52 protein-coding genes are annotated in these 57671 nt (G+C 46.2%); 14 read left to right on the top strand and 38 right to left on the bottom strand.

Features of this window, described 5'->3' with window-relative positions; all coding sequences use genetic code 11:
- Positions 1-20 precede the first annotated feature (20 nt).
- The 8 genes from EII32_RS02065 to EII32_RS02030 all read right to left on the bottom strand — a co-directional run bounded on the left by EII32_RS02065 (position 21) and on the right by EII32_RS02030 (position 7359).
- A complete protein-coding gene (locus EII32_RS02065) occupies positions 21-497 on the bottom strand; it encodes a DUF4625 domain-containing protein (RefSeq protein WP_125233796.1) in 477 nt (158 codons plus the stop codon).
- A 193-nt stretch (positions 498-690) separates the two neighbouring features.
- On the bottom strand, positions 691-1443 hold the full coding sequence (locus EII32_RS02060) for a DUF4625 domain-containing protein (RefSeq protein WP_125233795.1): 753 nt from the start codon (positions 1441-1443) through the stop codon (positions 691-693).
- Between the two features lie 77 nt (positions 1444-1520).
- Positions 1521-3659: a TonB-dependent receptor gene (locus EII32_RS02055; RefSeq protein ID WP_125233794.1), complete on the bottom strand. Its 2139-nt coding sequence runs from the start codon at positions 3657-3659 to the stop codon at positions 1521-1523.
- 65 nt (positions 3660-3724) lie between these two features.
- Positions 3725-4081, bottom strand: a complete 357-nt coding sequence (locus tag EII32_RS02050) for a hypothetical protein (protein WP_125233793.1) — start codon at positions 4079-4081, stop codon at positions 3725-3727.
- A gap of 194 nt (positions 4082-4275) precedes the next feature.
- The gene (gene pdxT / locus EII32_RS02045; RefSeq protein WP_125233792.1) at positions 4276-4821 is read right to left on the bottom strand and encodes a pyridoxal 5'-phosphate synthase glutaminase subunit PdxT; all 546 of its coding nucleotides are present in this window, start codon (positions 4819-4821) and stop codon (positions 4276-4278) included.
- 7 nt (positions 4822-4828) lie between these two features.
- Positions 4829-5704 (bottom strand): pyridoxal 5'-phosphate synthase lyase subunit PdxS, encoded by an 876-nt coding sequence (pdxS, locus tag EII32_RS02040; RefSeq protein WP_125233791.1) that lies wholly within the window; start codon positions 5702-5704, stop codon positions 4829-4831.
- A gap of 147 nt (positions 5705-5851) precedes the next feature.
- Positions 5852-6769: a hydroxymethylpyrimidine/phosphomethylpyrimidine kinase gene (locus EII32_RS02035; protein WP_158611105.1), complete on the bottom strand. Its 918-nt coding sequence runs from the start codon at positions 6767-6769 to the stop codon at positions 5852-5854.
- Positions 6770-6885: 116 nt separating this feature from the next.
- Entirely contained in the window at positions 6886-7359 is a 474-nt protein-coding gene (locus EII32_RS02030; RefSeq protein ID WP_125233789.1) for a hypothetical protein, read from the bottom strand.
- Positions 7360-7947: 588 nt separating this feature from the next.
- Here EII32_RS02030 and EII32_RS02025 point away from each other — a divergent pair.
- The 4 genes from EII32_RS02025 to EII32_RS02010 all read left to right on the top strand — a co-directional run bounded on the left by EII32_RS02025 (position 7948) and on the right by EII32_RS02010 (position 13425).
- Complete coding sequence (locus tag EII32_RS02025; protein ID WP_125233788.1) at positions 7948-8802, top strand: tetratricopeptide repeat protein; 855 nt, start codon at positions 7948-7950, stop codon at positions 8800-8802.
- 61 nt (positions 8803-8863) lie between these two features.
- The gene (locus EII32_RS02020) at positions 8864-11188 is read left to right on the top strand and encodes a C10 family peptidase (protein ID WP_125233787.1); all 2325 of its coding nucleotides are present in this window, start codon (positions 8864-8866) and stop codon (positions 11186-11188) included.
- Between the two features lie 153 nt (positions 11189-11341).
- Complete coding sequence (locus EII32_RS02015) at positions 11342-12406, top strand: bifunctional 3-deoxy-7-phosphoheptulonate synthase/chorismate mutase type II (protein WP_125233811.1); 1065 nt, start codon at positions 11342-11344, stop codon at positions 12404-12406.
- A gap of 11 nt (positions 12407-12417) precedes the next feature.
- The gene (locus EII32_RS02010; protein ID WP_125233786.1) at positions 12418-13425 is read left to right on the top strand and encodes an endonuclease/exonuclease/phosphatase family protein; all 1008 of its coding nucleotides are present in this window, start codon (positions 12418-12420) and stop codon (positions 13423-13425) included.
- A gap of 119 nt (positions 13426-13544) precedes the next feature.
- On the opposite strand, the gene EII32_RS02005 is transcribed toward EII32_RS02010, so the two are convergent.
- The 5 genes from EII32_RS02005 to EII32_RS01985 form a co-directional block, all read right to left on the bottom strand.
- Positions 13545-14630, bottom strand: coding sequence for a UDP-N-acetyl glucosamine 2-epimerase (locus EII32_RS02005; RefSeq protein ID WP_125233785.1), 1086 nt, complete (start codon positions 14628-14630; stop codon positions 13545-13547).
- 83 nt (positions 14631-14713) lie between these two features.
- Complete coding sequence (locus EII32_RS02000; RefSeq protein ID WP_125233784.1) at positions 14714-15667, bottom strand: SPFH domain-containing protein; 954 nt, start codon at positions 15665-15667, stop codon at positions 14714-14716.
- Between the two features lie 80 nt (positions 15668-15747).
- The gene (locus tag EII32_RS01995; protein WP_317125321.1) at positions 15748-16203 is read right to left on the bottom strand and encodes an NfeD family protein; all 456 of its coding nucleotides are present in this window, start codon (positions 16201-16203) and stop codon (positions 15748-15750) included.
- 42 nt (positions 16204-16245) lie between these two features.
- Complete coding sequence (locus EII32_RS01990) at positions 16246-16761, bottom strand: hypothetical protein (RefSeq protein WP_125233783.1); 516 nt, start codon at positions 16759-16761, stop codon at positions 16246-16248.
- A 334-nt stretch (positions 16762-17095) separates the two neighbouring features.
- On the bottom strand, positions 17096-18163 hold the full coding sequence (locus EII32_RS01985) for a Fic family protein (protein ID WP_125233782.1): 1068 nt from the start codon (positions 18161-18163) through the stop codon (positions 17096-17098).
- 260 nt (positions 18164-18423) lie between these two features.
- On the opposite strand from EII32_RS01985, the gene EII32_RS01980 reads away from it, so the two are divergent.
- Entirely contained in the window at positions 18424-18837 is a 414-nt protein-coding gene (locus EII32_RS01980) for a 5-fold beta-flower protein (protein WP_125233781.1), read from the top strand.
- Between the two features lie 58 nt (positions 18838-18895).
- Here the strand turns inward: EII32_RS01980 and EII32_RS01975 are convergent, their stop codons facing one another.
- The 4 genes from EII32_RS01975 to EII32_RS01960 all read right to left on the bottom strand — a co-directional run bounded on the left by EII32_RS01975 (position 18896) and on the right by EII32_RS01960 (position 23040).
- Complete coding sequence (locus tag EII32_RS01975; RefSeq protein WP_125233780.1) at positions 18896-19180, bottom strand: hypothetical protein; 285 nt, start codon at positions 19178-19180, stop codon at positions 18896-18898.
- Positions 19181-19812: 632 nt separating this feature from the next.
- Entirely contained in the window at positions 19813-20175 is a 363-nt protein-coding gene (locus EII32_RS01970; protein ID WP_199741377.1) for a DUF2023 family protein, read from the bottom strand.
- A 12-nt stretch (positions 20176-20187) separates the two neighbouring features.
- Positions 20188-20685 (bottom strand): flavodoxin FldA, encoded by a 498-nt coding sequence (gene fldA, locus EII32_RS01965; RefSeq protein WP_125233778.1) that lies wholly within the window; start codon positions 20683-20685, stop codon positions 20188-20190.
- A gap of 141 nt (positions 20686-20826) precedes the next feature.
- Positions 20827-23040: a S8 family serine peptidase gene (locus tag EII32_RS01960; RefSeq protein ID WP_125233777.1), complete on the bottom strand. Its 2214-nt coding sequence runs from the start codon at positions 23038-23040 to the stop codon at positions 20827-20829.
- A gap of 169 nt (positions 23041-23209) precedes the next feature.
- On the opposite strand from EII32_RS01960, the gene EII32_RS01955 reads away from it, so the two are divergent.
- The 3 genes from EII32_RS01955 (at position 23210) to aroC (ending at position 25242) form a co-directional block, all read left to right on the top strand.
- On the top strand, positions 23210-23392 hold the full coding sequence (locus tag EII32_RS01955; RefSeq protein WP_125233776.1) for a hypothetical protein: 183 nt from the start codon (positions 23210-23212) through the stop codon (positions 23390-23392).
- A 128-nt stretch (positions 23393-23520) separates the two neighbouring features.
- The gene (locus EII32_RS01950) at positions 23521-24126 is read left to right on the top strand and encodes a peptidylprolyl isomerase (protein ID WP_125233775.1); all 606 of its coding nucleotides are present in this window, start codon (positions 23521-23523) and stop codon (positions 24124-24126) included.
- Positions 24127-24150: 24 nt separating this feature from the next.
- Positions 24151-25242, top strand: a complete 1092-nt coding sequence (gene aroC, locus EII32_RS01945) for a chorismate synthase (protein ID WP_125233774.1) — start codon at positions 24151-24153, stop codon at positions 25240-25242.
- 272 nt (positions 25243-25514) lie between these two features.
- Here aroC and EII32_RS01940 read toward each other — a convergent pair whose 3' ends face one another.
- The 4 genes from EII32_RS01940 to holA all read right to left on the bottom strand — a co-directional run bounded on the left by EII32_RS01940 (position 25515) and on the right by holA (position 29658).
- Positions 25515-26426, bottom strand: a complete 912-nt coding sequence (locus tag EII32_RS01940; protein WP_125233773.1) for a dihydroorotate dehydrogenase — start codon at positions 26424-26426, stop codon at positions 25515-25517.
- A gap of 57 nt (positions 26427-26483) precedes the next feature.
- Positions 26484-27254, bottom strand: coding sequence for a dihydroorotate dehydrogenase electron transfer subunit (locus EII32_RS01935; protein WP_125233772.1), 771 nt, complete (start codon positions 27252-27254; stop codon positions 26484-26486).
- 122 nt (positions 27255-27376) lie between these two features.
- On the bottom strand, positions 27377-27853 hold the full coding sequence (locus tag EII32_RS01930; protein WP_125233771.1) for a helix-turn-helix domain-containing protein: 477 nt from the start codon (positions 27851-27853) through the stop codon (positions 27377-27379).
- A 776-nt stretch (positions 27854-28629) separates the two neighbouring features.
- Positions 28630-29658, bottom strand: a complete 1029-nt coding sequence (holA, locus tag EII32_RS01925; protein WP_125233770.1) for a DNA polymerase III subunit delta — start codon at positions 29656-29658, stop codon at positions 28630-28632.
- An 85-nt stretch (positions 29659-29743) separates the two neighbouring features.
- On the opposite strand from holA, the gene EII32_RS01920 reads away from it, so the two are divergent.
- The 3 genes from EII32_RS01920 to EII32_RS01915 all read left to right on the top strand — a co-directional run bounded on the left by EII32_RS01920 (position 29744) and on the right by EII32_RS01915 (position 31501).
- Entirely contained in the window at positions 29744-30193 is a 450-nt protein-coding gene (locus EII32_RS01920; RefSeq protein ID WP_125233769.1) for a type I restriction enzyme HsdR N-terminal domain-containing protein, read from the top strand.
- A gap of 83 nt (positions 30194-30276) precedes the next feature.
- Positions 30277-30441 carry a hypothetical protein gene (locus tag EII32_RS12025; RefSeq protein WP_158611104.1) on the top strand — a complete coding sequence of 55 codons (165 nt, stop codon included), beginning with the start codon at positions 30277-30279 and terminating at the stop codon, positions 30439-30441.
- Positions 30442-30550: 109 nt separating this feature from the next.
- The gene (locus tag EII32_RS01915) at positions 30551-31501 is read left to right on the top strand and encodes a bile acid:sodium symporter family protein (RefSeq protein WP_125233768.1); all 951 of its coding nucleotides are present in this window, start codon (positions 30551-30553) and stop codon (positions 31499-31501) included.
- Positions 31502-31747: 246 nt separating this feature from the next.
- Here the strand turns inward: EII32_RS01915 and EII32_RS01910 are convergent, their stop codons facing one another.
- On the bottom strand, positions 31748-32587 hold the full coding sequence (locus EII32_RS01910; protein WP_125233767.1) for a zinc ribbon domain-containing protein: 840 nt from the start codon (positions 32585-32587) through the stop codon (positions 31748-31750).
- Positions 32588-32754: 167 nt separating this feature from the next.
- Positions 32755-33558 carry a Nif3-like dinuclear metal center hexameric protein gene (locus tag EII32_RS01905; RefSeq protein ID WP_125233766.1) on the bottom strand — a complete coding sequence of 268 codons (804 nt, stop codon included), beginning with the start codon at positions 33556-33558 and terminating at the stop codon, positions 32755-32757.
- Between the two features lie 282 nt (positions 33559-33840).
- Here EII32_RS01905 and EII32_RS01900 point away from each other — a divergent pair, with 282 nt between their 5' ends.
- Both EII32_RS01900 and EII32_RS01895 read left to right on the top strand, forming a co-directional pair.
- A complete protein-coding gene (locus EII32_RS01900; protein WP_125233765.1) occupies positions 33841-34908 on the top strand; it encodes an agmatine deiminase family protein in 1068 nt (355 codons plus the stop codon).
- Positions 34909-34945: 37 nt separating this feature from the next.
- Positions 34946-35854 (top strand): carbon-nitrogen hydrolase, encoded by a 909-nt coding sequence (locus tag EII32_RS01895; protein ID WP_125233764.1) that lies wholly within the window; start codon positions 34946-34948, stop codon positions 35852-35854.
- A gap of 76 nt (positions 35855-35930) precedes the next feature.
- Here EII32_RS01895 and EII32_RS01890 read toward each other — a convergent pair whose 3' ends face one another.
- The 6 genes from EII32_RS01890 to EII32_RS01865 form a co-directional block, all read right to left on the bottom strand.
- The gene (locus EII32_RS01890; protein WP_125233763.1) at positions 35931-37247 is read right to left on the bottom strand and encodes an MFS transporter; all 1317 of its coding nucleotides are present in this window, start codon (positions 37245-37247) and stop codon (positions 35931-35933) included.
- 115 nt (positions 37248-37362) lie between these two features.
- The gene (locus tag EII32_RS01885; RefSeq protein WP_125233762.1) at positions 37363-41055 is read right to left on the bottom strand and encodes a DUF4922 domain-containing protein; all 3693 of its coding nucleotides are present in this window, start codon (positions 41053-41055) and stop codon (positions 37363-37365) included.
- A gap of 99 nt (positions 41056-41154) precedes the next feature.
- Positions 41155-41484 carry a hypothetical protein gene (locus EII32_RS01880; RefSeq protein WP_125233761.1) on the bottom strand — a complete coding sequence of 110 codons (330 nt, stop codon included), beginning with the start codon at positions 41482-41484 and terminating at the stop codon, positions 41155-41157.
- A 92-nt stretch (positions 41485-41576) separates the two neighbouring features.
- Positions 41577-43505, bottom strand: coding sequence for a polysaccharide biosynthesis protein (locus EII32_RS01875; protein WP_125233760.1), 1929 nt, complete (start codon positions 43503-43505; stop codon positions 41577-41579).
- Positions 43506-43555: 50 nt separating this feature from the next.
- On the bottom strand, positions 43556-44143 hold the full coding sequence (locus tag EII32_RS01870) for a sugar transferase (RefSeq protein WP_125233759.1): 588 nt from the start codon (positions 44141-44143) through the stop codon (positions 43556-43558).
- Positions 44140-45348 (bottom strand): DegT/DnrJ/EryC1/StrS family aminotransferase, encoded by a 1209-nt coding sequence (locus EII32_RS01865; protein WP_125233758.1) that lies wholly within the window; start codon positions 45346-45348, stop codon positions 44140-44142. Before EII32_RS01865 ends, EII32_RS01870 begins: the two co-directional genes overlap by 4 nt.
- 198 nt (positions 45349-45546) lie before the next feature.
- Here EII32_RS01865 and EII32_RS01860 point away from each other — a divergent pair, with 198 nt between their 5' ends.
- Positions 45547-46344 carry a glycosyltransferase family 2 protein gene (locus tag EII32_RS01860; protein ID WP_125233757.1) on the top strand — a complete coding sequence of 266 codons (798 nt, stop codon included), beginning with the start codon at positions 45547-45549 and terminating at the stop codon, positions 46342-46344.
- A gap of 2 nt (positions 46345-46346) precedes the next feature.
- On the opposite strand, the gene EII32_RS01855 is transcribed toward EII32_RS01860, so the two are convergent.
- The 9 genes from EII32_RS01855 to EII32_RS01815 all read right to left on the bottom strand — a co-directional run bounded on the left by EII32_RS01855 (position 46347) and on the right by EII32_RS01815 (position 57649).
- On the bottom strand, positions 46347-47180 hold the full coding sequence (locus EII32_RS01855) for a glycosyltransferase family 2 protein (protein WP_158611103.1): 834 nt from the start codon (positions 47178-47180) through the stop codon (positions 46347-46349).
- Positions 47181-47199: 19 nt separating this feature from the next.
- On the bottom strand, positions 47200-48354 hold the full coding sequence (locus EII32_RS01850; protein WP_125233755.1) for a glycoside hydrolase family 99-like domain-containing protein: 1155 nt from the start codon (positions 48352-48354) through the stop codon (positions 47200-47202).
- Between the two features lie 184 nt (positions 48355-48538).
- On the bottom strand, positions 48539-49747 hold the full coding sequence (locus tag EII32_RS01845; RefSeq protein ID WP_125233754.1) for a glycosyltransferase: 1209 nt from the start codon (positions 49745-49747) through the stop codon (positions 48539-48541).
- A gap of 7 nt (positions 49748-49754) precedes the next feature.
- The gene (locus tag EII32_RS01840; RefSeq protein ID WP_158611102.1) at positions 49755-50693 is read right to left on the bottom strand and encodes a glycosyltransferase family 2 protein; all 939 of its coding nucleotides are present in this window, start codon (positions 50691-50693) and stop codon (positions 49755-49757) included.
- A complete protein-coding gene (locus EII32_RS01835; protein ID WP_125233752.1) occupies positions 50665-51963 on the bottom strand; it encodes a hypothetical protein in 1299 nt (432 codons plus the stop codon). The genes EII32_RS01840 and EII32_RS01835 overlap by 29 nt, the downstream gene beginning before the upstream one ends.
- Before the next feature lie 9 nt (positions 51964-51972).
- Positions 51973-53289, bottom strand: coding sequence for a flippase (locus EII32_RS01830; protein WP_158611101.1), 1317 nt, complete (start codon positions 53287-53289; stop codon positions 51973-51975).
- Positions 53290-53337: 48 nt separating this feature from the next.
- Positions 53338-54393: a chain-length determining protein gene (locus EII32_RS01825; protein ID WP_125233750.1), complete on the bottom strand. Its 1056-nt coding sequence runs from the start codon at positions 54391-54393 to the stop codon at positions 53338-53340.
- A 32-nt stretch (positions 54394-54425) separates the two neighbouring features.
- Complete coding sequence (locus EII32_RS01820) at positions 54426-56951, bottom strand: SLBB domain-containing protein (protein WP_125233749.1); 2526 nt, start codon at positions 56949-56951, stop codon at positions 54426-54428.
- Positions 56952-57013: 62 nt separating this feature from the next.
- Entirely contained in the window at positions 57014-57649 is a 636-nt protein-coding gene (locus EII32_RS01815) for a sugar transferase (protein WP_125233748.1), read from the bottom strand.
- Positions 57650-57671 lie beyond the last annotated feature (22 nt).

The raw sequence follows: 57671 nt of genomic DNA, 5'->3' as shown, positions 1-57671 counted from the left end.
TAATTGTTATGCCGCAATCGTTATTTTATCTTTATCGACACGGCTTTTAGCTCCTGCCAGCCGGTTTTGTCCGTCAGGCGCACCATGAAATGGTAGTCTCCCGGATCAATGTCTGTCGGTATTGGTATGTCTATTATTACTTTGTACAACTGTCTGCCTGCCGGTATCTTCTCGCTGCTGTTATACACCCACGGTTTTAACGGGGTTTTCTTGGGGTCGGTTTCACAATCTCCGGCGGAAGTGCTGTGCGAGTGATGGTCGAAATTGTTGTGTATCTCAACATTGAAACTTCCAAGTTCAATATTGTCTTTAAACGTGCAGCGGAACGGAACTACCTCGCCACGATTAAAAACTTGGCAGTTCTGCGGATAAGAGTCATTGTCGTTGCTTATCGTAGGTTTCTCCATATCCTTTACCGGCAGTTCGTCATCGCTTCCGCATGCGGCAAGCACAATTATTGCCATTGCCGCCAAAATTCCCGATAGCAATCTTTTCATATCTTTTATTATTTTAATTTCGTATCGTTTCATCTTTTGAAGATGACTTGTCACAGGGTTTCGGTATACAACAGTCATGGCGGCAATGACAGCGATATGCTGTCGCAAAAGACATGGGTCAGATGCGGTCGGACACTGTCATCACGCCATGTCTGCCGATACTCAAAAACTTCCCCCGTACAAATACGAATGGTTATTTTATTTGCAGATCCTCACACTCCTCGGTGGTAGATGCACCATTGACATCGGTCACGGTGAAATGGAGATGATAATTACCCTTGGGAGCATCGGCGGGAACTGCCAATTCTTCGTGGAAATGAGCGTGTGTCTGACCTACATAGTTTTTGCTAAGGTCGAATTCTTTCTCATATTCACTACCCTCTTTGTGTATCTCCACCACGATTTTCTTTATCTTGTTGGGAGCGTTGATATGCGCAGCAAGATGCAGACTCTTACCTGCCATGACTGTTTTACTGTTTCCCTCGCCCACTTCTTTCAGTTCTACCGTCGGCTCGTTGGCAGCAGCCTTTTTAATGGTGAGATTCTCTTTAACCGTGGTAAACAGGCCGGCATTGTCTGTCACGGTAAAAGTAAGGATGTATTTTCCGGCGGCAGCCGTTTCAGGAATGTCGATGTGTTTGTGGAAATTTGTATTTTTCTTTCCCACGAACTCCTTGCCGTTAAAATCTTTTTTTAACAGAACGTCACCTTTTTCATTTGCAATTTTCACCTCGATGTTCTTAATGAGATTCTCTGCAAGTATTTCTCCTTCGAGATGTAAGTCGGTTCCTGCAATTGCTTCCTTGCTGTTCTTGTGACCCACTTCCTCGAGTTTTACTACCGGTGCCTTGCCGGTGTTGTTGTCATTGTCGTCCGAGCAAGATGTCAACGTAATTGCGAATACCGAAAGGAGCAGTGCCGCTCCTGAAATGATGAACTTTTTCATTGTTTTTTTATTTTACTAAATTAATGTTTGATGCCCCGCTTTCGCCGGACACTTTAAAATTTTCTCTGTTTTGTTTTTCAAAACTCCAGTCCCACCGACACACTGACATTGCGCCCCGCCTCGGGCACGCCTATCAGCCGGTAGTAACTGGTGTGGTCGTAGTACCTGCGGTTGAGCAGGTTGTTACACTGCATGTTGGCGGTCAGTGTCGCGCCTTTCAGGTGCCACGTCTTTCCTGCCGACATGTTTATCAAATAGTAACCGGGGGTAGGTTTCTCGGGAGGCACAATCTCGCTCTGCCGTCCCGTGAATTGGCATGTCACCTGTGCATACGCCCCTCCGCCGTCCTCCGTTTCGGGAGTTTTCCACTTGAGCGAAGCTCCCAGGCTCCACGGTCTGCTGAAAGGCAGCGTGTAACCCTTCTTCTCGCCCGATTGCTGGCGCGCATACAGGTATTCGCCGGTAAGTTCGCTTTCCATCCACGGCAACCATTCGTATTTCGCGGTCAGTTCGCAGCCCCATCTCATCACTTTGCCTTGACTGTAATTATACACTTGCAACCCCTCGTAATAACCCGATGTGGGGTTCATATATATATAATTGGTGAAATAGTTGAAATAGGGATCTATCTGAACGTTCAGACATCGGCCCTGCCAGTTGATGCCGGCATCTATTTGGTACGATTCTTCCGGGTCGAGGTCGGCGTTTCCTTTCTCATATCTGAAGATGTGGTAGTTAACTCCGTCGGTACCCAATTCCTTTGGTATCGGGGTACGGAATCCCTTGCCCGCATTTGCCTTCAGAGTCCAGTTGCCGGCGATGTAGTTCACGCCTGCCGACCATGTAAAACTTCCGAAATTCAGTATTCGGTTTACCGACCTTTCCTTAAACACATCGACACCGTTCTCCGGCGTGGCAAACCAGTCGCGGTAAGCGTATATATGGGTACGCGTAACGTCATACCGCAGTCCGGCATTCAGAATCAGTTTTTCCGAAACATAGTACCGGTCGTATAGATACGCCCCTACCGTGGCATTGCGGAAATCGGGAATTATGAATCCCCATCCCCCGCGTTTGTTGCGCTGCAGTTCGGCACTCGCCCCAATACTTATGTTGTGGCTGCCTGCCACCGGAATCTTTGCCCCCGCAAGTACGGTATATGTTTGTTTGCTGAATTTGCGTTCGAGCGAGTTCGGCGGTATCGGCATGTAGCCGTGGCTCACCGGTTCCGACTTTTCCTTGCGCATGTTTTGCTGAAAGGACAGGTCGAGAAAAAGATGCATTTTAGGCATGTGCAGTTCCGAGTGACTCACGGCTTTCAGGTGGTTTACCGAGTGATAAGGCAACGATATGTCACGTTCCGAACTGTCGTAGTCTATTTCCGACAAGCGCACCTCCAATCCGTGAGCATTGGCAAAAAAGCCGCTCTTGCCGTTGGTGTCTGATAAGCGCAGACTTGTTGAGAAACGTTCGCCACGATAGCCCATCATCACACTGCCGCCGATTTCGCGCCCCGCGGTGTTGCGAAGTCTGTGTTTGTGGAGTTTTATATAATAGGAATAATATTGTATGCTGTCCGCAGGCACACGGTAGTCGGCATAGTCGCTTCCCGAGAGGGTCGCTTTCCAGTACAGCCCGTTTTTCATCGCACCGCCAAGTTGCACCGCCGCACCGAGCGAGGCGTTGTTGCTGTGCGCGAACAATCGAGCCTTACCCTCCAAAATGCGGTCGGGCACGCGGTCGCTGTAAAGGTTTATAACTCCGCCGATGGCATCGGAACCGTATAGCAGAGCCGACGGTCCTTTAACTATTTCGACGCGGTCGATGTCGAACTGGTTTATCTCCAGTCCGTGATCCTCGCCCCATTGCTGCCCCTCGTGCTTGATACCGTTCTCGGTAACTGCCATGCGGTTGAAACCCAATCCGCGTATGGATGGCTTAGACTCGCCCGAGCCTATGCTCATTGCCTTAACCCCCGGAATGGTTCGGAGGCTCTGCATGAGACTTCCTCCGAGGTTTGCGTGTAGATAATCGTCGCTCACACTCACAACATTCTGCGACGATTTCATCTGCAGGCTGCGCCGGGCATGGTTTCCCAACACGACGACATCCTGCACGCTGCCACCTCTTATGGTGTCCGAACTGTCATTGTCTGTCCTACCGTATGACGGCAAGGCTGCGACAAACAGTACGGCTGCATACATTATTTGTTTCATAAACAGACGTCCTATATTGATACAATACCCCCATTGCGACATTTAACAATGCCGTTAATGGAAAACTAAAAAATGGATATTGCCTCGGGAGGACCTCGTCGGAAGTTTTGTAATGCCGCATGCCGTAATACAAACACATGGCGGCGTGACGGCAAAATCTGCCCTTTAAGTACAAAGGGAAGAACGATAATGGCAACTGCCGCAAGATATGGCAGAGTGCTGAACTGGCACAGCAGGCAATTGTCGAAATGTATATTACCGTTTGAGAGATGCCCTGCATGAGGCGCGTCGTTGACACAATCAACGCACAACGTCTCCGTCGCACTATTTTCATGGATGTGCAACGTCGTCACTATCAGCACCGGCAAAAACACCAGCAGCAACAAACGTGATATGTATATGCGCCGTCTCTCTGTTGCCATATTGGTTGCAAAGGTAATAAATTACTTGTTAAAAGGTGTGGGCATGGATACTATTTAACATTATATAGCACAATGAAAGCTACTTGAACGAAAAGCAAATCCGGCGGAATTACACTACAATTTAGGCGGAATTGCAATGCAAAACCGGCGAGATTGCTTTTCAATCCCGCCGGTTTTGCGTTATACATGATGATCTATGCGATGCTGTCGAGGAAATACCTGTGCAGCGAGAGGTCATCGTCGAGTTCCGGATGGAACGCCGTTACGAGTTGTTTTCCCTGCCGTGCCGCGACAATCTTGCCGTCGACCTCGGAGAGGATGCTTACCTCGCTGCCTGCCTCCTCAATGTAAGGAGCGCGTATAAAGGTCATGGGTATAGTGCCTTCAATACCTTTCAGCGTACCGAATGTGTGGAAACTTCCGAGTTGTCTGCCGTAGGCATTGCGCCGTGCGAGTATGTCCATGGTGCCGAGGTGATTACGATCGAGGAGTATAAGTCCGGCACACGTCCCCATGGTGGACAGTCCTCCCAATATGGCTTCGCGTATCGGGTCTAACATCTGTTGACGTTTTAGCAGAAGCATCATGGTTGTACTTTCTCCACCGGGGATTATAAGTGCGTCTTTCGGCTGATTCCAATCGCTTGGTTTCCTCACCTCGAAAGTCTCGACTCCGAGTCTGCCGAGCATCTGTTCATGTTCAATGAAAGCACCTTGTTGTGCGAGAACTGCAATTCTCATATATCAATTACTTTCCTCTTTCGGCCATCAGCAGTTGTATCTCCTGCTCGTTGATGCCCACCATTGCCTCGCCGAGGTCTTCGGAAAGTTTTGCAACCATCTTGGCATCGGTGTAGTTTGTAGTTGCCTGAACTATTGCCCGTGCGCGTTTCTCGGGATTTCCGCTCTTGAAGATACCGCTGCCCACGAACACGCCTTCTGCTCCCAGTTGCATCATCAACGCTGCGTCGGCGGGTGTGGCGATGCCTCCTGCCGCGAAGTTTACCACAGGCAGTTTTCCGTTGTCGTGTACATAACGCACCAATTCGTAGGGAGCGCGCAACTGCTTTGCCTCCTCGTAAAGTTCGTCTTCGCTCATGTTGGCTATTCTGCGCATCTCTGCCTGTATCATTCGCATGTGGGTAACGGCCTGAACTACGTCGCCCGTGCCCGGCTCTCCCTTGGTACGAATCATCGTTGCACCCTCACTGATGCGGCGCAGAGCCTCGCCGAGATTCTTGGCACCGCACACGAACGGCACCTCGAATTGGTTTTTGTCGATGTGGTAAACATTGTCTGCCGGCGAAAGTACCTCGCTCTCGTCGATATAGTCTATCTCGATGGCTTGCAACAACTGCGCCTCCACGAAGTGTCCTATGCGGCACTTTGCCATTACCGGTATGCTTACGGCCTCTTGTATGCCTTTTATCATCTTGGGGTCGCTCATACGCGAAACGCCTCCTGCAGCCCTGATGTCGGCAGGAATGCGCTCGAGTGCCATAACTGCACATGCTCCGGCAGCCTCTGCTATGCGTGCCTGCTCGGGGGTAGTAACGTCCATTATCACTCCGCCTTTGAGCATCTGTGCCAGTTGGCGGTTAAGTTGTTGTCTGTTCTCTTTCATTTTTATTTGTAGATTTAAAAGTTTTTGCAAAGGAACGAAAAAACGAGCAGTCTGCCAAACAGTGTTCCCTTATTGACAATAACAACTCGCTTTTGTTCAAAAAATCATGCCGTGTGAAACATCGGCGCAGGCATCAAGGTATGATGGTTATTCTTGTCTGCCGCGGTATTCGGTGGGGGTTTCGCCCGTCATCTTCTTGAAAAACTTGGTGAAATGCGACTGCGATGTAAAACTGAACTGCCATGCTATCTCCTGAATGGTGCGGTCGGTGCTTTGCAGGGCTATCTTGATGTGTTTCAGGAGGTATTCGTCAATGAGCGACTTGGGTGATATTCCCGCCATGCGTTTTGTCACCTGAGCAAGGTAGCGGCTGCTTACGTTCATCTTGTCGGCATAATACTGTACATCGCTGTGGCTCTCGTGGTATTCGGCTATGAGGTTGAGCAACTCGTTGTAAAGTTCTGCCCCGCGCCCTTCGATGTTGCCTGCCAATGCGGCTTGCCTGTTGACGTATGCCGCTGCCTCGCTGACTGCATTCTCCTTTGTCATTCCCTGAGCAAGATATGCTGCTATCGATGCCGAGAAAATGCTGCGCATGCCGTGCCTTTCCCAGTCAACGAGACTCTGCACGTTGAGGTCGCGCACCACGATGTGGCACATAGGGAGCAGCGTGTGGGTAATTTCCTCCGAGAGTTCTTCCGAATACAGGCGTTCGCCACGGGTGGTGGTGCCTACCGGATCGTAAACAATCCAGCGAGGGGCGTACCTTTTCAGCATTCGCACCACGGCTTTTACCTGCCCCTCGTTGCGCAGCATGCCTATCTTGACAACATCGGGACTGATGTCGTCCATTATTGCCTCCACCTGCTGTTCGAGAACGTTTGCGGGCAGGTCGAAAAACTCCTGAATGCCGAGAGTGTTCTGCATCGTTACCGTAGTGATTGCAGTAAGCGGCAGACCGCCAAGTTCCGCAATGGTCATTATGTCGCTCTGTATGCCCGCACCACCCGTTCCGTCGCTGCCCGTTATTGTAAGCACATGTCTGTCAGCGTGTCCTTTTTCCATATTATACATATTATATTTTGCAAAGGAAACAAAAAAAACGGGAACAACCAAATTGCTTCCCCGTTTTTACGCGTTGCCAGTCAATTTGCCAAACCGCTCATTGCTTCCGTGCCGCCCTACTCCCAATCGCGCGGATAAGTGGCGACAACGGACAGTGTTCGGTCTTCTTCATCGCGCATAATGCTAATGATATAGTCGGGTTCGCCATTCTTCGTTTCATCTACTATATATATTTTGGCACCTGCCAACTCGTTGTCATCGTCATTCTCTATGATGTTTCCACCGCTTATTATACGCTTCTGCATTGCTGCTGCCTCTGCAAGGTCTTTCACTTCCACACCGAGCGTAATGGTGGACAGTCTGCCCTCATCATCGAACTGCACTATCATCAGGTCATAGTCTGTACCGTTGCGTTCCACGTTTGTTATCAACAGAGAATTGGCTTCCTCGTCTATTATTATACTGTCGCATTCTATTTCCACCTCGGAGGCCTCTTCCACGGTCATTCCGAAGTTAAATCCCAACACGTTCTGCGCGTTCATGGCTGTGCTCGTAACGATGAATGCGAAAAAAAACAACAATCTTTTCATTATCATTATATAAAATACGGCTGCAAATTTAAACGAATAGTCGTTAACCGCCAAAATTAACATGAAATATTTTTAATATTGACTTCATTTATTGATTTTAGTCTGCAACGTGATGGAACGAATTAACGTTACGACAAAAAAATACCGCGGCGTGACCGTATAATCGTCCAACCGCGGTATTCTCAATCGTAATTATTGAACTGTTTCAAGAGTACCATATCGTGGAATTTGAGTATTCCTTGTACATTTCGTCCTCGTCATTATACACATTGTCAAGTTCGAAATCTTCCTGATTGTGACATTTCGGCTTAATTTTCATGGCAAAACCTCCTCATATTTTTTATTATTTCGGTGCCTATTCCCCGAATTTGGTTAAACAATCTCCGACTTAGGTCGTAGCCGGTAAACATATCTCTCATGATGCAAATATATAAAATTATCGGCATACTTACAAATTTACAAGCATTTTTTAACCTGAAACAAGCAATTCTTTTTCCTTGTTTTTAAATTGATTAACATTTTGTTTCGGCAAAATAAATCTTTTTTTGATTAACTTTGCGCCTTGAATAAAAAACGGAACAGTTGTAAATGAACTTTTTTAAAGCATTGTTCGGAGGAAAAACAAAGACTCCCGAAGAGGAAAAACAAGACTCGGAAGCACATGATTTCGACGTGCTGAAATATGACGGCAAGCAGGCATTGACACAAGGGGATGCAGATTATGCCGTGAAATGCTTGTCGCATGCGCTGAAAATAAAAGACGACCCGGAGACACGCGACTATCTCAGTCAGGCACTGATTGCCAAGGGCGAACTGCTCATGGCATACGAGCACCTGAGAAAATTGTCGGAAACAGAGCCGGACAATATTAGAATATACATGCGAATGGCGAATGTAGCATATATGTTGGACGACTATAATGCCATGGCAAATTCTTGCGAAAAGGCAATGCTTATAGACAAGGACATGCCGGAAATCGTGTACTTATACGCACAAGCCTGCATCGGACAGGGAGACACCACGAATGCAATCGCAATGCTGACAAAGGCAATAAGCCTGCGCAACGACTATAGCGATGCCTACCTTCTGCGCGGCGAGACGTTGCTCGGAAACGGCAAACTTGACGAGGCCTCGGAAGATGCCGAATGGTTGATGGAACACCATGCAGACATTGAAGAAGTGCTGTTGCTCAAAGCAAGGCTTGAGAAAGCGAAAGGAAATGACAACAACGCCATGAAAACATACGACAAAGTGCTCGATGTAAACCCGTTCTCGACAGAAGCATACAGGAATAGAGCTGCATTGAAACTTGCAAGGGGAGACAAAGACGGGCATGATGAAGACATGCGGAAAGCCGATGAGATTCTACCCACGGCGGGCGAAGAGGACATCGAAAAGAAGATGGAACAGGCATACAAGGATAATAATCCTTACGGATTTTAAATAAGAAATCACACTCACATCATATCACAACAAGGCATTTAAATCATTATTTTTTATTTTTATGAAGAAGAGATTCTACTCAATCGGGGTTGCAATGCTTTTATGTATTGCGGCAATAGCAGGACCGGTAACGCCGAAAGAGGCACGTCAAAAGGCTCTGCAGTTTATGAACAAGAACAGTAAAAAAAACGTGAAAGCCGTAAAAATGGCAGGCAACGTAACAAAAGGTGTTATAACAGATGCCACTACGATACAAGATTACTATGTATTCAATGCCGAAGAAAATAATAGTTTCGTTATAATAAGCGGGGAAGACCGACTGCCGGAGGTATTCGGATATGGCGAGAACGGCTGTCTTGACACAAAGAACATGCCGGAGAACATGAAGACGATACTTGACATGTATGCAAGATTGGTAAAATATGTGGCAAGCAAACCGGAAGGTTACACGCCGAGAAACATTTCGCTAACTGCACGACAAGCAAAGAACGACATTCCTAAAATTATGAAATCGGAATGGGATCAGGGTTCCCCTTACAACAGACTGTGTCCTCAGGACGGCTATAATCGCTCCTACACGGGATGTGCTGCCACGTCAATGGCACAAGTGATGTACCATCACAAATGGCCGGAAAAAGCATGTAAGCAGATTCCGTCATACTACTCGGAAACATTGAAGAGAACGCTCGACGGTCTTCCCGAAACCACTTTCAAGTGGGAGAAAATGAAAGATACATACAGCCGGTTCACACCCGACCCTGACAAAGCAGTGGCAACACTCATGCAATACTGCGGATACAGCATAGAGATGAGTTACTCTTATCAAGGTTCCGGTGCTTACTCGTTCTACCAACCGTATGCACTTAGAAAATATTTTGGCTACGACAAGAAGACACGTCTGCTAAACAGAGACGATTTCAACCTCGAAGTGTGGAACAACATCATATATAACGAACTCGCAGAAGGTCGCCCGGTGGTGTACAGTGGAGTGACAACAAAGAATGAGGGACACTCGTTCGTAATCGACGGTTATCGCAAGAGTGACGGTTTCTACCATGTTAACTGGGGTTGGAGCAGTACAAGCGATGGCTACTTTGACATCACGATACTCAATCCGGACAACACCTCGAGCGCAGGTTCGGCATCGACAAACGAGGGCTTTTCAATCGAACAGGACGCAATAATCGGCATGCAGAAGCCTACCGGAGAGCAAGGCGAGTTCGAGGAATACATGGATTCGCACATAAACTCGCTCAAAAACAATATAATCGACTGTTCTTATTTCAACTTTACACCCAACAAAAACTCATTTGATTTGGGTATCGGCTGCTATGACAATGACGGAAACATAGTGGTACTAAAAAAAGAATACAGTTACGAATTTAATAGTTTGACATATGCAAAAAGCGTAAAATACGATCTTAAACAACTAATCAATACACCGGGAAAATACAAAGTGTTCCCCATCTGTAAACTGAGTTCGGCACAGAAATGGCAGCCCGGCGACGCGACAGACTATATCTATGTAGAAGCTACACTCGACACAGACGGAAATTTGAAAAGTGTGATGTACCCGCTTGCAGAATTGCACGTTGACAAGATGGAACTGAGCGACCCTACGGCAATACACGAAGAGATGACTGCAACATACACCATAGTCAACGAAAAGGACGAGACTAGGGAGTGCGTACTCTCATTCATGGCAAAAAGCGAAGACGTAAAAGACATAATCAAGAAAGAAGTGAAATTCGAAACAGATGCCAAAGAAACTAAGACGGTCGTTGTCAAGTTCACTCCGAAGCGTAACGGAAACTACCGGTTCATTCTCGCATACGACAAAGAATACAATTCATGCATCTCCGACGAGACCCACAAACTCGGAGGTATAGAACCGAAATTGGAGTCCGACTTTGTAATTGAAGACTGCAATAGTGAGGGAATGGATAATTTCGTGTATTCAAACGTTGCAAAAGGAAATCTCGTAATCAAAAACAACGGTGAGAAAGCATACATCGGAAAAATACGCATACAACTTGCACGCCGCAAGAAAAATGGTATGAACACTATTGAAAAGAAAATAGAGAAGCCGGTGAAAATAGAAAAGAGCGCAACCATGGAAATACCGTTCGAATTCAAAAAACTTACCATTGACAAGAAATACGCACTCATATTCTCGTACGAGTTCAACGATTATGTAAAGGCAAAAGAGTATGTATTCACTGCAAAAGATGCCAATACGAATGCAATCGAGACACCGGAAACAGCAGTGCAGAACAACGACAACGTACCCGTTCATGACATTATGGGACGGAAAGTAAACACCGACGGAGACAACCTGCAACGTGGCATTTACATCAAGAACGGTAAAAAACACGTGAAAAAATAATCCGTAAACGATATTCGTAACAGCCGCAAGCGGCAAAAGACGAAACAAAGGATACGTTCAAGTCCCGCTTCAAACATGTTGAGGCGGGACTTTACAATTACACGGGGAATATACCCCGCCGAAAAGTATTTGACAGAAAAAAGAGAACAAACCATGAAACTTGACTTGGAGAGTCTGAAATTGCCGAAAGAAACGAAACGACCTTTCGTAATAGCAGGGCCGTGCAGCGCAGAGACAGAGGAGCAGGTAATGACAACCGCAAAGCAACTGGCACGAAACGGATTCCGTATATTCCGTGCAGGAGCATGGAAACCGCGCACAAAACCGGGAGGATTCGAGGGACACGGCGAGCCGGCACTGGCATGGCTGAAGCAAGTACGGGAAGAAACGGGAATGATGGTGACAACCGAGGTGGCAACACCGGAACACGCAGAACTGGCAATGAAATACGGTATTGACATGCTGTGGGTGGGAGCAAGAACAACTGCAAACCCCTTTGCAATGCAGGCATTGGCAGACTCGCTGCGCGGAACAGACATCACGGTGCTCGTGAAAAACCCCGTAAATCCGGACATAGAATTGTGGATAGGAGCATTCGAACGGCTCAACGGCAGCGGACTGAAACGGCTCGCGGCAATACACAGAGGTTTCTCGAGTTACGACAAGACGTTATACCGAAACAAACCGATGTGGCAAATACCAATCGAACTGCGAAGAAGGATACCCGAACTGCCTGTGATATTCGACCCGTCGCACATCGGGGGGAAACGCGAACTGATTGCTCCACTGTGCCAACAAGCAATGGATCTCGGAACAGACGGACTGATAATAGAAAGCCACTGCAAACCTGACGAGGCATGGAGCGATGCGGCACAGCAAATAACACCGGATGTCCTCGGAAATATAATAGCCAATCTGAAAATACGTGACGCAGCCGATGAAACGGGGAGAATTGCCCAACTGCGACAACATATTGACGAACTCGACGAACAGGTTATGGAAATACTCGCAAAACGAATGCGCGTATGCCGCGAAATCGGACAATACAAGAAGGAACATAACATAACCGTACTTCAGACACGGAGGTACAACGAAATTCTCGACAAACTCGGTGTGCAAGGCGAAATGTGCGGAATGAATGCAGACTTCGTGAAAAAAATATATGCGGAAATACACGAAGAGAGCGTCAGACAGCAGATTGAGGTTATTAACAAATAGATGAAAAGGTAATGAGGAGACTTATGACGGCGGCATGCCTCATAATTATATTAAACAGTGCAGCCGGACAACAACACGGCAGAAACAGTCACCCGTTCGCATTTGTGGAACTGAACTGCGAGAACCTCTTCGACACATCGCACGACTCTCTTAAACAGGACACCGAGTGGCTCGATGGCAGTCCGAGGCACTGGACACCCAAACGGTATTGGCAGAAACTGAACAACATAGGCAAGGAAATAATAGCATGCGGAGAGTACGGCGACGAATGGCGACTGCCGGACATCGTGGCTTTATGCGAGGTTGAAAACGACAGTGTGATGAGAGACCTCGCAAAGAGGTCGTTGTTGCGCAAGGCACGCTACGAATATGTGATGACCGAAAGTCCCGACGTGCGCGGGATTGATGTGGCAATGATGTACAGTCCGTCATCGTTTCATCTCATTACCCATCGCGGCATACGCACAGCCCCGCTCGAAGGCATGCGCCCCACACGCGACATTCTATATGCCTGCGGCACCATAATCGGCGGTGACACGCTCCACATTTTCGTCGTTCACGCACCGAGCAGGTACGGCGGCGAACGTGCCACGAGACCAAACCGTATGCAGGTGGCAAAAACACTCGCGGCGGCAACAGACTCGGTGTATGCTCTTTCGCCCGACGCCGCCATACTCGTTGCTGGCGATTTCAACGACATTCACGACGACCCGGCACCGAGTTTGTTGTACCGGCACGGCATTACGAACATTACATGTAAAGCAACGGGCAGCAACGGAGCCGGAGGAACATACAAATTCAAAGGCGAATGGCAGAGCATAGACCACATAATGGCATCGCCTAAGATGGTGAAAAGACTGACTGACACACGCATTGCCGACCACCATTTTCTGCTCGAAGACGATGAAAAATACGGCGGGAAAACACCACTGCGAACATACCACGGGTTCAGATACAAAGGAGGATACAGCGACCACCTGCCGCTCGTGGCACGATTCAACATTGAAGTGCCGGAATAATGAAACACAAAACAGGCGAAATTGCAAACCAATTTCGCCCAAATTACTCGGCAAATCCGCCTAAATTGGAATTGTAAAGGCACGAAAGCATTATGTCGCATACATTAAACGGAGTATTCTCAAGCATTGAGAAGTATGCTCACAATGCGTTCTGCCGAGCGGCCGTCCCAACGTTCGGGAATGTCAGACTGTTTCCATCTGCCCGCCACAAGGCTTTCGAGCGCGGCAGACAACTGTGCGGCATCTTCGCCCACGAGAACATTCGAGCCAACTTTTACCGTCTCGGTATGCTCCGTATAACTGTTCAGGGTTATACACGGCACACCGTTGAACGTGGCTTCCTCTGCCACATTGCCCGAGTCTGTTATTACACCTTTGGCGTGAGATGTCAAATAGCCGAACTCAAGGTAACTCATCGGAGACACCATTCTCACGCGGTCTTCCCCCTCAATGTCGCCAAGCAAGTCGCTCACAACGGCTCTTGCCTCGTTGCGCAAAGGTGCAATGACCGGTGTTTCGCCCGCCTTTGACAATATGGCTGTCAACATCTCGCGCAGATTGTCGCGGTCGGAAATGAGTGCCTTGCGGTTGAGAGTGAACACGATGTATCCGCCTTCATGCAGCGAATATTCGTCGAAAACGGCGGGACGCAACCATCTGCCGTGGTTGAAACGCAGGTTGTCTATGAGTATGTTCCCCACCATATACACTCTGCTCTGTTCCGTTCCTTCCCTGCTTGTTATGCAGTTGTTGCTTATTCCCGCTGTAAACAACAGGTCTGACAAGCCGTCGATAACGAGACGGTTTATCTCTTTCGGCATGTTAATGTCGAACGAACGCGTGCCTGCCACGAGATGAGCCAGTTTTGCACCTTGTTTCTTTGCCACTATTGCGGCTGCCATTGTCGATGCGAGGTCATCTACAACGATGACCACATCGGCGGGACTCTGTGTCAGATAATGCTCAAAAGCACTCATTACCTTGCCCGTAAGTTCGTTCAGGCTCTCACAGTCTGCCTCGAGAAAAGCATCCGGACGCGATATTCCGAGGTCGTTGAACAGCGAATCCTCAAGCGTGTCGTCATCGCTTCTCCCCGTATAAACGAGTCGGTAGCATATTCCTTCGGTTTTCTCTATTGCGCGGATAAGCGGTGCCACCTTTATGAAATTCGGCCTCGCTCCAGCAACTATACATATTTTCTTCATCTTCTTGGTTTTTAAATTAGTCAAGGAGTTTTGCAATTATGTGGTTGAAATATCTGCTACTCAAAAACTCCTTAACCACCAGCCTACTCTGCCTTGAACAAATCTTTTATTCCTCCTATCGAGCCGAGCAGGTTTGTTGCCTCGTACGGCAGATATACGGTTCTCGACTGTTCTCCGTTTGCCAGTTGCTCCATCATCTGTATATACTTCTGTGCGAGCAGATAGTTGGCGGGATTGGTACTCTGCCCCACCGCCTCCGTAATCTTTCCTATTGCGACTGCCTCTGCCTCCGCCTTGCGTATTTTTGCGGTGGCCTCTCCCTCGGCTCTCAATATAGCCTGCTGCTTGTCTGCCTCGGCACGGTTTATGGTAGATGTCTTTTCTCCTTCCGACTGTAATATGGCAGCCTGTTTCTGTCCCTCGCTCGTGAGTATCGTTGCACGCTTGTTTCGCTCTGCCTGCATCTGTTTCTCCATGGCGTTCAGCACGCTCTCCGGCGGTGTTATGTCCTGCAGTTCCACCCGGTTCACTTTTATGCCCCACTTGTTTGTGGCATCATCGAGTACCGCACGCAGTTTGGTGTTTATCGTGTCGCGCGATGTCAGTGTCTGGTCGAGTTCCAATTCTCCTATTATGTTACGCAGTGTTGTCTGCGTTAGTTTTTCAATGGCGTTGGGAAGATTGTTTATTTCATATACCGCCTTGAACGGATCCACTATTTGGAAATACAGCAAGGCATTGATTTTCATCTGAATATTATCCTTTGTGATAACGTTCTGCTTGTCGAAATCGTACACTTGTTCGCGCAGGTCGATAGTCGTACTGTACGCGTATTTTCCGCTGCGCAGCGTAACTATATCTTTTGCTCGGTCGAAGAACGGTATGATGACGTTTATACCCGGCTGCAACGTTGCATGATAACGGCCAAGACGTTCTACTATCATTGTCTCGCTCTGAGAGATTATCACGAGACTCTTCTTTACAAGCAACAGTGCAAGCAAAACTATCACTATTGCTGCAATAAGTGGTGTGGTCATAATTATTGTTTTTTATTATATTGTTAATATTTGCCTTTGCGGATATGTCGTTATATGGTTCGGGACTTTTATTACCACACTCAACATTCCTCCACCGTTATGATTATGCTTTCCAGCCCCACGACACGCACCTTTGTGCCTTTGTCTATCTGACTGTTGTCGGCAGAAACGGCCTTCCAGTCATCTCCGTCAATTGCCACACGTCCGTGCCCATCGGCATTTATCGTCTCGCTCACCATTCCCTGACGTCCTATCAGGGCATCGGCATTGCTCTTGCGATCGGGGTCGTTGCGGTGAAAATATTTAATCATTACCGGTCGCACAAAGAACATGCAGAGTATTGAAAAGACTGCAAAAGCGAGCAACTGCCACAAAAAGGACACTCCCGTGAGCGACAAAACGGTGGTAATGCCTGCACCTATGGCGAAGCACAGTATGAAGAAATCACCGCTGGTAAGTTCGAGTATCAGCAACAGGAATGCCGTTATCACCCATAACTGCCACAAGTTTTGTGCAAAATATTCGTATATTCCCATTTCTTTTTATCTTTGTTTTATTATCCGAAAATTTGGTATCTGTCATATTTTTCCACTCTTCCTCATCAACTTGTAACGGTCGGGGAAAGTCATCTTGCAATATTTACGCCAGCCGCACGTGCCATTGTCTGCCTCATCGAGATAGTGCATGTCATTCTCGTTCAGGTACGCTTCCATCTCGAAAGGATTGAGATAATATGCCAGTCGGCCGCCTTTCCTGTCAAGACGTATGCCTTTCAGCCATTGCACGATGTATAAGAGGTAGTATCGGAACCAGTTGTTATCGGTGTTCTGCGCCTGCCTCAGATGTATCATTTCGTGATTTTTCATTACCGAATATTCTCGGTTGAGCGAATCGGCAACATCCTGATTGTTGGTGTATATCCGCCCGAAGAACGTTATCCCGGAAAATCCTTTTCTGCAAAGGAACGTGTTTGTCATTGCAGGCATGTCTTTTATACGGCTCGGACGTTTGGCACTTAATATGGCAGTCAGCAGATTCATTATTGGATGTTGCATAATATCCCACCCACGCACATTGACATTATCCTGCGGCATGGGAGTCGATTCTTCGGTGCAAATATATTAAAAAGAATTCAAACTGCCAAATTTCAAGCAGGTGTTCAAAATTAATTATCTGTATATTTATGTTTATTTTTCAGTATGTACGCTGTATGTAATAAAGAGTGTGGCAGACTGCACAACTAATGACTGTCGACAGTATGACGAAAGCAAAACGTGAAGAGAATGGTAAAAGGAAAAACAGACAAAAACATAAATAGTCGCCTCTTAAAAAAGAAGAATAACTTTTCGGTGAAGTGGGCTTTTTAAGGAACGGTTAGTTAAATTTGCCATAGTTTTTCGTTACCTTCCATGCTGTATTAATGGTATCTCACTGTGTTACAAACACTCTCCAACTTCCATCTTTCTCTCCACGTTCTACGTATTTCTTCTGAATCAAATGGTCAAGAAGTTTCTGTATAGCCGTCACGCTAATGCCTGTCACTCCTTTCATATCTGCTAAAGTCAGTGTAGGTTCTGTACGCATGGCATTGAGAATTTTTGTATAATTAGGTGTTCGGAATGTTATACGTTCTCCATCATACCACCAAACATTCTCATCTTTCTCACTTACAAACAGTACAGCGTTGTAAACTTCAGTGGTCACCAAATCATTGAAGTATTTTAGGAATGGACGAATATCCTTGATGTCAGCATGAGCACCATCGCCGGGAACCCGACCCACCTCTAAATCTGCCTGATATAAAGCCTCTAAGTATTTTGTCTTATTTCGGCTACGCACAACAATCATCGGGTAGTCGTGGCGTGCCAGAATGAAGTTTGCCATCAGACGGGCAATACGTCCGTTTCCATCCTCAAACGGGTGGATGCGGATATAACGGTAATGGAACAATGCAGCTAATTCCACAGGCGATAGTTTACCTTCCTGCTCTGCTGTATTATACCAATCCACAAGATTTGTCATCAGTCCGTGAGTTTCCTCTGGCGAGGTATATTCGAAGCGGTCTCCATATCGTGTAAGCACGCTATTAGGACGGGTTTTATACTGACCGGCATGGATAACGTAACTTGTCTGCTGACCACCTGGCAAGTTGCGATACACGATATAGTCCTCCCTCAACAGCGTCTTATGCAGAGTACGTATAAAGTTCGGAGTCAGTGGCATCTCCTTCACTGCAACTTCCTCAATCATCATCTTTAATGCCACATTACTGGCAGTCATTTCCTGCACGTCTCTCACATCAGCTTCACCAATAACCTTGCCAAACAACAGCAGAATCTCCGTCTGACCATAGGTAAGAGTATTACCCTCGATGTGGTTACTGTTATAGTTGAAGTCCACAGTAAAACGCCGACTAAGCCGCTCCATATCCTTTTCAGATAACGGCTGCAAATTCTGCCACGCAGCAAGAGCTTTCTTTAAATTAAGATACTTCATACAGATGATTTTTGCGCAAAGATACTAAAAAGTCTTCAAAATAGTTATAACATTATAACCTTTTGAAATATTTAACTTCAAGAATGTTATGAGAGGATTCAAGAAGCAAGTGCAAAATTAAAGTTAAGAATATGAAAAACAAAAACTTTTCCAATCAAAAATAATGTAACGTCGAATTATTTTATTATCTTCGCAACGATAAACAGATGATATTACGAAACGTATGTCATTATTATTAATAATAAAAACGAAATGGGCTTATGAAAAAAATGTTGATAATGGCAGCAATGATGCTTATTCCCATGATTTCGTTCGGACAGAGCGTGTATGACCGAGCCGGATCTTATAAAGGAAAAGTTGAAAGTGACGGAAAAATATATGACCGCACAGGGGCATACATGGGAAAAGTGGATGGCAACGGAAGTATATATGACCGCACAGGGGCGTACAAGGGAAAGATTGACCGAGGCAATTTCTATGACCGCTCGGGGTCGTACATGGGTAAGATTGATAACAACGGTAGCGTGTATGACCGCACGGGGGAGTACATGGGAAAGGTTGACGGAAGCGGCAACATCTACGACCGAACAGGCTCATATACAGGAAAGGCACAGAACGTTAAGGAAGCCACCACCGCTGCAATAAGTTTCTTCGGAATGTTCATATTAAACTAACAAAGTAACTGGAAACACCCAATATACAGGGCATGCCATATCTGTGGCATGTCCTGAATTATTTGTCAAGGACAAAAACATATCCCATTATGCCGAATGATAACGGCTCGCCAAGCATGCTGCTCGTGCTGCAAAACACATAATCATCATATTTAAGAGCGTGATTAAGCACAAGTCTTGAGTACGAACCGACATCTGTTGCGCCTTTTGCATCAACATCAAGTTTCTTGGCATAATGCTCCGTTATCGCATCTACATGTCTCTCCTTTGCGGGATTAAATAAAAAGCAAGCCACTGCCAATACTGCAACTGCCGTAAATATGATCGTAAAAGTCTTTTTCATCACCAATATTTGTTATTGTCAATATTATAATTTCGTATGTTAAAAGCAATATATAGTAATTAAGAATCTTCACGTTACATGATGTTATGTTGCAAAGATATAAATTATTTCACATAAAACACCGGTTCCGGATAATAATTATTGTAAATACTTCATGATGAACATTATATCATCATTGAGAACTTTGTGTTTCTTTGACAACCTGCCCAATGCACTTGTTGAATATGTAATTGAGGACAAAAGAAAGCGATGTCTTTTCTAATTGCTTATACCTAAGCAGGAGGTATCTTTCAATTCGTGAGCAAAACAGGCTCAGTCGAAATATCATTGGTCTAAAATCTTTGTTTATATTAAAGTTCAATATAACAATTATGCAATCATTCCGCGTTTATCAATGATTTCGATGTTCGTTGATGGTTTCTTTGGCAATAGATTATAAGCGATTAGTTCTTACCATATCCTCCTTCTCATACCGAAAACCAAATACACAAAATTCGGTAAAAACGCAAAGGGCTATCCTCACGGACAGCCCAAGCATATTATACAAAAACATTATGAATTTTATTTAGCGAACAAGATTCTAAAAAGTTTATCTTATATTCCAATAGATGTGTTTCGCATTACATTTAATCTTATTGTGCCTTGTTGCAAGTGCGGCACTTCCGCTCGCAGTAGCGTTCGCACTGAGCACATATATCGTAACCAAGCATGGCACCGAGAATGAAATCTTCTTCGGGCGATAATTGGTTTAGAGGGCGTGTAACCATCATTCTGATGGCATCAAGACACTCTCTTTTGCCGAAGAACAAGTTCAGCCGGTCGTTGCCTACGGGCTGAACGATGTAACTTATGCCCTGACGCTCCAAACGATGTATGGCAAAATCCTCGTAGCGGCGGTTGAAAGTGTAGAGTACCATGTTACGCACTCCTTTCTTATACTCATAGATATGGTTCATGAGTACTTTCATATCAACGGGCATCACTTCGGCTTTCATATTCATTAATTATTATTTGAGACTGTCTTTTATCTGTCCGAGCCACGCATCAATGCGGCTGTCGGTTTGGTCGTCCTCGTTAATATCGTCAAGAGCAAGTCCCACGAATTTGTTATCCACCACTGCATCGGAGTCGTCGAAAGTATATCCTTCCGTTCCAACTTCGCCCACAAGTGTGGCACCACCTGCCTTGGCAGCATCGTAGAGTTCTTTCATTGCACTACAGAAAGTGTCGCTGTAACTTGCCGAGTCGCCGCAACCATACACTGCAACCACTTTTCCTGCAAGGTCGGCTCCTTTCAAAAGATCCACGCCATCATACCAGTCATCCTGCAATTCGCCTGCACCCCATGTAGAAGTACCTATGAGCAGATTATCGTTTTCTGCCAAAACTGCGGTGTCAAGGTCGGTAACATTGATTGCTTTTGCACCAACTTTTTCTGCGATTTTCTCTGCGATTGCCTCGCAAGTACCGGTTGAAGAACCGTAAACAACTATTGTCTTTCCCATTTTTAGTTATTCAGTTAAAATTATTTTTTAATTTACGGTTGCAAAGATAAATCAAAAAAAAGATACATGCAATACCTAAAAATGGTGGTTTATACAAAATACCTAATTATTATGATGTAACAAAATGGGTATATAAAATTATTAATTTTCAATTCTGACAAGCGTTGATCCGTGCAAGGTTTTATCGGGAGAGGTTAATTGAACGACATACAAACCTTTGGAAAATTTGTCCATGCCGACCTCTGCCGTCTCCGTTCCTGCCGCTATATTTCCTTTATAGAGCATGCTTCCTGACACATTATATATATATACTTGTACGGGAAAGTCAGACGGACGGGCAAAATCAATATGCAGAGTTGACGAACGATCAAGCCAGAAATCGACACATGTCGGCTGACTGTCGGATATGCCTTCCACGGCATCAATGCCGAGTATGCGCAACAAACCCCGATATACGTCTATCTCACCGTATCCGTAAAGATTGTTGGGATACTCGAGCGACGGATCGATATGATTGCAAGTCTCGCTGAAAAGCGAAAGAACGTCATCGGGGTTGAGCAACGGATCGGCTTGTAGCCACAAAGCGATGCAACCGGAAACCATGGGGGTGGAAAACGAAGTTCCGAGCGTAGCCTGCCAAGGGTATTTGCGACGGCGGAACTCGCTGATGCTTACCATGGAGGCTGGATATGGATATTTATCATACACGAAACTGTTGGACGTGGTAATGATGTTGGAGCCCGGGGCAACGACATCGGGCTTTATGCGACCGTCGAAAGTTGGGCCGCGACCGGAATAGTAGGCCAAAACACCCTCCTCGGCATCCACGTTACCAAGTTCCTCTCCCTTGTAATTAACATATTTGGAACGGTAACTCGTGGCACCGACACATATTATTCCCGGAGCACTGCCCGGAGAATATATGGTATGGCTCTTCTCTGCATCGATGAGAGAGGTATCTATGCCGTTCCCGATGAAATATCCGGAAATGCGGTAGAGTTCCACGTCAGACTCCTTGCCTGCCAACTGAACCGACACGGGCTGCCCGACACCGAGCATGCCGTTGGTAGTTTTTATCATAACATCAACCATTACACGGTCGGTATCGAATACATTAGGATAAGCGGCAAGGCTTACCACATAGCGTGAACCATGCAGACGAACCGTGTCGTTGAGAACAGAATCGTTACAAGCAATTACCGACGAGAGACTATACTCCGCACTTGCAACGGCATTGGAGGCATCGTAGGCATTGAGCCGGAATGCAAACTCGCCGGCAGCAGAGATGCGAAGATACGCCTTACTACCCTTTCCCTGAAGGAACATACCTGCACTCTCTTTGCCCGACGGCTTGTGAATATAAGTGTGATAATGCCCTTCGTTGCCTGCCGAAGCCACTATTATCCTGCCCGGACCGCTCATTTGCCGCAACACCTCGTAGAAAAGTTGTTCGTCGGAATCCTGCATTTGGTGACTTCCCTCGCTGAACGACACAACGCACGGCTTTCCTTGAGACTGCGCATAATCGAGTGCATACTTGAAACCGAGTGCGTCTGTGGCAGAGGTATATTTATATAAGTCTTGCTTGCTGATGAATATCGTGTCGCTCGTCACGGCATTACTCACCGCCACAATGTCACTTTCGAAGGCTATACCGCGGTAAGGCGTACCGTAACCCGTGCCTGCCAGCACACCGAGAGTGTAGGTGCCATGACCATTTTCGATACCATCGCGCGAATGTTTATACCCGAGTATCGCCTCCTCGGTGGTGTAGTCGGCACCAACATATAGCGTGCTTCCCACGGTATCGGTGGACAGCATGTCCCAAAACCGTTTTATGCGGTATCGGGATTGGTCGGCATTATAGAAATTGGGATTGGTAAGGTCGAATCCTATATCTTGTATTCCGACAACTACTCCGTTGCCCGTAAACGCTTGCGGCAAACGCGTACCGGAATGCACTTTGTCTGCACCGATAATCGTAACCGATTTGTCGAGCGACTCGGTATGCATCGGCGAAGCCTCTATACGTTCGACATCGCGCTCGCATGCCATGGCACGCAGGTTTCCTATTGGAATATCGGCAATATGTATGTCACCGAAAGAAACGAGAGTGCGACAGCCGTACTTGTCCATAACGGCAGCGGCATCACCCTTTATTCGCACAAAAGCACATATACTTGCATTGCCAACATGCCCTGCGACACCGACATTGAAATTTCTCCCTGCGGTATTCTCATCGGCAGAAAATGAAGCCATTCGCACCATCGGCGACATCTTGCCAAATGCAACAGACTGTGCAACAGCGACAATGGCAGTCGCAATGAGCAACAACAATAACAAACCGCGTTTCATAAATAAATGTTTTCTTTGCTGCAAAGTAAAGAAAAAAAAACGGAAACAGCAAGTTTAAAGACACAAAACTAATATTAAACCACAACAAAGAAACATTATTATTCATGGTAATCGAAATCTCCGAGAACTATTAAACCCAAATCTGTCATTAGACCGCATTTGCTTAGATTTGCTATTGTTGTTACGCTTCCCAACCGCTTTAGCCCGCTTGCTGCCATCTGCGCAGCCATTACATCTCGACGCAGCCCGCCACTCCTTCGATGAAACTGCCGCACATCTGCTCAACAACCGAACAAAATCGGTTGAGGGTTCTAATGACCGATTGGGGTTAAAATTCACATATTTAAGATAACCGACTAATACTGCGACAGAGCAAAATTATCGGAATTACGTGCAATGCCGTAATCTTTTTGACACGATTTCAGCCTAATGTCAGATAAAAACGTTATCTTTGCAGCCATAAGAACAAAATGAAAAGAAATGGAAAATAATACCAAGAACATGTTTTTAGCAGTGGCATACAAGTTGTATGCCATCGAGAACGGTCAAGAAGATTTCATAGAAGAAGCGACAACGGAGACTCCATATACGTTCCTTAGTGGTTTTGGAATGGTACTTCCTGCGTTTGAAGATGCTTTGGTGGGAAAACAGAAAGGCGAGAAATTCGAAATAGTACTTGACAAGGAACAAGCATACGGCGACCACGACGACGAGGCTGTGATAGAACTAGGGCGCGACGTGTTCTGTATTGACGGAAAATTCGACGACAAGAGGATATTCCCCGGAGCAGTAGTGCCGTTACTCAACGAGGAAGGACAACGTTTTCAAGCTACCGTGGTGAATGTAGATAAAGAACACGTAAAAGTTGATCTAAACTATCCGTTGGCAGGCAAATCACTCAAATTCTGCGGTCACATCGTGGAAAATCGCGAGGCTACGAACTCCGAGATAGAGTCGTTGGTTTCACAGATGAGCGGAGGGTGCGACTGCGGTTGCGGCGGTGGATGCAACAACGGAGAAGGCGGTTGCAACAATGAAGGCTGCGGCTGCGGCAATGAAGGTTGCAGTTGCGGAGACTGCAACTGATTTTACCATTAATTCCATCACCCCATGCGCAACACTTTCGGCAAAATCTTCACGCTCACCACATTCGGAGAAAGTCACGGCGAAGCCATCGGAGGCATAGTAGATGGCATGCCGGCAGGCATTGAAATAGACACCGATTTCATTCAGCACGAACTGAACAGAAGACGCCCGGGGCAGAGCCAAATAACAACCGACCGAAAGGAAGAGGACAAGGTGGAACTGCTCAGCGGTGTTTTCGAAGGGAAATCTACGGGAACACCGATAGGGTTTATTGTGCGCAACGCCAACCAACAGTCGCAAGACTATGATAGCATACGGGGCATATTCCGTCCGTCGCATGCCGACTACACATATTATAACAAGTACGGACTGCGAGACTATCGCGGAGGGGGACGCTCGTCGGCACGCATAACCATAAGCAGATGCGTGGCGGGAGCATTGGCAAAATTGGTACTGAAAAGGGTTGGAATAAGCATCGCGGCATACACATCGCAGGTGGCAGACATCACGCTCGACAGTGACTACACACAGTACGACCTCTCGCAGACAGAGACAAACGCAGTTAGATGCCCCGATGCGGACAAGGCCGTAATGATGGAACGTTTAATAACACAGGTAAAAAACGAAGGCGACACCGTGGGAGGAGTGGTGACATGTGTAGTAAAAGGGTGTCCCGCAGGGCTCGGAGAACCGGAGTTCGGGAAACTGCATGCCGACCTCGGTGCTGCAATGCTGAGCATAAACGCTGCAAAAGGCTTTGAATACGGAGACGGTTTCGACAGTGCTTTCGCACGCGGAAGCCGGAACAACGACATATTCAAAATATGCAACGGCAAGGGCGAAAGGATTGACACGACGACAAATCACAGTGGTGGAATACAGGGCGGAATAAGCAACGGACAAGATATTTTCTTCCGCGTGGCTTTCAAGCCGGTGGCAACGATAATGATGGAACAACCTACCGTTGACGTTGAAGGTAACGAAACTACGATGAGGGCAACCGGAAGACACGACCCCTGTGTCGTGCCAAGAGCAGTACCGATAGTGGAGGCTATGGCAGCAATTACCATTCTCGACCACTATTTAATCTCAAAAACTGTAAAAATTTGCTCTTAATTCAATATAAAGCAAAAAAACATGGAAAAAAATTGCAAATAAAAAAAATAATAGTAACTTTGCATTCAGACAGCGGAGGTTTGTGAAAATCACGACTGTCAATTAAGTCTAATTTAGTTTTTGTGTTGGTTGAGGGCGGCTGTTTGGCCGCCCTCTTTTGTAAGGTAAACATTTCGCCGGTATCTGCGCGACATCATATAAACGGCAAACGGCAGGCACATCTTATTTAAATGGTATGCCTGCCGCCCTTATTTTGCAATATGTGGAGTGACTCAATCCTCCAATGCACCTATTATCTCGCTTACGTCACGGCAACCGTGGGCATCGAGCCATTCGTTTATGCCGCGTGCCACCTTTACCGTTACCTGCGGATCTATGAAATTTGCAGTGCCTATCTCAATGGCCGTTGCACCTGCCATGAGGAACTCTATGGCATCGTTGGCATCTGATATACCACCCAGTCCCACGACAGGGATATTGACCGCCTTTGCCACCTGCCACACCATGCGCAGCGCGACGGGCTTGACGGCAGGACCGCTCAGTCCGCCGGTGGCGATGCTTAGAACGGGACGGTGTTTCTCGATGTCGATTGCCATGCCCATTATGGTGTTTATGAGCGACACACCATCGGCTCCCTCGGCTTCCACGGCACGCGCTATGTCGGCTATGTTGGTAACGTTTGGCGAAAGTTTCACTATCAATGTCTTGCCATAACGTTCTCTAACGGCACGCACAACACTTGCCGCACCTTCGCATGTCACGCCGAACGCCATGCCTCCCTGCTTTACGTTGGGGCAGGAGATGTTAAGTTCTATCCCGGGAATATGCTCCAAAGCGTCTATCCTTGCGGCACACTCGGCATAATCGTCTATGCTCGACCCGCTCACGTTCACAATAATATTTGTGTCGATCCTAGCCACTTCCGGATAGATATGTTCGCAAAAATAGTCAACGCCCTTGTTCTGCAAGCCCACGCAATTCAACATTCCACGCGCCGTCTCTGCCATTCTCGGGTAGGGATTGCCCTGCCGTGGGTGAAGTGTTGTTCCTTTGACAATTATGCCGCCAATCTCTTCCAACGGAACGAAATCGGCAAACTCCGGTCCGTAACCAAACGTGCCGGATGCCGTCATCACGGGATTCTTCATCCGTATCCCACCTATATTAACGCTTATATCAGCCATATTCTCTCTTTATTAACCGCTATTATATATATTGTATATAGGGAATTTCTATCAAATTCACCATTTCAACTGCCTTATGTTGAATACCGGACCTTCCGTGCAAACACAAACATTGCCCTCCGTGGTATCTTCCACACAACAAAGACACGCACCTACACCGCATGCCATGCAATTCTCAAGGCTCGCCTCGCACTCTATCCCATTATCTGCGGCATAACGAGCCATGGCCATCATCATGGGCTTCGGTCCGCATGTATTTATCATCGTGAAACGTTCATTGCGCAATATGCTGTGATCCGTGACAAAACCACGCTCGCCTTCAGAACCGTCTTCTGTGGTCACAAACACCCTGCCATACTTGCGAAATTCGTCAACAAGAAGCAAATCGGCAGCCCGGCGCGCACCGAGAAGAAACGTTGGCGCGATGCCTCTCTCACGCATCACCATGCCCATATACAGCAACGGAGCGACACCTACGCCTCCACCGACAAGCAGTACCCGGGCATCTGCAGTCTGCGGCAACGTAAATCCGCGTCCCAACGGCAGTACGCAGTTCAGTGTTCCGCCCTTTACCAACGAGGAAAGACGGCGCGTACCGTCGCCTACGGCGGCTATGAGAAGCCATAGTTCGTTGCGCTCGCGATCTACAAGATTGATCGAAATGGGACGGCGCAGATATGTCGTGGGCGAGTTATCCACCCGCACCTCTGCAAACTGTCCCGGCAACATGGCAGGCAGTTTCTCGCTGTGTGTGAGTTTGACAAGGACATACCTTTCATTAATATTGCACACATCGGAAACCGTAAGGTCAAGGATATATTTCTTCATTCGCCAAAAGTTTTTGGCAAATTTAGACAAAAAAAACGAGAATTAATTGTATATCGTAATAAAAAACAAAATTAATTCACACCATACCAGCGTATGTTTTAAAAGCAAGATGCAGGTACTTCCTACTTACTCTTTGGTACAAAGGTCTCGTAGGTGAGGTCATCGAAATATACCCTTATTTCGGTTATCTGCCTTTGCGGACGCTCTACATATTTTACTTCGGGCTTCACCGTCTGTCTCTGCGACACCTGTTGCATACGCACACCTACATTGGCGGACGATGACCGGGTAACACCGGAGATGCCGCCGGCATCCGACTCACCGAAATCGAGCATGGGTTCTCCTTGTGTACGACCATCCGGAATATCAGTGTTGTCACCCGTATCATCAACTTCGTACATCTTTCCCTTGCCGAACAGCAACCAATCGCTGTTCAGTTTCGGCAGTTTCGACTTAATGGCTTCCACGGTGTTTAGTGTCGCATTCGTGCGACCATTGAAAATACTGCTCAGTGCCGCGGGTGATATTCCGATGAACTGTGCGAACGTCTGTTGAGTCATGTGTTGACTCTCCATTATCTGTCTGATTCTGTCTTTCATCTGCTGATAGGGCTGTTTTTTGCCATTTTTGGCGTTTTTTCTTTCAGTTTACAAAGGTAAAGCGTATTATTTAAATATCCAAATTTTAAGAAATAAATTTTATATTGCAAATTATTACTTTTTGAATTCAAATTTTCAAATCCCGAATTTACTAATTTGAATTTGTGGATTTACATATACAAACATGAATTTCGATTACTAAATCGCTACAAATCCATTGTTTATTGGTATTTTATAATATATTGGTTATTATTCGGTTATTAAGGCATCTTGGGAGTGTAATATTACGATTATGCGTTTTTTACAGCCTAAATGACCTTCGATGTAGGTTTAGAACTAAGGTTATTTGCTATAAAACGCTGATTATTACATATATATAGTATAGAGAATATGTATGGATATATATTTCGTTTACATATCAATAGTTTTGATATTAATATTAAAACATATAACAAGGCAACATGTTTCGTGTTTCAAAAGGGTAAATTTAATGTTTTAAATTGTAAATATTATGCTTGATGCTTGTTGTTTTGTGTTTGTAAATTCACAAAACAAAATGCTAAAAATTGTGAACTATAAATATCGTGTTGGTTATAAAGCGTTTTTTCGTTAAAAACGAGAGAATTACGAACCGATGGCAAAACAAATAATTCCATGCCCCGAAATGGAGAGGAGTTTTTCCCCGAACCTGCTGAAAGTAACGGGAGTTACATAAAAAAAACGTGTCATGACAAAATGCAATTATAGAAAAAAAACGCCCTTTTCGAGGGCGTTTTTCAGTGTAAAATGAAATAAACGAGTTCCTGCATGAGGTCGGAATCGGTGGTATTTCCCTTCCCTATGCCCTTTATTTTAGCATCCGTCTCCCGTAGTTTTGAAATAATTTCAAGTACCTTTCTACCCGGGTAATTTCTCATTCCCGTTATGTAGTCGCGTGCCGCCCACCCGCTTCTCAATCCGAGATGCCGAGCCATTGCCTCCTCGTTTATTTTATCCGGAGCATAGTATGCAATCATCATGTTCTGGAAAAAACTGAAGAGTTGCGGCATGAGTATATACGGTCCTCCAGATTTTGGGTTGCTGCAAAAATATTTCATTATACGGTTAGCCTTCAATACATTTTTCTGTACGATGGCATTTCTCAGTTCATACGGATTATAATCCTTGCTTATGCCTATGTTCTTCTCCACGAGTTCCGGCGTAACGATTTTCTCCTCTCCCGTCAGCGCGAGTCTCAATTTGTCGAGTTCTCCCGTCATTCTACTTAGATCGGCTCCTATGTGGTCGGCAATCATCTGTGCCGCCTTGTGGTCGATTCCGGCTCCATGCTGTTTCAGGTATGTCTCTATGAACGGTGGCAAATCTTGTTCGCGCTTTTTATTGCTCGTGAACACCACCCCGTTTTTTTGTGCGAGTGCGATAATTTTCTTGCGCCCGTCAATCGTTCCGTTCTTGTGGCATATTACAAGTACAGTCGTTGAGAGCGGATTTTCGAGATAACTCTCCAATCGTTCCCACTGCTTCACGCCCTGCGCTTCCTTTACCACAATCACCTGCCGTTCTGCCATCATCGGGAATCGGCGTGCCATGTCGGCAATTTTTGCAGCCGTGGTGTCAGTTCCGAATACCACCGTTTGGTTGAAGTCGCGTTCTTCCTCGCTCAGCGCATTTTCAGAAATGAAGTTGCATATACGGTCAATATAATACGCTTCCTCTCCCATAAGTATATAGACAGGTGCATATTTCCCCGACTTCAAGTCGCGCATCACATTGTCAAAAGACACAGCCGACTTCTTTTCTGCCATATTTTTCGTTTCTTTCGGTTAAAATAAGTAACTTTGCGCCGTGCCATACGCGGCATTCAAAGATTTGGGTTACAAAGTTAATAAAATGTTTCGACTAAACCTACCCGATTACGAAATAAAAATAAAAGAGAAAGACGGCAAGCCTCACATCTTCGATTTTCTGCGGCGCAAATTCGTCGCCTTGACACCCGAAGAATGGGTGCGACAGCATTTTGTGCATTTCCTTGCCGGACACAAGGGGTATCCCGCCGGATTGATTGCCAACGAGGTGGAACTCCGTATCGGGAGCAAGAGGCTGCGATGCGACTCCATTATATATAATAAGGAGGCACAACCGGTAATGATTGTGGAGTATAAGGCTCCCACGATACCGCTCACACAACACGTTTTCAACCAGATAACGGCATACAACATACTGCTGCACGTTGATTATCTGACGGTCTCGAACGGAATGCAGCACATCTGCTGCAAGATGAATCACGAACAACACAGTTATCGTTTCCTTACGGAAATCCCCGCTTATGCAGAACTCTGAACAAACCGCAACTATCAGAAAAAAAGACAGATAACATACATTAAAAAAACGATTGAGAATATAATGTCATGAAAAAAGCGATAATGAAGAATATTATAACCGGCGAGGAGAAACGTGTATGCCTTACCACAGACCACCCCGCGGTGCAATGCGGAATTGCCGTATGGGTTGACGATGCGGGCAATGCCTATTTTCCCGAAGACGTGCAAAACCCTTTCTACGAATTAAAAGAAGTGGTCGAAGAATGACCCGCTCATAACCAATGAGTTATGCCGTAAAAAACAATAGTGCGACAATACAATAAGAACTCCGTACTACATATTTCTTTGAAAAAATAATTCCCACCTGCAATCCGGAATGCTGAAATTTCTAAAAGACTGGACGCTGCCCGTATCCATAGCAACGGGAACGCTTTGCTATCTGCTGTTCTGCCATATTCCGGCACTCGATGCCGCTGCCGAATGGTTCGGGTGGATGTTTGACATCATCTTCCCGTTCTTTGTCTTCCTCACTTTACTCGTCACTTTCTGCAAAGTGGATTTCCATCAGATGCGCCCCCACCGCTGGCATCTGTGGGTACTTGTGGCACAAATTATGCTTGTCGCACTCAATTTGATAATAATTTTCATAGTGTACGACAATGACGAACAAAAGATAATGTGGGAGGGAGTACTCACATGTATCATCGGTCCGTCGGCTTCGGCAGCACCCGTAATAACGGGAAAATTGGGCGGTAACATCAGTACCATGACCACCTTCACGCTGATTTCCTCTCTTGCTTCGGCATTTATGATACCCGTTGTGTTCCCTCTGCTCGAGCACGAAGCACAAATCTCTTTCATTGCCGCTTTCCTCGTCATTCTCGAAAAACTGGCAATCGTACTTGTTCTGCCGCTCGCCTTGGGTTATATGATACGCCACTATGCCCGGTCTTTGCACCGCCGGATAGTGTCAAAACCCAATCTCGGTTTCTATTTCTGGGGAGTGTCACTCGCCATAACCACCGGCATCACCGTGAAAAACATCGTACATTCCGACGCCTCACTTACTCTGCTCGTCATGATTGCAGTTCTCTCGCTTGTCGTCTGCTTCGTGCAATTCGGCATAGGGCGCACCATCGGCAGACATTTTGGCGAGAAAATAAACTCCGGTCAGGCAATGTTCCAAAAGAACACGGCACTAAGTATTTGGGTGGCGTACATGTATCTCAACCCCGTGGCATCAATCGGTGCCGGATGTTATGTGCTTTGGCAGAACATAATCAATTCGTTGGAACTGTGGGAATACAGGAATGGGAAATTGAAATGAAGAATAAATGCCGATGCGACATATCGGCATGGTTGACTCCCGAATAAACATGCCCCTGCAATACTTGCCGGAAAGTTTGACAAAACAATCCGTATCGAAATTAGAAATGGGCGAAATTGAATACCAAAACAGGCGAAATTGCTCTTCAATTTCGCCTGTTTTGGTATTCAATTTGATGCTTTCGGAATGCCTGCCAAATATTGCAAACGCTACCAACCGCCGGCAAGCACGCCGTAATCATTACGGTTATTCCTCTGCGGCAGAATCTTCTGCTTTCTTTGTACGACGTATTGCGCGCTTGCGCTTCGGTTTTTCCTCGGTTGCCGGTTTGTCTGTTTTCACTCCAGCCAATTCCGGGTCTATCATTATTCGTCCGCAATATTCGCAAACAATAATCTTCTTGTGCATCTTGATGTCGAGTTGTCTCTGTGGCGGTATCTTGTTGAAACAGCCTCCGCAGGCATCTCTGTTGACATATACAATACCGAGACCGTTACGCGCATTTTTGCGAATACGCTTGAAACTGGTCAGCAGGCGTTGCTCTATTTTCTGTTCCAATTCCTTTGCTTTCAGTCTCAGTCTGTCTTCCTCGGTACGTGTTTCTTCCACTATTTCGTCGAGTTCGTTCTTCTTTTCTTCGAGAGCCATTCTGCGGTCTTTTATTATCTCTCCGTTCTTCTCGAGTTCTTGTTTTTTCTCTTCGATTTTTGTGAAAGCCTCACGTATTTTCTTATTGCACAGTTGCACTTCCAATTCTTGGAACTCAATCTCCTTGCTCAGCGTGTCATACTCACGATTGTTGCGCACCTCGTTGAGTTGTTGTTTGTAGCGTTCGATGCTCATTTCCGCCTCTGCAATTTCCTGATTGCGCTGCGAGATGGCATCTTGAAACTCCTGTATCTCTGCCTCTATGCGTTCCACTCGCGTGTTGAGACCGATGATTTCGTCCTCAAGTTCTTCCACCTCAAGCGGCAGTTCGCCCCTGATGGCACGCTTCTCGTCTATCGATGAGAGCGTGGTCTGCAATTGATAGAGAGCCTTCAGTTTCTCTTCTACCGTCAAATCTGTTGGATCTTTCTTTGCCATAAAACAATGTTCCCCCCTCTTTATCCCCCTCGGGGGAGGCCGCAACAGGGGCGAGGGCCTGTCATTAATATTATTAACCGGTATTCGAAAATCGACCTTATTACAAGTATCTTGTTTTTATCATAATTTACTTTGCCGTTACCTTCGTCTCTGTTTTTAGTTCTTTCTTACAGATAGAGTATCGGGTTGGTACATGTATTGCTCATCACCGTCTTTACCCCGGGGCATTCTTTCTCGATAATCTCTTTGAATATTTCGTCTGTGAAACGTTCGCTTTGGAAATGCCCGATTACCGCTATCTGTATTTCCTGCTCGTGTCCGAAATACTCATGATAGTGCATTTCGCCCGTAACGAAAGCATCCGCACCGGTCTTTATCGCATCACCGAGCATGAACGAGCCGGCACCTCCGCACACTGCCACACGACTTATCTTGCGGCGCAACAGTTGGTTGGCTTGCACGCACTCTGTGTCGAACTTAGACTTCAGCATCTTTATGAAATCATCGGCAGGCATAGGTTCCGGCAGCAAGCCTGTCACTCCGCTGCCTCCGGTCACCTCCGTGCCGTCGTATGCCGTGGCGGTCTTCCTTTCTCCGAAAAAGACCGGATTTTGCAACCCCATCTTTTCCGCCATCTTGAAATTTACTCCGCCGCGGGCATTGTCCATGTTGGTGTGCATGCTAACCACGGCAATATCCTTCTTTATCGCCATCATCACCGCTCTCTGCACGTCGTTTGCACCCGAAATTCGGCGCAACGGGTGGAATATTAGCGGATGATGACTTACAATGAGGTTACAACCCGCAGCGACAGCCTCCGCCACCACCGCCCCGGTAACGTCTATACACAATAATGCCCCTGATACTTCCACCTCCGTCAATCCCATTTGCAGACCTGCATTGTCATAACTTTCCTGCAAGGGCAGAGGCGCGAAACGTTCAAGGGCACGAAGCACTTCTATTATTTTCACGTCTTGTGAGTTTAGATTGCAAAGGTAGTTAAAAATAATGATACGGAAGACATGTATCTTCTCACATTCCTGCCATTTATTTTTTTTTAACCAATCTTGCATTTTCAAAACAAGATTTCAGTTGTTTCATACGGATAAAATGATTCGGCAGGATGTTAATGAAATACATGATCGAAACGGCATTCGCCTACTTTTCATTGTGTATTTTTCAGCGTTTTTGGTGTTTTTCTTGGATTTTCGTTTACAAATGAGTAACTTTGTGGAATAAAAAAGACGAGCGAGATGAACGACAAAGGAGCAATTCTGCCTGCCGAGTGGGAGCCGCAAAGTGCGGTGATGCTGACATGGCCGCACAAAGAAACCGATTGGCTGCCATACCTTGAAGAAATAAACGAAACGTACCTGCAAATGGCGGAAGCGATAGCACGGCACGAAAAACTGCTTGTGGTAACGCCGGACGAAGGAGAGACAGGAGCAAGACTGATTGCAAGGCTCGGCAAAGAACTCATGGAGAACGTGTTCGTGGTGGAACTCCCTACCAACGACACATGGGCACGCGACCACGGATTCATTACACTGCGCAATGCCGACGGAAGCGCACGGCTGCTCGATTTCCGCTTCAACGGATGGGGGAAAAAGTTCGAGGCAGGACTTGACAACGACATAAATCGAGGAATACTGAAAGCGTTGAACTCTGTTTCCGCGCTACGACTTGAAAGAAAATACAACTACGAAAGTCACCTCGATTTCGTGCTTGAGGGAGGTTCGATAGAAAGCGACGGCTGCGGAACGATATTCACCACAACGTCGTGCCTGCTCGCACCGAACCGCAATCAACCGATGACACGCGACGAGATAGACCGCAGGCTGCGTGAAATGCTGCACGCCGACAGGATAATATGGATTGAACACGGGCAACTTGCAGGCGATGATACCGACGGACACATAGATACCATAGTGCGTCCTTGCGCGCGCGATACCATATTATATATAAGATGTGATGACCCTTCGGACGAGCATTATACCGATTTCAAGAAAATGGAATTGCAATTACAGGGATTGAGAACCGCTGAAGAAGAGCCTTACATGCTGCTGCCGCTACCCTTCCCCGACCCGATATATCACGACGGCGAGCGTCTTCCGGCGACATACGCCAATTTTCTCGTTATAAACGGAGCGGTACTCGCGCCGACATACGGGCAACCGGAGAAAGATGCGAAAGCACTGACAACGATGCAAAAAGCATTCCCCGACCGCGAGATTATACCCATAGACAGCCGCATCATCACACGGCAACACGGCTCGATACACTGCTGTACGATGCAGTTTCCCGAAGAAATGAAATTCTGAAAGAATAAAACAAAAGGAAAAAAGAAAAACAAAAGACATGAAAGAACTGAAAATCGGTATGCTGCAACAACATAACACGGCAGACATACGGCATAATATTGACAGGCTTGCCGAAGACATAGAAAACCTTGCCAAGCGCGGAGCACAACTTATTGTATTGCAAGAACTTCATAACTCGCTTTATTTCTGTCAGACGGAAGACGTGCGGAAATTCGACCTCGCGGAACCGATTCCGGGAGAATCGACACGTTTCTACGGCGAACTTGCACGGCAATTCGGGGTTGTGATAGTAACGTCTCTGTTCGAGAAACGAGCCACAGGACTTTACCACAACACCGCCGTGGTGATGGAGAAAGACGGGAGCATCGCAGGGAAATATCGTAAGATGCACATTCCGGACGACCCGGCATACTACGAGAAATTCTATTTCACGCCCGGCGACATCGGTTTCCGACCCATTGACACGAGCGTGGGAAGGCTCGGGGTATTGGTTTGCTGGGATCAGTGGTATCCCGAAGCAGCGCGCCTCATGGCACTGCAAGGGGCTGAAATACTGATATATCCGACGGCAATAGGCTACGATGCCAACGACACCGAGGCAGAACAACAACGACAAAGAGAGGCTTGGACTACGGTGATGCGCGGCCATGCGGTTGCCAACGGACTCCCCGTGATTGCCGTGAACCGTGTCGGATTTGAGCCGACAGACCCGCTCCGTGAGACTACCGACGACAACAAAGATAAACAAGGAATACAATTCTGGGGGGCTTCGTTCGTTGCCGGACCGCAAGGCGAAATACTCCACCGTGCCTCGGAGGCGGAAGAAGAGGCGTTTATTGCCGACATAGACCTCGAACGCAGCGAGAACGTGCGCCGTTGGTGGCCGTTCCTGCGTGACAGACGCATTGACAAATACAATGACATTACGCGTAGGTTTATTGATTAGCGCGTACATAAAACGGTTTAAGGTTGCGTGTTTAAAATGTCGACACGCAACCTTAAACCGTTTTATGGAGGAACAATCAGCCCTCTATCTTTTTCCCAAACGAGGGATCTATCTTGACAAATGCAGACACTATAAAAGTGATGAGACACAGTCCCATTATTATGATGAAAAACTTATTGTAGCCCACGGCATCTTTTATATAACCCGAAACCATGCCCGGAAGCATAAGTCCGAGATATGTTATGCCTGTGCAAATGGCATAGTGAGATGTCTTGAACTCGCCCTTGCAGTAGTAAAGCATGTAGAGAGTGAGGGCTGTGAAACCGAGACCGTAGCCGAACTGTTCAACAAAAAGACAACTGCTGATAACGAAAAGACTTGAAGGCATGGCGAAACTCATCCACACATAGACAATATCAGGCAACGTTATGGCACATACCATGAACCAGAACCATTTCTTCAAACCGTCTCGTCCGGCAAGCATGCCTCCTATTATACCTCCGAGAATAAGCCCTATCAATCCGACAGTACCGTTTGCCAATCCGTAATCCACAGGTGTAAGCCCGAGTCCGCCCTCGGAGTTTGGTCGCAACAAAAACGTCTCGGTCATCTTGGAGAGCATAGCCTCGGGAAACCGGTAGAGCAAGAAAAAAAGCATTGCGAACACAACTTGTCGCGGAGGAAACTTGTTAAAGAACGTAACAAACATTTTCATTATTCCGGCAAGAACCTCACGCGGAGACGTTTTACCGGGCTTATCTTCTGCCGGTCGCGGCATTATGAAACCGTGATACAGCCAAAAAGCAATGAAAATCCCTGCCAATCCGTAGAAAACAAGACTCCAAGCGAATGCTTTCTGATCGCGGAACGACAATTGAAGCACGCCGGCTATCGGTACGAGAAGACCTTTTCCGAATATCACAGCGAGCCGATAAAACGTGTTGCGAATACCGACATACCACGCTTGGTCGTGGTCATCGAGTTCGAGCATGTAATATCCGTCGGCGGCAATGTCGTGTGTGGCACTGCTGAATGCCATGAGGAAGAAGAAGAACATTGTGCCTTGAAACCAAAACGAGGCATTGAGCGTGAAAGCGACTCCGGCAAGCGAGGAGCCGAGCAGCATTTGCATCGTCAGCACCCACCACCGTTTCGTCTTGTACAAATCCACAAACGGGCTCCAGAACGGTTTGATAACCCACGGCAGTCCGAGCCAACTCGTGTAAAGCCCTATCTCGCTGTCGCTCATTCCCAATTGCATATACATCACCGCAGCCAACGACATAACGATGACATTCGGCAGTCCCTCGGCAATATACAACATCGGAACCCACATCCACGGATTTCTTTTTGTCGAGCGTTTACCCTTATTACAAAGACGTTCTGTAATCATTTAATTCTTCTTTATTTCCAATATTCTTTCTATATACCATCCAAAATAAATACCGTAAAAAGGTATTTTTTCTTATCGTTATTTAAGCATGAGAGACGGTAAACCGAAGATTCTTTCAACGGTAAAGCCTCTTTATTTCGGCATCCTTATAGTAATGCAGCAGAATTTCCTCGTAATTACAACCACGTTCGCCCATTACTGCCGCACCTATCTGACAAAGACCAACGCCATGCCCCCACCCTTTTCCGTGCAAGATGAATGTCTCGCCATGTTTCTCAATGTGGAAATTAGAACTCAGAAGATGTGTCTCGCTCAACGCGCGTCGTATCTCAAGTTCCTTGCCTATGATGAACGAGCCTTTGCCGCCTACTATTTTAAGTCTCCATATACGTCCGCTTTTTCCGCGTGCAAGGGGCTGCAGGTCGTGTATGGTTCCGAGGTTAACTTTCAGTTTCTTCTCGATAATGGCTCGCAACTGCTCCTCGGTGTATTCCACCGTCCACTCATAGAAGTCGGTTGTCTCGCGATCGTAGTCGTTTAGTACCTGTGCAAGGATACTCTTGTCGCGTGTGTTGCAGAACGCTTCGCCACCTTCCCTCGGCACGTCTGCCACCGACCTCAGGTAAGGTTTGGGAGCATCTTCCCAGCAATACTGGAACTCCTCGGTCACCCCACCGCAGCATTTTGAGAACCGTGCATCGCAAATCTTGTCGTCGTAAGCCAGTACTTGCCCTCTCGTGGCACGCAACGCCTCCACAACATTTGGTCGTGAGGCATTCGTTATGCCCTGATAACGCTGACAGTGGTCGTCTGCACAGACATCGAAAATGGTGTGATCCTCGCGGTCGTACCATCTAATAAGTTCGTTGTCAGATTTGACAAACGAGAAAAAGCCCTCCTTTTCGCCGCCATTTCCGGCACGTCTCTCCATCTGTGCAAGCAGCCACGAGCGCGAAATCACGGCGTGTGCCTTGAGCAGTTCGGTTGATGCCGACGCACTCATCTCGCTCGATATTACACTTGCGAGGTAGTTCTCCACTGGCAGTTCGTTTATGGCACATATCTTGTCGGCCTCCACCACGAATCTCAACGAGCCGAGGAATGTCTGTGTTTGTTTTCGTTCCCAATGAAAACTGAGTCCGATTGTCACGTTGCTTATCGAGAACGACGAATCTTGCTCCTGTGGCTTGAACACCAGTTCGCGGTATTGCTCGCCGTTCCACAGTATTCCTCCCTCGCAGAACACAACTTCCTGCATTCCGGAGAGCGTTTCGCCCTTGGCAGTGTATTTGCCGTTGAGCGAGAAGACTATTTTCGCCGCGCTCACAATTCCCACCTGTACCGTTGGTTCTTTTTTCATTTTCGTGTCCTGCCGTGATGCCGCATGGCTCTTTTTCAGGGCATCTACCATCACAGCAAAATTGTCTGCGCTCATGGCAACCTCTTTCAGAATACTCTCTGCCACTGCCGGTGTAATGCGCTCGAAGTCCTCTTTGCGCGGTGTTATAATAAGCCCTGCCATGTCGAGTGCCCCCGGGCTTACCATCATCTGCAACCCGCCTGCTGCACCGTAGCATTCCGGACGGTGTTTCTTTCGCGGCAGAACCACCGTTAGATGGTCGTCTCCGATGCGCCAACTTACGATGTTCATCATCGGTTCGACATCCGTCTCTGTCATCGGCATTACCTTATACAGTTTTCGGAACAATCTATCATCGGTTTCCTTAGACCTGCTCTTGATAAGCAATGCAGGCACGGTATATTCGTCGATTACCCATATTCCCTCTTCCGCATTAATCGTTATTACCGGCGAGAGTGTCCTTGACAGCCGTTGCCACTCTGCCTGCAACGGCAGTACCATACCCGTTCCTGCCTGAAAATGCATGTGATCGGGAGCCGATGCGCCACAGCACGGACCGTTGTAGAACACGGTAAGGTCGGGGTATCGTTCCAATATTCTGTGCATATCACCGTAGTTTCCCATTACAGCCTGCGGTTGATGGCAGCGCAACGGTATGGTAAAGTGGTGTGGAAGAATCGGGAAAGGATTCAACAGCAGTTCGAAACGCGAATCGAAATCTTTCGACATTTGCTCCTCCGGGCGGTTCTTTTCGCATAGGAAACACGGCCGTTCCTTTATCGCGCCACTGTCGATACTCGCTCCGGTAGAAACCATTCTCGCGGGATTGAACTGCACTCTCATGGTGAGCCGTTCCGTTACGAGTTCGCGAGTCTTTACTTGTTGCAGGTCTTTGTATCGTTTTTTTGCATCTGCCCAAGTGTCAAGTTGCCTTATGAAAAATCTACTCAGCGAACCGTCTCTTTTCTTATTCGCTCCTATTTCGTTCTGTCTCTGCCGTGCTTTCAGTTCTATTGTTCGCAAACGATCTTTATACAGGTTGTTCGAATTTATCTTCTCTGTTGACAATGCCGCGTCGCTGTTCCCGCCCCATCGCCTGCAAAGGTATAGTTCTTTGAATATCCTGCCTATGCGATACACCCTGCCGAACGCCAGTCCCATTGCATAGTCTTCCCCGTAAGAGGTGTTGGGCAGTTTCACTTGTCTGAGGAAAGGTGTGAAGAAAGCGCGCGGTGCACCGAGACCGTTTATGCGCAGGGCATTGTTTGGGCCGTTCTCGTCTGTCCATTCCGCGTGGTTTATAAGTCCCGGAGGCAATGTGTTCAAGTCGAAATCGCACATGCGGTAACTTCCCACAACCATTGCCGCGCCCTGTTCTGCGAATGCCACCACCATCTGTTGCAGTGTTTCGGGCGACGAATACAGGTCGTCGCTGTCAAGTTGTACGGCGAAACGTCCGCATCGAGAGTCGTTTACAGCCACGTTCCAGCACCCTCCGATGCCAAGGTCGGTGCGTTCCGGAACAATGTGTACCAGTCTTTTGTCGGTATATGCGGCAAGCAGTTCGGTGGTGCGGTCGGTAGAATGGTTATCCACCACGATGACATTAAACTTGAAATCCGTCTTCTGTGCGAGCGCACTGTCTACCGCATCGCATATTGTCTTCTCACGATTTCGCACCGGTATTATTACCGAAGCCTCCACCTCGAATGGCTGTTCGTTGAAATCAGGCACGCCGTACGCACTCGTATCCACCAATGCTCCTATGGCAGCAAGATGTTCCGTAACTACACGCTCCATCTCTATCTGCACTTTTCTGTTTGCAGGGTTCACATAGTCGAACTGCTTTACGCCGCTCGCCCTCAGGTCGTCCTCATTCTCGGTATATAGCGGTTCGTCTATATGAAACAATTCTCCGTGGCGGCTCAGGTAGAGCCTCAACTCGTAGAAGCCGGCATATAGGTACTCCGAAGCGGAATGTTCGTCAACGAAAGAGCGCAACAAAGCCGTTCGCACGAGTACTGCCGACCCGAAGTCGAAATCATCTCGCAGACTGCCCTGCTGATAATCAATAACGGGGTGCATCGTCTGCCTGCCGTCTTCTATCTGAAAACGGTCGCCATACACCATCGCCGCACCTGTGTCGCGAGCCACATTTTCCATTCGTTGCAGAGAATACAACCCGAATTTCAACGGTGTGGTCTTCGTTACCAGCAACGAATAATCTGCCTCGGCACTCTCTCCCATTCTGCGTATTGCGGCAGACGAGAGAATACTGTCTGCTTCTATTGTCTCACAGTCTTCGGGTACCGCAATCTCGTTGGTACTTCCCCGGGGAATAATGAGAAATATCTTGTTCACTATATTACTGCCTCGCAGTTCGCGTATGGTTCCAGACAACGTCCCGATGTCACGGCACGGCAAGAAACAATCTATCTTTTGTATCATTTGTTATTTAATGAAATATTAAATTCCATCCGGTCAAAATATCGGAATATTTGTTATTGCCACCTGACCATATAGCAGCATAAAACGTTTAATCATTCTTTATGGTCGTTCTATATTCCGAGAGTTCTTTTGCCGAAATATATTATATGCCGAAGACTGCAAAGATGCAACGAGTGCCCAGCCGGACTCCGACTTGGCACGCTTTATCAATCGCACCAAGTCCTTAGTAACTATTTGTTGGGCGATGGTAAAACCGACAGAACCGTCGGAAGAAAGCATATTCAACGCAGACCTTATGTTCTCCACCGAGTCTCCCCCCCCCTCCTCCAACAATATAAGACGATTAATATATGTCGGGATATACGTTGTCTTTGCTTCAGTTGGGATGAAAGTAAAAATCAATACGAAACAAAAAAGAAAGTTTTTCATTGTAATATACATATCAAAGGTTAAAGGACTTCCATATTTTTCATTGAATGTTTTATGTAATTATGAGTATCCAAGTAATCCACATGAATATCTCATGTTGCCAAACAAATTTTGTCCAGACTCTCATATACCGAGTGGTTGCTCTTGTATTCGGGTACTATCTGCTTCATTTGTCGAACGGTTAGCATGTTGTCGAACTCGTAACTATCGTTGACGAGTTGTCCTATTTGTTTCTTTACGGTATCGAAATCGTACTCCCTGACTTTGGCAATCTTTATCTTTTCGTTGGAAGTTGGGATTGTTATTTCTTTGTCATTCAGCACTTCCTCGTAGAGTTTCTCTCCATCTCGCAGTCCGGTGAACTCTATTTCTATGTTTTTTGCGCCACTCAGTTTTATCATGCGCTTTGCCAAATCGACAATTTTCACGGGAGCTCCCATGTCGAATACGAATACTTCTCCGCCTTTTCCAATAGTCACTGCCTCAAGAACCAGTTTGCAAGCCTCTGTTATTAGCATGAAGTATCGCAGTATCTCGGGGTGTGTTACGGTTACGGGACCTCCGTTCCTTATCTGTTCGCGGAATATTGGGATAACCGAACCATTTGAGCCAAGTACGTTTCCGAAACGCGTTGTGACAAACCGTGTCACTCCGTTTATATATCCTTCTTTTATCGCTCTGTCGAGACTTTGCACATAAATCTCGCATATTCGTTTCGAGCATCCCATCACATTTGTGGGGTTTACGGCTTTGTCTGTGCTTATCATCACGAATTTCCTCACTCCGTATTTCACTGCGAGATCGGCAATGATACATGTTCCGTCGATATTGTTTTGTACACTCTCGCACGGGTTGTCTTCCATCATCGGAACATGCTTGTATGCCGCCGCGTGGAAGACATAGTCTGGTCGATACTGCTTAAAAATCGTTTCCATACGCCCGCGGTTGCATATCGTTGTTACGATTGTCTCCGCCTTTACCTCCGGAAAATCATTCTTCAACATCAGTCTGATGTCGTGCTGTGGTGTTTCCGACTGATCTATAAGTATTAGTTGCGACGGGTGGAACTTTGCTATCTGCCTTACTATCTCGCTTCCGATGCTTCCTGCGGAGCCGGTCACCATTATCCGCTTTCCTTTCAGCAGGTTCATCACGGCATCGAGATCGATGTTTATCTCATCGCGCGGCAGCAAATCCTCTATCTCTATCTCGTGCAATTGCGATGCAAAAATATCACTGTTGCCATCCCATTCTTGTGCGGAAGGCATCATAAAAATAGATATACCTTTCTCTATCAGCATATCTACCAATGCCGTTTGCTTTATAAAATCGTCCTTTTTCAAAGGCGATACGAAGAAAGCATTTGCTTTTTCTTTCTCCATTATTTTCAAGAGATCTTTGTTGTTGCGGTAAACTCTCACGCCCATGAGCATTTTTCCCGCAATGTCATTGGCATCACTGACAAATCCCTTCAACTTGTATGACATATCCGTATCTGTCAAAAGTGAGCGTGCAATGCTGACACCTCCCGTCTTCACGCCATAAATAAACACGCCGCGGGCATCTTGATCCTGCTTATAGAACTCGTACATGTATTTCACTATCATTCGTGCAGTCCACATCACGGTGGTGGCAAGCACAAACGTCATTGCCAATTCGCGCATTCTTATCTGCACGAAATAGATGTCATATTTGAACACTTGTCTCATAAAACCTATGACAAAAACGCCAATAAGATTTGCGAGAGCAATGCGGTGAATGTCGGTAAACGATGTATATCTCATCACTCCCGAATAAGTGTGAAATATTCTGAAACCTATTATGTAAAACACGAGATAAAACAGCAGTGTTCCTAACAACGGCAAAAACTCATTAGCAGTAACAGTCGCACCCCAGATAAGCGTATGACACACCAGTCCACTTGCCACTACCACGAAACAATCAAAAGCAAAAACGCACCAATATGGCAGTGCATCTTTCGTGAAATACCAGTGGGAGATTTTCTCCAAAAACTTCTTCATTCTGATATATATATACGCAGGAACTGATGTTTTATTATGTTTTATTATATTTATCCTACAATTTTAGCCATTGTAAGAAATATAATCTTGAAGTATTCTTTCAGAGATTTATTATTTATATATCTCATGTTAAGTTCTATCTTTGCCGGCATCACAATCTCGACGTATGTGCGATCAGGGTCGTCAGAATTGCCAAGCAAGGTATTCTCGTCAGCATATTCGATAGATGCATAGTCGGTAATACCGGGGCGCACACTCAGAACCTTTCGTTGTTCATCAGAATACAAGTCAACATATTTCTGTACTTCCGGACGAGGTCCTACGAGACTCATGTCCCCTATTAATACGTTCCACAACTGTGGCAGTTCGTCAATCTTATATTTGCGTATGTAGTAACCTGTGCGTGTTATTCTCGGATCGCATCCCCCCACGGTAATGAGTCCATGCTTGTCTGCATCGATCCTCATAGAGCGGAACTTATATATTGAGAACAGTACGCCATTTTTTCCTACACGTTTCTGACTGTAGAAACCAGCACCCTTGCTTTCTATCCTTATTATTACATATACGACAAGAAACAGAGGTGATAGTGCCAACAATCCTAATGCCGAAAATACTATATCGAGGAAACGTATCATTGGCACAATATTTCTTTGAAATTACTCAAAATAAAATCAACCTGCTCATCGGTAAGAAGTGTGTGTAGAGGCAAAGTAACCTCATTCTCGAACTGCCGATAAGAATTTGGGAAATCGTCAATGCAGAATCCAAGTGCCTTATATGCAGTCATCATCGGCAGCGGCTTGTAGTGCACATTGCAGGCTATACCACGCTCCGCCATACCGGCTATCAGTCCATTCCTGAAACAATCATCTTTGCCTGAAAGTCGTACAAGATAAAGATGTCCCGATGATTGATACAAATCGTTGTAATGGTTTAGGACAGAAACTTTGCATTCTTTCAGAGAATTGTCATATATCTCTATTAGTTGTCGGCGGCGTGCCAGAAGGGTTTGATATCTTTTCATCTGCACCAATCCTATTGCCGCCATTATATCGGTCATATTACACTTATATGCCGGTGAAACAATGTCGTATTCCCATGCTCCAAGTTGCGTCTTTGCGAACGCGTCTTTGCTCTGTCCGTGCAACGAAAGCAATTGAAACTCATGGTATAGCGCATCATTATCTATATATTCCATGTTTTTCCATGTCAGTGCCCCGCCTTCTGCCGTGGTAAAATTCTTTACAGCATGAAAACTGAATGACGTAAAATCTGCAACCGCCCCAACTTTCTTCCCGTGCCATGTAGCACCGAATGCGTGTGCAGCATCGGCGACTATCACTACACGACCGAATGCCTTCTGAATACCGTTGCGCGGCGAGAAACATTGTTTCTTACTCTCGACTATAGCCGTAAGTCTGTCATAGTCGCACGGCACGCCTCCGAGATCAACCGGTATTATGATCTTTGTACGCTCGTTTATAGCATCGGCAACTTTGTCATAATCCATCTCAAACGATCCGGGCATGGTGTCAACAAGCACGAGTCTTGCACCGACATGACACACCACACTTGCCGATGCGGTATATGTATATGCAGAAGTGATCACTTCATCTCCCTCGCCGACGCCCAGTACTCGCAGTATCGACTCAAGGCATGCCGTTGCCGAGTTTAGACAAACAGCCTTGTCAACACCACAATAGGCAGCAATCTCCTGTTCGAGTTGCTTTGTGCGCGGTCCTGTGGTTATCCATCCCGAGAGCAACGCATCGCGCACCTCATCGGCTTCCTTTTCTGTAATATCCGGTGGGGAGAATGGTATTTTAATCGTATTTTTCATCTTTATTGAACACATTACTTATTATTAGTAATAACATGCAAAAGTATTTTTTATTGCTTCGTTTATCTTGTTTTTATTCTATGTGCAAAGTGAAAGGCGGAATAAGAAACTTTTTATTATAACATATCGTTTTTTTGCGAAATGTTGTGTATATTTGCAATCCGAAAAAATAATACATATAAAAAGAAAATAGTAAAAATGAATGACTATGGATTAGTATCAATCATAACTCCGACTTGGGAGTGTGGCAAATTCATAGAAGATATGATAAAGAGCGTACTTGTACAGACTTACGGTAATTGGGAATTGCTTGTACAGGATGATTGCTCGACAGACGACACGAAAAACATAGTAAAATGTTACGCAGACGCAGACGGACGCATAAAATATGATACCAATGAGAGGAAACTCGGAGCAGCGGCAACGCGTAACAAGGCATTGTGCAGAGCGAGGGGAAAATGGGTGGCTTTCTTGGATGCTGATGACTTGTGGCTACCGGAGAAACTCGAACATCAACTGCGGTTTATGGTTGAACAAAAACGTGATTTCAGTTATCACGAATACACCGAAATAAGCGAAGAAGGAGAAGAGACGGGTGTATATGTCAGCGGCATAGACCGCGTGGGCAGAATGGCAATGCTTGCATGCTGTTGGCCGGGATGCCTTACGGTGATGTATGACATGGAAAAAATCGGGATAATACAGATAAAGAATGTTTCAAGAAACAACGACACGGCAATATGGCTTAAAGTTGTTCGCAAGTCGCCATGTTATATGTTAAGGGAAAACTTGGCTTGCTATAGACGGCGCAGAGCCAGCATAACACCCACATCTATTATCAAAAGAATATGGTCACACTATCCGCTATTCCGCATTTCGGAGGGGATGAATCCTTTGTTTTCTTCATTCTGGACTTTGGTAAACGTATTTGGTAATAGTTTCAAGAAAATGTTTTATGTCAAACGTTACAATGTCCGAGTAAACAAAAAGGTCTGATTTTACTGTTTTTTGCTTGCTGTAAATATATTATTGACATGTGATATGGTAACGGCAACAAGTCTTGTCATGAAGAAAGGCAAGTTGTATCCGGAGATATTCGAAAGATATATCTTGACATACGCCATCCATGTGTTAACCATATTCTTGACCAAGAATGCCCTCGACAGTCGTGAGCGACTTGCAGAAACATTTCGCTCACGGCGGAAATAAACGGCACCGGCATCTGCCAGTATTATCGTCTTCATCCTGTCGGTTATTGAAGCCATGAAAAGCGAATCCTCTCCTATTTTAAACTCCGGCGAAAACCTGTGCCTGCCAATCATATCTCGCGGTATCATCTTACAACATGACGATGACAAAAAACTCCTGCCGCCAAGCAGAGATGCCTTTCCACATGCAACAAATCGGTTGTAGGTTCTGGTGATGTAATCTTCGTGAAACGTGTTCCTTTCTTCGTCATAGTCTTTTACAGTGGATACCGTAATGCTGTCATTTCCATGCCTTGCGGTCAAAAGTGCCTCAAGATACATCGGCGATACCCAGTCGTCGTCGTCAATAAAGCAGATGTTCTCTCCCCGCGCATGTTCAATACCTATATTCCGGGCATTAGACACACCGGGAACATCGGTCTGTATGAGCCTTGCCTGCAAACTGTCATTCTGCGACAAATACTGCTCTATCATATTTCTGTATGGTTCGTCGCACCCGTTCAGCACTATAATCAACTCAAACCTGTCCTTGTGGATAGTCTGCGAGAGAATAGAGTTCAGACATTCGTAAATATACGCTTGCGGTTTATATGTCGGGACAATTATTGTTATTTCTTTATTCATGAATAGAAAAATCGGTATGTTATTTTTGTGCATCGCGCAGTGCATGCAGCAATCCGTGCCCGAATTCCTCGTCAGGTTCAACGTAGTTGCCTTCGCCCCATTCGTTCCATGATTTGAGGTAGATTATGCGATGTTCCTCTTTTTTACCACTTGTCAAACCGATGGCTTTGCGTATGTGTTGCTCGAATTTCTCCGGTGTCACGTTGACATACACCCCGTCTGCCGATGAAACACGCGGAGAACGATCCCATTGCGGTATTATTGTGGGGAACACGTTTTCCCATGTGTCCTCCGGTGCAAAGAAGTTTGCCACAGTTCGTTCGTAGTCATAGCATTGACTGCCCATGCGTATTCCTATTCTTCGCATCACGGTCTTGGCAATGTTCTTCCATTTCCCCTCGTACAGCATCTCGCCACGACGTTTCCCATACGAGTTTACGGCATCGAATCCCATGGACAATACATGGTTGTAAATCTCGGCACTGCTGTCGAGATTGGGCATTGCAGGCTGCCGTTTTCCGTCGGGAGTTATTTTGAATGAAAGCGTCGATGGCGACATACCCACGAAATAAAACCCCGGTAAACCGTGTTCTGCCGCAAGTTGCTGCCACAGTGCGATAAAGTTGCCGGCATCAGGAAATCCCAACGGGTCGTATATTGTGAACAACAAACGCCCGTCAACCGTGATGTATCGTTTGTCGCGGAAGGCATCAAGGAGCGACATGAAATGTTCCTCATGGTCTTTCATGCCGGGGTACGACTGCTCGATCATCAAACCATCGTGCTGCAGTGCGGAAGTGCGCCGCCATGTCTTGTTGCTCCATGTATGGTTCGCCCAGCATATACAGAACGGGAAACCGGGCTTGCCGCTTGCCACAACCTCGTTGAACGGCCGTTCGAGCAATTGCTTTCCGCCGCCGAACCAGTAATGGTAGTAGCAGAAGCCTTCGATGCCGGCCTCCCGTGCAAGTATTGCCTGTTGTTCGCGAGTTTCCGGCAGGCGGAGATCATAGAAACCGAGGTCGGCGGGAATGCGTGGCTGGCGATGCCCGCGGAACAAAGGCTTTGCTTTGGCAACGTTTATCCATTCCGTAAAACCCGGTCCCCACCAGAGGTCGTTTTCCGGAATTGGGTGGAATTGCGGCAAGTATAAAGCGATGATTCGTGCTTTCATTTCATAATCTGTTGCGATTTTATGTTGTGCAAAGATACATTAATTATTCGTTAAAATATTATTTTTTTCCTCTCATTTCTCATATTGTCTTCCATTTAATCACTTCTCGCAAAACAAATTCGGCTGAATTGAAGAGAGAAACAGGCGAAATTGGTTTGCAAAACGGGCGAAATTGCTAATAAAATCAGACTGTTTTGCTTCTTTTATTGTCAAAAGAAGCTTTGTCGGATAGTATTTTTTTGTAGAATGACAATATCGAAGCGGCATAAGTGTCTTTGGAATACAGTTTCGTAACCACTTCGCGCGCTTTGCCGGTAATGCCGCAATATTCCTCGTCCGTCATTTTTTCTGCTCTCGCCAGCATGTCGGCAAGTTGGGCGGCATTGTCGAAACGCAGTGCAATGTCATGCCCCATAAGTCGTTTTCCGTTTTCAAGTTGTTCCAAAGTGCCTCCCGTGTTTCTTGCTATCGCGAGACATCCGCACAGCATTGCCTCCGGCATGCATCGTCCGAATGCTTCGAAACGCGACGGGATTATTATTGCTCTTGCATGCTTCATTATTTCTTCTATGTCGGTGCGAACGCCGAGGAAACACACCTTTTCTTTCATGCCGTTTGCAGCAACAACGTTTTCGATGTCTTGCTTTACCGTTTTGCCTGAAATGTCTCCTGCAAGATATAATGGCAGCGGCTCTTTATCGCAGCCAGAGGCGTATGCTACATATCCCCGCATAAGAATGTCAAGTCCCTTGGCTTCCTCCAAACGACCGGCAAAAAGGAAATAGTCGCCTCGGCTGCATACGTTTTCTCCATGCGGCATTGTCGGGCATATTCCGTTATAAACCACCACCGACCTCGGGTTTTGTTGTTGATTGTTATGTCGTTGAATATCGTTTGTTATACAGATGGAGTAACTGTCTGCCGACAGCAGTTGTTTTGTGAAATGTCGTTTGTTGGGATAGTATGACAAGTTGAAATCCTTGTCTGCATATTCGCGAATGTGATATATGTGCGGCACATTCAACTTTTTTGCAGCCTTGAAGCCGATGTCTATCACGCTGACATTGGTGTGAATGATGTCGGTTTTGTTCTTTTGCAGGTATTTTGCAAGTTGTATTGCGGCTTTGCGGTTTAAATACAGACGACCGAGCAGCCTCGGAACGAAAAGCAAATAGTCTGCAATGGAGTCCAGCCACGGATAAACGGCGGGGCGGTAGTTTAATATCAGCACGTCGATTCCCTTTGATCGAAGTTCGTCGCAAATGCCTTCTCCGTCCGGCACCACCACGGTAGGTGTGACACCGGCATCTGTCGCACTTTCCAAAAGTGTCAAGAAAGATTTTGTCGCACCATTTTGCATGCGTGTGGAATTGAGCAAATATGTTATTTTCATTTCTCAATCATTTTTGCGGATATATCCAGTGAATGCCTGTCGTTTTCTCTTTTTTCCTCGATATGATTATGTCTTTTAAGTGGAACATAAGCCATACTAGTTCTTTGAAGAATGTACCTGTTACATATTCGCGGCGGGGCAGTTTCTTAACATAACAATTTTTGAGTTGCCATGCAATCTCCTTGATTGCCGAAAAGAAAGAGGAGTTTATGTCGCAGGCTGCAAGCAATATTGTGCGCCGTATCAGTTTGTTGTCATAGATCTCCTTATTTCCGTAAATTTTCCTGTCGTGCCACATTTCGGCGGCAGGTACGAGGTAGGTCTTAATGTTGTGAAAAAGCATACGATCGTAGTAATTGTTGTCTTCGCCATATTGGAAGAACAACGGATTGAAACCGCCTATCTCTTTCAACATTCTCACGGGCATCAACCAGCATGCCGCACATATTTCTCCCGTCTCGAATCGTCCTTGCTCATTTCTTAACCGGAAAACGTAGTCTGTAGCACTTCCGGACAAGACGACAGTGTTTTTTGCGAAGTTCAGGTCGAGGTCTGTCCCGTCGCCGTTCAGGTGAAGAGGAGACATGAGCGACTTGCCGTCGCTTTGTGCAAGCAGCAGAGACAAAGTCCGGGGCTGTATCGCCGCGTCTTGGTTTAGCAGCAACACATAGTCTGCATCGTGTTCTATGGCATAACGGAAACCAACGTTGTTGGCTTGTCCGAAACCGAGATTGATGTCTTGGGGAAGCCATACTACATCCGGATATGCCGATGGCACATGCCTGCGGGTATCATCGGTGGAACAGTTGTCGATTACTATCGGTGTCACCATTACGGTGCTTGCTTGCAGACTGTGCAGACAACGGTCTATCCATGAGTGCCTCATGGCATTCCATGTAACGATGATGGCGTATATTTTATATTGCTTCCCGTTCATCTCCCTCATGGTATGTTTGTTGTTGTTTTTTGTTAAGTCCCGATGACACATAGATAATAAAAACCATTATCAGCATCAGTGTGTAATGCCAAAATGCGTATTTGTAGTAGAAAATGCCGAATATGGGAATCACGGCAGACGTGAAAACAGCGAGCATCTCGCCTATGTCAAATTCTTCGCGGTGACTTCGCTTTATTATGAGCATGTTAATTATGAAAAAGAACAATACCCACATGAACATGCCTATCGGAGACAAGTCGAGCATAATGTCCCCGACATAGGCAGGAAATACACTTATGAAAAAACCCTGATGCCCCGAACGTTCCTCACGACGCTCTTTTTTCGAGTCTATTTTCATGATAAAATGGTTTATCATAGGAAATTCTCTCTCCGAACATATTTCATCGTATTTTGCATTCTCCCAGAAATAGCAGAAATTTAGATAATTCTGCCCTGCATATTGTATGGCACCTCCTTCTGCTCCTTCGTCTCTGTCTCCGAATCGTGCCACAGACACTGCAACGATATATGTTGCTATTATCAACAACATAGGGGTACCGAATATGAACATTTTACGCTTGAAATTCTTCGTGAGATTTTTCCAAAAGAAGATTAGACAATAAAGGAACATCATGGAATACAGTATGAGTTCTGTTCTGTCGGCTGCCTGCAATGCCGATATTGGAGTTGTAAGCGAAGCAAAAAACAACAGGGCGAGGAACCACTTACTCTTGTTGGTAAAGCACGCATAGTAGAAAAAAAGCGGCAGGGCGACAAGTGTTGACAGTTTGAGATAATAGAAATATCCGAGTATTGAGGGGAGAGTTTGGGCTTTTGCTTCAGCCGGTGTTTCTATGCCCTCATAGTGCGCACGCCTTACTGTTTCAAGATCGCCACTCAGTATCTCGGCCGTAGAGTCTGCCACGAGCCAAAAATTCAGCAGCGATACGCCGATAAGCATAAGACTGATTACTGTGACAAGATGGGGACTATTGTTGGAAATGTTCTTTATCTCCTTGCTGTAAATCATGGAGAAAGGGAGAATGCCCAACATTATGGTGACACAGAATATTACTGTTGGCAAGAAATTCAGTTCGATGTCATAACGGTCAAACAATATTCCACCGGCATCGGTGAGATCGTTTGTCACTATAATTATGCTGAGAAAGGTGGTAAAAGCATACAGACCTGACATGTAAGTGCATACGTCTAAGCCGTTGTGGGTTTTCCACCAATATATTGTAAACAGCAGGAAGAATACGAACGGTATGAAAAACATGAGAAATGCTTATTTTGATTTGAAAAGAAATACAAGATCCTTCCACCCGCCGCAAAACACCTTCGTCTGTCTTACGAAGATATGCCGATATGCCGGTATGAAGGCATCTGAGAGATAGCCGGCCGCAAGGTTGCTTATTATGGCAATGCAAGCAGCCGCAACAATTCCGTATCGTGGTAACAACAGGAAATTCAAAGATACACAGATTATGCAACCGGTGATGTCTCGCAGTATTGCCCATTTTTGAACACCTTCGATTATTAGCATCTTTCCCGCCGAACTTGACAATGCCACCGTGACACTCTTGAATGCAAGAATGGCAAGAACCGTGGTGGCATCTATATACTGACTACCGAACAGCAACAGGAGAATCCACTTGGAAAGCATAGAGATTATTAATGCGACAAGGAACGTTGACCAAAATGATATATTGATAAATCTTTGGGCTTTTATGCAGTATTCCTCGTACGACTTTTCTTTTGCAGATACGAGTACCGGGGTCAGAGTGTCGCTAAGGATAAAAGGAATGTAGATTATGATGTCAACAATTCTTACTGCCACTGAGAAAATTCCAACAGAATTGTTGTCGAGCATTTGACCAATCATTACTTGGTCTATGCGCTGGTATATGATTACTGCCGCACTGGTAAGCATGAGAGGGAACGACTCTTTGAGCAGGAAAACAGCGGTTTTCTTGTCAAAAAACCATGCTCCGGGGCTGCCGGTCTTTTTGATGTAAGACATGACATAGCCGCCGGCAACAAGCAATGTGTCAAAAGCGGTGGCGGCAATAAACCATGCAAGGTCGGCATCGAAAATGATAAGCACGATTTTTATCAGTGCACCGATTACGACTCTCGCCATTTCCGACTTCACCACATATTCGTTATCGACGATGGCCATGAAATAGTTTCGTATCACGTTGAAACTGTTCGCTATCATCGAAAGGGCATACATCGCAACCATGTAAGTGGTAAATCGGTCGGCTTCCAAGAATACTGACATGGATATGCAGAGTATGAATACTACTGCCCCCAAAGCCAATTTCAGGTAAAATGCCGTTCCTATATATTTGTTGTATTCCTGCCTGTTGCGTGCTTCTTCACGTATTTCGATGCTGTCGAGACCGAAACTTGCCAATATTTGGAAAAGCATGACATAACTGATGACATAGTTCATCAACCCGAACTGCTCCGGTCCCAAATACCTCGTTACCAAGATACCAACGAATAATGACCCCAACAGATTGACAATCTTTCCCGACATTGACCAGAAAAGATTTGAGTATATTTTCTGCTTATAGGCAGAACTTACATGTTTTTCCAAAATTTTTTTTAGCATGGACAGATAATAGCAAAGCCGCTTTTAGAGATTTCAACTCTTTAATTGAGCGACGATGTCATCTTTTATGCAGTACAAGACAAGTATGATAAACGTGAAGAACATCATTCCGAGTACAAAAACAATTCGTTTCGGACCTGCAGCCTTGTACGGCACGGCAGCCCCTTGAATCATTGTGAATGCAGGAGTGCGTTCTTGCAATTTCGCAATGGCAGCTTGGTATTGTGCGTTAATGGCAGTATATGTATTGAATTTCAACTGCATGTCATTTTCCAAGTCGGTCTGCTTTGCCTTGAAACTGGCAAGAACAATGTCTGTGTTGGCATCGGCATAGCCTCCGTAGAGTTGACGGGCTTTCTCGTAGTTGGCTTTCGCTTCGGCGGAAAGTTTCTTGTAGTGTTCGACATCTATTCGGGCTTTGCTTGTGCGATATTCCGTGATACATGCTTGTAGTTGCGACCGTACGGAATCTGCAAGGGTCTTGCATATCAACGGGTCTTGCGCATTTGCGGTTATTGTTATCACTCCGGTTTTCTTATCTACCGCGATATTGACATTTTTTCTTATGGAGTTAATTATGTCTTCGTCTTTCCGTGACAAATAATAAGGGTTTTTCTTGCCGTTCTTACCTGTTTTCAAGGTGTCTTCGTTATTCGAGAAAATTTGGAATACATTCAGCATTCCGCTCCACCATGCGTGTTTCTGATGGTTTTTCAGATAATCGTAATAATTAGTTTTTATTTCTCCATCGCTGCTTATTACATTTATTTTGAATAGGTCGAAGACAAATTTATTGTCCTGTACGAGTTCCGGATACAATAGTGGCGTGATGGCATCATTGCTCTGAATGTTGCCAAGATTGATGCCGAATGTTGATGCAAGCGAACTCAGCGAACCGCCCGCCATGGGGTTTGCCACCTCCGGTGCCATCTTTGTCTGCGTGCTGTAATATCTTGGAATGCACAAAATATATGCAGATGCCAATACAAAAACAATGGGTATGGCAATGAAGAAAAGTTTTCTTCTTTGCCATACTCGCCGTATAACGATCTTTAAATCTATCACGTTTGATTTCTTTCCCTCTTCCATTTCAAGACGTTTTTCAATATCTTACACTTTCGCTATTTCTTTATTATGTTTGCCAGTGTGGCTATGATTGTGGCGAATGATGCCACGCTCGATGCCAACGATATGGTTTGTGCGAGCATTCGCGGGTCGCGCTGTGCCTTGCTCGGCACGAAAATCTCGCAGCCCGGCTCAGGTTTGGCGTTGTGAGCCACACGTGCCACCTTGCCGTTCATATATATAATAAAGGTGTGGTTCTTCTTCGCACGATTGCCCCAGCCGCCGGCTTGGTTGATGTAATAACCGGCTTTCTTGCCTTTTTGGTAACCCACGGTGTTGGGGTACATAACGTCTCCGCTAACCTTTACCGTACTCGTGTATTGCGGTACGATAAGACGGTCGCCTTCGCGCAGCACTATGTCCTCGTCGCCACCGGGTTCGGCGAGAGCCTTGTCGAGTTCGATACCTACATAATAAACGTCTCCGATGTCAATTTTCTTGATGTTTATCGAATCTTTGTCGTTTGTGTTCGACTTTGCCATGTTCAGCAATGTCTCGGTACGCATGCGCTCCTCGGGTGTAAATCTCCGTTCGAGTCTCGCTCCCTTTGTATATGCACGGTCGTTTACTCCGCCCGATGCTTTTATGAGATCGCTCAGCCTTTGATTCTTTCTTTCAAGCGTGTATGTTCCGCCGAACATCACTTCGCCTTCCACAATCACGTTCTGCTGTTTGTAGAATCCCGGACTTTTGCGTACATATACCTCGTCGAACGGCATGAGCGTAAAGCCTTGTTCACCATCTATTACGAAGCCGTCTTTCAGTGCGAAACTGTATGTGCGGGCTATTATTGAGTCGGTTGAGTATGCTTTCGGGTTGCTGATGCGGCGTGCCACATCCACTTTTACCGTAGAGGCTGTCTGTTTTAATCCTCCCGCTTGCAGCACAAAGTCTTCGAGAGTTTCGTTATCGGCATATTTATACACACCCGGATAGTGAACTTCGCCGTGTATTGTTATCGTACGTTCTTCCATCATCTCTTGTTTAGTGGGAATGAACAGTACATCGTTAGGCTTCAATGCAATGTCGGGAATTTTACCTGAAACGATACCGTCTATATCTACCGGTATTACCTGCAATGTGCGGTCTTCCTTCATTCGGTGCATAACGGCATGTGCGATGAATGCCTCTTCGGTAACTCCTTCGCAACATTCGAGCAGTTCGCGTATCGTGGTTATGTTGCCACCAACCTGATACATGCCCGGACGGAACACCGCTCCCTTAACCTCTGCCATGTTGGAGAAGCGCGGGATAATGGAGTCAACACTCACGGAATCTTCATCGGTGAGATGGAACGAACTCATGTCGAACTCGTCAACGTTATACACCGAGTATTCGCGACCGGTTTTGCGCACCAGCCTTACCGACTTGGTATAGGCATCGCCGGTAAATCCTCCGGAATATTTCATCAACGTACCGACACTCTCGTTGCGACGCATCTCGTAGAACATCGGTCGTTTAACCTTTCCGGTTATGTTGACGAGACAATCGTAAGGACCTACCACTATCACATCGTTCTCGGCAAGTCGCACGTTGCCTGTCAGTTTGCCGTTAAGTATATAGTCGTATATATCCACGGTGGAAATCAGTCTGTTGTTGCGGAACACCTTTATGTTTCGCAGCGTACCGAGATCGTTTACACCTCCGGCCATGTAAAGTGCGTGGAACACCGATGCAAAGGCGGATAATGTATATGTTCCCGGTGCTTTTACCTCGCCCATGACGTTTACCATTATCGTGCGTGTTTGTCCCACGGTAAGGCGTATCTGACTGCTGCTGTAACGTGTGCCGAGGGTCGATCGCAGTTGTGCATTGGCCTGCGACACGGTCATTCCCGAAACTTGCACGGGACCGAAACCCTCGATAGTAACCGTTCCGTCGGGACTCACCGTGCTCTCTATCGTGCGTTGCGAAGCACCATATATGTCGATGAATACCGCATCGCCGGGACCGAGACGATAATTCTGCGGCGTGGCAATGTTCATGTTCGGCTCGAAAGTAAGGTTTTTGTTGTTGAAGATGTCTCGCCCGAAAACCTTCCTTTTGTTTTCTTTCATATATATCATTTCAAGCGAGTCGGGCAGCATATTTTTCAGTTGTCCGCTCATTTCCATGAAATCTTCGTCTGCCTCATCGTAAGTATGACGTGTCTCGTTGGTACCTTGCAGTCTTAGCGATGATTTACGCTGTGCCTGCATTCGTTGCAGCTCCATCTCCTGAACCGACTGCTCTTTCTTGTCTCCGTTGCTGTTGCGCAACCGCGACTGTGCCGACTTGGCATCTTCGACAGTTCCGAGTCCTTGTTTGTTTTTCATGCGCTCGTATGTATTCTTGACGCGGCGTATCTGGTTTATATCCACTCCGCGCTGCATCAGTTTCGTTACAATCTGCGCCTGAGACGTGCCTTTCTCGTATTCTTTCACAACGAACTGCATTACCTGTTCGTCTGTCATGCCGGATTGGGCAAATGTTCCCAGCGAACAGAAGCCCAGCATGAATGCAATTATAAGTAGTTTTTTCATATTCTTATGTATGTGGACAACGGTCTTACGTATTCTTTTTACATTATGGTTTCCCACGTCCGTCAAATCTTTTTTCCGTCAACAATTCTCAAAACCGTGTCTGTAATTATTTTCAAGTCGCCAAGAAGCGAGCGTGTCTCCAAGTAATGAATGTCCATTTCGAGACGTTTCAACATTTTTTCGATGGTATCCGTATATCCGTTGTACAGCGTTGCCTCTGATGTAAGCCCCGGACGCATCTCGTAAATGAGCGCGTACCGGCTGTCGTGCTCCATTATTTTGTCGATGAAAAATTTCCTTTCGGGTCGTGGTCCTACTATCGACATGTCTCCGCGCAGTACGTTCCACAGTTGCGGAAGTTCGTCAAGATGGTGCGAGCGCAGGAAACACTCAAGTTCTGTAGAAGCCATTCCTTCCGCACATGGTATCAGTTGCGGACCGTTTTTCTCGAAGTCTTTGCTCATGGTGCGAAACTTATATATTGTGAACGGTCGCCCGCCTTTACCGATACGTTCCTGACAAAAGATGACGGGACCGTTGTTTTGCAACCTGAGCAGTATGGCAAACACCAACATGACAGGCCAGAGCAACATTAATGCCAAGGCAGCTCCCGTGATGTCGAAAAGCCTTTTTACGGCTCTCTGGGTTTTGTTCATGGCATCATGGCTGTCTCGCAAACCGGTATCTTTCTGCTCCATTTAGTTCTCCGACCTGTTTTTA

The organism is Prevotella sp. OH937_COT-195, assembly GCF_003932845.1.
Lineage (GTDB): Bacteria > Bacteroidota > Bacteroidia > Bacteroidales > Bacteroidaceae > Prevotella.
Note: the sequence above shows the minus strand (reverse complement) of the source record. Positions and strands in the feature narration are given on the sequence as shown.

What these genes read in the sequence shown, in the direction of transcription:
- EII32_RS01890 (WP_125233763.1), bottom strand. Translation starts at nt 37,247, where the DNA reads ATGATTACAGAACGTCTTTGTAATAAGGGTAAACGCTCGACAAAAAGA.
- fldA (WP_125233778.1), bottom strand. Translation starts at nt 20,685, where the DNA reads ATGGGAAAGACAATAGTTGTTTACGGTTCTTCAACCGGTACTTGCGAG.
- EII32_RS02010 (WP_125233786.1), top strand. Translation starts at nt 12,418, where the DNA reads ATGAGGAGACTTATGACGGCGGCATGCCTCATAATTATATTAAACAGT.
- EII32_RS01950 (WP_125233775.1), top strand. Translation starts at nt 23,521, where the DNA reads ATGGAAAATAATACCAAGAACATGTTTTTAGCAGTGGCATACAAGTTG.
- EII32_RS02015 (WP_125233811.1), top strand. Translation starts at nt 11,342, where the DNA reads ATGAAACTTGACTTGGAGAGTCTGAAATTGCCGAAAGAAACGAAACGA.
- EII32_RS01855 (WP_158611103.1), bottom strand. Translation starts at nt 47,180, where the DNA reads ATGAATAAAGAAATAACAATAATTGTCCCGACATATAAACCGCAAGCG.
- EII32_RS12025 (WP_158611104.1), top strand. Translation starts at nt 30,277, where the DNA reads ATGAAGAATATTATAACCGGCGAGGAGAAACGTGTATGCCTTACCACA.
- EII32_RS01990 (WP_125233783.1), bottom strand. Translation starts at nt 16,761, where the DNA reads ATGCCGCAGGATAATGTCAATGTGCGTGGGTGGGATATTATGCAACAT.
- EII32_RS02005 (WP_125233785.1), bottom strand. Translation starts at nt 14,630, where the DNA reads ATGAAGAAAATATGTATAGTTGCTGGAGCGAGGCCGAATTTCATAAAG.
- pdxS (WP_125233791.1), bottom strand. Translation starts at nt 5,704, where the DNA reads ATGAAAGAGAACAGACAACAACTTAACCGCCAACTGGCACAGATGCTC.
- EII32_RS01850 (WP_125233755.1), bottom strand. Translation starts at nt 48,354, where the DNA reads ATGAAAGCACGAATCATCGCTTTATACTTGCCGCAATTCCACCCAATT.
- EII32_RS01915 (WP_125233768.1), top strand. Translation starts at nt 30,551, where the DNA reads ATGCTGAAATTTCTAAAAGACTGGACGCTGCCCGTATCCATAGCAACG.
- EII32_RS02050 (WP_125233793.1), bottom strand. Translation starts at nt 4,081, where the DNA reads ATGGCAACAGAGAGACGGCGCATATACATATCACGTTTGTTGCTGCTG.
- EII32_RS01835 (WP_125233752.1), bottom strand. Translation starts at nt 51,963, where the DNA reads ATGTTTTTCATACCGTTCGTATTCTTCCTGCTGTTTACAATATATTGG.
- EII32_RS01875 (WP_125233760.1), bottom strand. Translation starts at nt 43,505, where the DNA reads ATGAAGAAGTTTTTGGAGAAAATCTCCCACTGGTATTTCACGAAAGAT.
- EII32_RS02035 (WP_158611105.1), bottom strand. Translation starts at nt 6,769, where the DNA reads ATGGAAAAAGGACACGCTGACAGACATGTGCTTACAATAACGGGCAGC.
- EII32_RS02055 (WP_125233794.1), bottom strand. Translation starts at nt 3,659, where the DNA reads ATGAAACAAATAATGTATGCAGCCGTACTGTTTGTCGCAGCCTTGCCG.
- EII32_RS01985 (WP_125233782.1), bottom strand. Translation starts at nt 18,163, where the DNA reads ATGAAGTATCTTAATTTAAAGAAAGCTCTTGCTGCGTGGCAGAATTTG.
- EII32_RS02060 (WP_125233795.1), bottom strand. Translation starts at nt 1,443, where the DNA reads ATGAAAAAGTTCATCATTTCAGGAGCGGCACTGCTCCTTTCGGTATTC.
- EII32_RS02030 (WP_125233789.1), bottom strand. Translation starts at nt 7,359, where the DNA reads ATGAAAAGATTGTTGTTTTTTTTCGCATTCATCGTTACGAGCACAGCC.
- EII32_RS01940 (WP_125233773.1), bottom strand. Translation starts at nt 26,426, where the DNA reads ATGGCTGATATAAGCGTTAATATAGGTGGGATACGGATGAAGAATCCC.
- pdxT (WP_125233792.1), bottom strand. Translation starts at nt 4,821, where the DNA reads ATGAGAATTGCAGTTCTCGCACAACAAGGTGCTTTCATTGAACATGAA.
- EII32_RS01970 (WP_199741377.1), bottom strand. Translation starts at nt 20,175, where the DNA reads ATGAAAGCCGAAGTGATGCCCGTTGATATGAAAGTACTCATGAACCAT.
- EII32_RS01920 (WP_125233769.1), top strand. Translation starts at nt 29,744, where the DNA reads ATGTTTCGACTAAACCTACCCGATTACGAAATAAAAATAAAAGAGAAA.
- EII32_RS01870 (WP_125233759.1), bottom strand. Translation starts at nt 44,143, where the DNA reads ATGATACGTTTCCTCGATATAGTATTTTCGGCATTAGGATTGTTGGCA.
- EII32_RS01900 (WP_125233765.1), top strand. Translation starts at nt 33,841, where the DNA reads ATGAACGACAAAGGAGCAATTCTGCCTGCCGAGTGGGAGCCGCAAAGT.
- EII32_RS01845 (WP_125233754.1), bottom strand. Translation starts at nt 49,747, where the DNA reads ATGAAAATAACATATTTGCTCAATTCCACACGCATGCAAAATGGTGCG.
- EII32_RS01885 (WP_125233762.1), bottom strand. Translation starts at nt 41,055, where the DNA reads ATGATACAAAAGATAGATTGTTTCTTGCCGTGCCGTGACATCGGGACG.
- EII32_RS01860 (WP_125233757.1), top strand. Translation starts at nt 45,547, where the DNA reads ATGAATGACTATGGATTAGTATCAATCATAACTCCGACTTGGGAGTGT.
- holA (WP_125233770.1), bottom strand. Translation starts at nt 29,658, where the DNA reads ATGGCAGAAAAGAAGTCGGCTGTGTCTTTTGACAATGTGATGCGCGAC.
- EII32_RS01820 (WP_125233749.1), bottom strand. Translation starts at nt 56,951, where the DNA reads ATGAAAAAACTACTTATAATTGCATTCATGCTGGGCTTCTGTTCGCTG.
- EII32_RS01865 (WP_125233758.1), bottom strand. Translation starts at nt 45,348, where the DNA reads ATGAAAAATACGATTAAAATACCATTCTCCCCACCGGATATTACAGAA.
- EII32_RS01840 (WP_158611102.1), bottom strand. Translation starts at nt 50,693, where the DNA reads ATGAGGGAGATGAACGGGAAGCAATATAAAATATACGCCATCATCGTT.
- EII32_RS02065 (WP_125233796.1), bottom strand. Translation starts at nt 497, where the DNA reads ATGAAAAGATTGCTATCGGGAATTTTGGCGGCAATGGCAATAATTGTG.
- EII32_RS01935 (WP_125233772.1), bottom strand. Translation starts at nt 27,254, where the DNA reads ATGAAGAAATATATCCTTGACCTTACGGTTTCCGATGTGTGCAATATT.
- EII32_RS02020 (WP_125233787.1), top strand. Translation starts at nt 8,864, where the DNA reads ATGAAGAAGAGATTCTACTCAATCGGGGTTGCAATGCTTTTATGTATT.
- EII32_RS01975 (WP_125233780.1), bottom strand. Translation starts at nt 19,180, where the DNA reads ATGAAAAAGACTTTTACGATCATATTTACGGCAGTTGCAGTATTGGCA.
- EII32_RS02025 (WP_125233788.1), top strand. Translation starts at nt 7,948, where the DNA reads ATGAACTTTTTTAAAGCATTGTTCGGAGGAAAAACAAAGACTCCCGAA.
- EII32_RS01980 (WP_125233781.1), top strand. Translation starts at nt 18,424, where the DNA reads ATGAAAAAAATGTTGATAATGGCAGCAATGATGCTTATTCCCATGATT.
- EII32_RS01910 (WP_125233767.1), bottom strand. Translation starts at nt 32,587, where the DNA reads ATGGCAAAGAAAGATCCAACAGATTTGACGGTAGAAGAGAAACTGAAG.
- EII32_RS01825 (WP_125233750.1), bottom strand. Translation starts at nt 54,393, where the DNA reads ATGGAAGAGGGAAAGAAATCAAACGTGATAGATTTAAAGATCGTTATA.
- aroC (WP_125233774.1), top strand. Translation starts at nt 24,151, where the DNA reads ATGCGCAACACTTTCGGCAAAATCTTCACGCTCACCACATTCGGAGAA.
- EII32_RS01960 (WP_125233777.1), bottom strand. Translation starts at nt 23,040, where the DNA reads ATGAAACGCGGTTTGTTATTGTTGTTGCTCATTGCGACTGCCATTGTC.
- EII32_RS01815 (WP_125233748.1), bottom strand. Translation starts at nt 57,649, where the DNA reads ATGGAGCAGAAAGATACCGGTTTGCGAGACAGCCATGATGCCATGAAC.
- EII32_RS01930 (WP_125233771.1), bottom strand. Translation starts at nt 27,853, where the DNA reads ATGAAAGACAGAATCAGACAGATAATGGAGAGTCAACACATGACTCAA.
- EII32_RS02000 (WP_125233784.1), bottom strand. Translation starts at nt 15,667, where the DNA reads ATGACCACACCACTTATTGCAGCAATAGTGATAGTTTTGCTTGCACTG.
- EII32_RS01995 (WP_317125321.1), bottom strand. Translation starts at nt 16,203, where the DNA reads ATGGGAATATACGAATATTTTGCACAAAACTTGTGGCAGTTATGGGTG.
- EII32_RS01895 (WP_125233764.1), top strand. Translation starts at nt 34,946, where the DNA reads ATGAAAGAACTGAAAATCGGTATGCTGCAACAACATAACACGGCAGAC.
- EII32_RS01880 (WP_125233761.1), bottom strand. Translation starts at nt 41,484, where the DNA reads ATGAAAAACTTTCTTTTTTGTTTCGTATTGATTTTTACTTTCATCCCA.